Annotated in this window: 53 protein-coding genes, 2 rRNA genes and 1 other annotated feature (1 of these 56 running past the window's edge); of the genes, 40 read left to right on the forward strand and 15 right to left on the reverse strand. The window is 36.5% G+C overall.

Features of this window, described 5'->3' with window-relative positions:
* Together BLS02_RS06790 and rrf are read left to right on the forward strand one after the other, a co-directional pair.
* Nucleotides 1-242: ribosomal RNA gene (locus BLS02_RS06790) — 23S ribosomal RNA — on the forward strand; the annotation flags it as partial.
* 94 nt (nucleotides 243-336) lie between these two features.
* Nucleotides 337-452 (forward strand): 5S ribosomal RNA (gene rrf / locus BLS02_RS06795).
* A 1,113-nt stretch (nucleotides 453-1,565) separates the two neighbouring features.
* Here rrf and hemQ read toward each other — a convergent pair.
* From hemQ to BLS02_RS06810, 3 genes are all read right to left on the reverse strand, one after another.
* The gene (hemQ, locus tag BLS02_RS06800; protein WP_092492256.1) at nucleotides 1,566-2,309 is read right to left on the reverse strand and encodes a hydrogen peroxide-dependent heme synthase; all 744 of its coding nucleotides are present in this window, start codon (nucleotides 2,307-2,309) and stop codon (nucleotides 1,566-1,568) included.
* A gap of 153 nt (nucleotides 2,310-2,462) precedes the next feature.
* Nucleotides 2,463-2,645: a hypothetical protein gene (locus BLS02_RS06805; protein ID WP_092492257.1), complete on the reverse strand. Its 183-nt coding sequence runs from the start codon at nucleotides 2,643-2,645 to the stop codon at nucleotides 2,463-2,465.
* A 74-nt stretch (nucleotides 2,646-2,719) separates the two neighbouring features.
* Nucleotides 2,720-3,991 (reverse strand): BaiN/RdsA family NAD(P)/FAD-dependent oxidoreductase, encoded by a 1,272-nt coding sequence (locus BLS02_RS06810; protein ID WP_092492258.1) that lies wholly within the window; start codon nucleotides 3,989-3,991, stop codon nucleotides 2,720-2,722.
* 236 nt (nucleotides 3,992-4,227) lie between these two features.
* On the opposite strand from BLS02_RS06810, the gene BLS02_RS06815 reads away from it, so the two are divergent.
* Together BLS02_RS06815 and BLS02_RS06820 are read left to right on the forward strand one after the other, a co-directional pair.
* Nucleotides 4,228-5,847 carry a putative polysaccharide biosynthesis protein gene (locus BLS02_RS06815; RefSeq protein ID WP_092492259.1) on the forward strand — a complete coding sequence of 540 codons (1,620 nt, stop codon included), beginning with the start codon at nucleotides 4,228-4,230 and terminating at the stop codon, nucleotides 5,845-5,847.
* Between the two features lie 13 nt (nucleotides 5,848-5,860).
* A complete protein-coding gene (locus BLS02_RS06820; protein ID WP_092492260.1) occupies nucleotides 5,861-6,580 on the forward strand; it encodes a pseudouridine synthase in 720 nt (239 codons plus the stop codon).
* A gap of 33 nt (nucleotides 6,581-6,613) precedes the next feature.
* Here BLS02_RS06820 and BLS02_RS06825 read toward each other — a convergent pair whose 3' ends face one another.
* Complete coding sequence (locus BLS02_RS06825) at nucleotides 6,614-6,832, reverse strand: DeoR family transcriptional regulator (RefSeq protein ID WP_092492261.1); 219 nt, start codon at nucleotides 6,830-6,832, stop codon at nucleotides 6,614-6,616.
* Between the two features lie 203 nt (nucleotides 6,833-7,035).
* Between BLS02_RS06825 and thpR the strand changes: the two genes are divergently transcribed.
* The 4 genes from thpR (at nucleotide 7,036) to BLS02_RS06845 (ending at nucleotide 10,373) form a co-directional block, all read left to right on the forward strand.
* Nucleotides 7,036-7,605, forward strand: a complete 570-nt coding sequence (gene thpR / locus BLS02_RS06830) for an RNA 2',3'-cyclic phosphodiesterase (protein WP_092492262.1) — start codon at nucleotides 7,036-7,038, stop codon at nucleotides 7,603-7,605.
* On the forward strand, nucleotides 7,606-8,532 hold the full coding sequence (locus BLS02_RS06835) for a nuclease-related domain-containing protein (protein ID WP_092492263.1): 927 nt from the start codon (nucleotides 7,606-7,608) through the stop codon (nucleotides 8,530-8,532).
* Complete coding sequence (locus BLS02_RS06840) at nucleotides 8,533-9,447, forward strand: diacylglycerol/lipid kinase family protein (RefSeq protein ID WP_092492264.1); 915 nt, start codon at nucleotides 8,533-8,535, stop codon at nucleotides 9,445-9,447.
* 110 nt (nucleotides 9,448-9,557) lie between these two features.
* Nucleotides 9,558-10,373: a phosphotransferase family protein gene (locus BLS02_RS06845; protein WP_092492265.1), complete on the forward strand. Its 816-nt coding sequence runs from the start codon at nucleotides 9,558-9,560 to the stop codon at nucleotides 10,371-10,373.
* On the opposite strand, the gene BLS02_RS06850 is transcribed toward BLS02_RS06845, so the two are convergent.
* Nucleotides 10,360-10,647, reverse strand: a complete 288-nt coding sequence (locus BLS02_RS06850; protein WP_092492266.1) for a YtzH-like family protein — start codon at nucleotides 10,645-10,647, stop codon at nucleotides 10,360-10,362. The two genes, BLS02_RS06845 and BLS02_RS06850, sit on opposite strands and share 14 nt — an antisense overlap.
* 77 nt (nucleotides 10,648-10,724) lie before the next feature.
* Between BLS02_RS06850 and trmB the strand changes: the two genes are divergently transcribed.
* Entirely contained in the window at nucleotides 10,725-11,363 is a 639-nt protein-coding gene (trmB, locus tag BLS02_RS06855) for a tRNA (guanosine(46)-N7)-methyltransferase TrmB (RefSeq protein ID WP_092493219.1), read from the forward strand.
* 312 nt (nucleotides 11,364-11,675) lie between these two features.
* The gene (locus BLS02_RS06860; protein ID WP_092492267.1) at nucleotides 11,676-12,530 is read left to right on the forward strand and encodes a YtnP family quorum-quenching lactonase; all 855 of its coding nucleotides are present in this window, start codon (nucleotides 11,676-11,678) and stop codon (nucleotides 12,528-12,530) included.
* A 610-nt stretch (nucleotides 12,531-13,140) separates the two neighbouring features.
* On the opposite strand, the gene BLS02_RS06865 is transcribed toward BLS02_RS06860, so the two are convergent.
* Complete coding sequence (locus BLS02_RS06865; RefSeq protein WP_092492268.1) at nucleotides 13,141-13,455, reverse strand: PepSY domain-containing protein; 315 nt, start codon at nucleotides 13,453-13,455, stop codon at nucleotides 13,141-13,143.
* A 191-nt stretch (nucleotides 13,456-13,646) separates the two neighbouring features.
* Between BLS02_RS06865 and BLS02_RS06870 the strand changes: the two genes are divergently transcribed.
* Together BLS02_RS06870 and BLS02_RS06875 are read left to right on the forward strand one after the other, a co-directional pair.
* Complete coding sequence (locus BLS02_RS06870) at nucleotides 13,647-14,714, forward strand: M42 family metallopeptidase (RefSeq protein ID WP_092492269.1); 1,068 nt, start codon at nucleotides 13,647-13,649, stop codon at nucleotides 14,712-14,714.
* A 70-nt stretch (nucleotides 14,715-14,784) separates the two neighbouring features.
* The gene (locus tag BLS02_RS06875) at nucleotides 14,785-15,303 is read left to right on the forward strand and encodes a DUF84 family protein (RefSeq protein ID WP_092492270.1); all 519 of its coding nucleotides are present in this window, start codon (nucleotides 14,785-14,787) and stop codon (nucleotides 15,301-15,303) included.
* A 12-nt stretch (nucleotides 15,304-15,315) separates the two neighbouring features.
* Here BLS02_RS06875 and BLS02_RS06880 read toward each other — a convergent pair whose 3' ends face one another.
* Nucleotides 15,316-15,756 carry a YtoQ family protein gene (locus tag BLS02_RS06880; protein ID WP_092492271.1) on the reverse strand — a complete coding sequence of 147 codons (441 nt, stop codon included), beginning with the start codon at nucleotides 15,754-15,756 and terminating at the stop codon, nucleotides 15,316-15,318.
* A gap of 160 nt (nucleotides 15,757-15,916) precedes the next feature.
* Between BLS02_RS06880 and BLS02_RS06885 the strand changes: the two genes are divergently transcribed.
* From BLS02_RS06885 to BLS02_RS06925, 9 genes are all read left to right on the forward strand, one after another.
* Nucleotides 15,917-16,459 (forward strand): hypothetical protein, encoded by a 543-nt coding sequence (locus BLS02_RS06885; protein ID WP_092492272.1) that lies wholly within the window; start codon nucleotides 15,917-15,919, stop codon nucleotides 16,457-16,459.
* 156 nt (nucleotides 16,460-16,615) lie between these two features.
* Nucleotides 16,616-16,933: a thioredoxin family protein gene (locus tag BLS02_RS06890; RefSeq protein ID WP_092492273.1), complete on the forward strand. Its 318-nt coding sequence runs from the start codon at nucleotides 16,616-16,618 to the stop codon at nucleotides 16,931-16,933.
* Nucleotides 16,934-16,952: 19 nt separating this feature from the next.
* Entirely contained in the window at nucleotides 16,953-17,762 is an 810-nt protein-coding gene (locus BLS02_RS06895; RefSeq protein ID WP_092492274.1) for a DUF1444 domain-containing protein, read from the forward strand.
* Nucleotides 17,763-17,777: 15 nt separating this feature from the next.
* On the forward strand, nucleotides 17,778-18,380 hold the full coding sequence (ytpR, locus tag BLS02_RS06900) for a YtpR family tRNA-binding protein (RefSeq protein WP_092492275.1): 603 nt from the start codon (nucleotides 17,778-17,780) through the stop codon (nucleotides 18,378-18,380).
* Between the two features lie 201 nt (nucleotides 18,381-18,581).
* Nucleotides 18,582-20,738, forward strand: a complete 2,157-nt coding sequence (locus BLS02_RS06905) for a DNA translocase FtsK (RefSeq protein ID WP_092492276.1) — start codon at nucleotides 18,582-18,584, stop codon at nucleotides 20,736-20,738.
* 87 nt (nucleotides 20,739-20,825) lie between these two features.
* The gene (locus tag BLS02_RS06910; RefSeq protein ID WP_092492277.1) at nucleotides 20,826-21,947 is read left to right on the forward strand and encodes a nicotinate phosphoribosyltransferase; all 1,122 of its coding nucleotides are present in this window, start codon (nucleotides 20,826-20,828) and stop codon (nucleotides 21,945-21,947) included.
* A gap of 120 nt (nucleotides 21,948-22,067) precedes the next feature.
* Entirely contained in the window at nucleotides 22,068-23,393 is a 1,326-nt protein-coding gene (gene murC, locus BLS02_RS06915) for a UDP-N-acetylmuramate--L-alanine ligase (RefSeq protein WP_092492278.1), read from the forward strand.
* Between the two features lie 829 nt (nucleotides 23,394-24,222).
* On the forward strand, nucleotides 24,223-24,630 hold the full coding sequence (locus BLS02_RS06920; protein ID WP_092492279.1) for a DUF948 domain-containing protein: 408 nt from the start codon (nucleotides 24,223-24,225) through the stop codon (nucleotides 24,628-24,630).
* A gap of 28 nt (nucleotides 24,631-24,658) precedes the next feature.
* Nucleotides 24,659-25,081: a YtxH domain-containing protein gene (locus BLS02_RS06925; protein ID WP_092492280.1), complete on the forward strand. Its 423-nt coding sequence runs from the start codon at nucleotides 24,659-24,661 to the stop codon at nucleotides 25,079-25,081.
* A gap of 28 nt (nucleotides 25,082-25,109) precedes the next feature.
* On the opposite strand, the gene BLS02_RS06930 is transcribed toward BLS02_RS06925, so the two are convergent.
* Nucleotides 25,110-27,251 carry a cell division protein FtsA gene (locus tag BLS02_RS06930; protein WP_092492281.1) on the reverse strand — a complete coding sequence of 714 codons (2,142 nt, stop codon included), beginning with the start codon at nucleotides 27,249-27,251 and terminating at the stop codon, nucleotides 25,110-25,112.
* A gap of 158 nt (nucleotides 27,252-27,409) precedes the next feature.
* On the opposite strand from BLS02_RS06930, the gene BLS02_RS06935 reads away from it, so the two are divergent.
* The 4 genes from BLS02_RS06935 to motS all read left to right on the forward strand — a co-directional run bounded on the left by BLS02_RS06935 (nucleotide 27,410) and on the right by motS (nucleotide 31,283).
* Nucleotides 27,410-28,483, forward strand: a complete 1,074-nt coding sequence (locus tag BLS02_RS06935) for a bifunctional 3-deoxy-7-phosphoheptulonate synthase/chorismate mutase (protein ID WP_092492282.1) — start codon at nucleotides 27,410-27,412, stop codon at nucleotides 28,481-28,483.
* A 132-nt stretch (nucleotides 28,484-28,615) separates the two neighbouring features.
* Entirely contained in the window at nucleotides 28,616-29,611 is a 996-nt protein-coding gene (gene ccpA / locus BLS02_RS06940; RefSeq protein WP_092492283.1) for a catabolite control protein A, read from the forward strand.
* Nucleotides 29,612-29,677: 66 nt separating this feature from the next.
* A complete protein-coding gene (gene motP, locus BLS02_RS06945) occupies nucleotides 29,678-30,502 on the forward strand; it encodes a flagellar motor protein MotP (RefSeq protein ID WP_092492284.1) in 825 nt (274 codons plus the stop codon).
* Nucleotides 30,492-31,283, forward strand: a complete 792-nt coding sequence (motS, locus tag BLS02_RS06950; RefSeq protein WP_092492285.1) for a flagellar motor protein MotS — start codon at nucleotides 30,492-30,494, stop codon at nucleotides 31,281-31,283. Before motP ends, motS begins: the two co-directional genes overlap by 11 nt.
* Before the next feature lie 33 nt (nucleotides 31,284-31,316).
* Here the strand turns inward: motS and BLS02_RS06955 are convergent, their stop codons facing one another.
* The 4 genes from BLS02_RS06955 to BLS02_RS06970 form a co-directional block, all read right to left on the reverse strand.
* Nucleotides 31,317-32,483 carry an acetoin utilization protein AcuC gene (locus BLS02_RS06955; RefSeq protein WP_092492286.1) on the reverse strand — a complete coding sequence of 389 codons (1,167 nt, stop codon included), beginning with the start codon at nucleotides 32,481-32,483 and terminating at the stop codon, nucleotides 31,317-31,319.
* Nucleotides 32,480-33,130 (reverse strand): acetoin utilization AcuB family protein, encoded by a 651-nt coding sequence (locus BLS02_RS06960; protein WP_092492287.1) that lies wholly within the window; start codon nucleotides 33,128-33,130, stop codon nucleotides 32,480-32,482. Before BLS02_RS06960 ends, BLS02_RS06955 begins: the two co-directional genes overlap by 4 nt.
* The gene (locus tag BLS02_RS06965) at nucleotides 33,131-33,784 is read right to left on the reverse strand and encodes a GNAT family N-acetyltransferase (protein WP_092492288.1); all 654 of its coding nucleotides are present in this window, start codon (nucleotides 33,782-33,784) and stop codon (nucleotides 33,131-33,133) included. It abuts the gene before it with no gap.
* 122 nt (nucleotides 33,785-33,906) lie between these two features.
* Nucleotides 33,907-37,026: a transglycosylase domain-containing protein gene (locus BLS02_RS06970; RefSeq protein ID WP_092492289.1), complete on the reverse strand. Its 3,120-nt coding sequence runs from the start codon at nucleotides 37,024-37,026 to the stop codon at nucleotides 33,907-33,909.
* Nucleotides 37,027-37,146: 120 nt separating this feature from the next.
* Nucleotides 37,147-37,349 (forward strand) — a binding site (T-box leader).
* A 71-nt stretch (nucleotides 37,350-37,420) separates the two neighbouring features.
* On the opposite strand from BLS02_RS06970, the gene tyrS reads away from it, so the two are divergent.
* Nucleotides 37,421-38,692, forward strand: coding sequence for a tyrosine--tRNA ligase (tyrS, locus tag BLS02_RS06975; RefSeq protein ID WP_092492290.1), 1,272 nt, complete (start codon nucleotides 37,421-37,423; stop codon nucleotides 38,690-38,692).
* 621 nt (nucleotides 38,693-39,313) lie between these two features.
* Nucleotides 39,314-41,233 (forward strand): heavy metal translocating P-type ATPase, encoded by a 1,920-nt coding sequence (locus tag BLS02_RS06980; RefSeq protein WP_092492291.1) that lies wholly within the window; start codon nucleotides 39,314-39,316, stop codon nucleotides 41,231-41,233.
* Between the two features lie 89 nt (nucleotides 41,234-41,322).
* Here the strand turns inward: BLS02_RS06980 and rpsD are convergent, their stop codons facing one another.
* Nucleotides 41,323-41,925 carry a 30S ribosomal protein S4 gene (gene rpsD, locus BLS02_RS06985; protein ID WP_092492292.1) on the reverse strand — a complete coding sequence of 201 codons (603 nt, stop codon included), beginning with the start codon at nucleotides 41,923-41,925 and terminating at the stop codon, nucleotides 41,323-41,325.
* 491 nt (nucleotides 41,926-42,416) lie between these two features.
* Between rpsD and BLS02_RS06990 the strand changes: the two genes are divergently transcribed.
* Entirely contained in the window at nucleotides 42,417-44,300 is a 1,884-nt protein-coding gene (locus BLS02_RS06990) for a sensor domain-containing diguanylate cyclase (RefSeq protein WP_092492293.1), read from the forward strand.
* A 40-nt stretch (nucleotides 44,301-44,340) separates the two neighbouring features.
* Here BLS02_RS06990 and BLS02_RS06995 read toward each other — a convergent pair whose 3' ends face one another.
* Nucleotides 44,341-44,823: a GAF domain-containing protein gene (locus BLS02_RS06995; RefSeq protein WP_092492294.1), complete on the reverse strand. Its 483-nt coding sequence runs from the start codon at nucleotides 44,821-44,823 to the stop codon at nucleotides 44,341-44,343.
* Between the two features lie 115 nt (nucleotides 44,824-44,938).
* On the opposite strand from BLS02_RS06995, the gene refZ reads away from it, so the two are divergent.
* The 7 genes from refZ (at nucleotide 44,939) to BLS02_RS07030 (ending at nucleotide 52,917) form a co-directional block, all read left to right on the forward strand.
* Complete coding sequence (refZ, locus tag BLS02_RS07000) at nucleotides 44,939-45,550, forward strand: forespore capture DNA-binding protein RefZ (RefSeq protein WP_092492295.1); 612 nt, start codon at nucleotides 44,939-44,941, stop codon at nucleotides 45,548-45,550.
* A gap of 337 nt (nucleotides 45,551-45,887) precedes the next feature.
* On the forward strand, nucleotides 45,888-47,579 hold the full coding sequence (ezrA, locus tag BLS02_RS07005) for a septation ring formation regulator EzrA (RefSeq protein WP_092492296.1): 1,692 nt from the start codon (nucleotides 45,888-45,890) through the stop codon (nucleotides 47,577-47,579).
* 76 nt (nucleotides 47,580-47,655) lie between these two features.
* Nucleotides 47,656-47,895: a hypothetical protein gene (locus BLS02_RS07010; protein WP_139180778.1), complete on the forward strand. Its 240-nt coding sequence runs from the start codon at nucleotides 47,656-47,658 to the stop codon at nucleotides 47,893-47,895.
* A 275-nt stretch (nucleotides 47,896-48,170) separates the two neighbouring features.
* Nucleotides 48,171-49,310, forward strand: coding sequence for a cysteine desulfurase family protein (locus tag BLS02_RS07015; protein ID WP_092492298.1), 1,140 nt, complete (start codon nucleotides 48,171-48,173; stop codon nucleotides 49,308-49,310).
* Nucleotides 49,311-49,316: 6 nt separating this feature from the next.
* Nucleotides 49,317-50,519 carry a tRNA uracil 4-sulfurtransferase ThiI gene (gene thiI / locus BLS02_RS07020; RefSeq protein ID WP_092492299.1) on the forward strand — a complete coding sequence of 401 codons (1,203 nt, stop codon included), beginning with the start codon at nucleotides 49,317-49,319 and terminating at the stop codon, nucleotides 50,517-50,519.
* Nucleotides 50,520-50,941: 422 nt separating this feature from the next.
* Nucleotides 50,942-51,145, forward strand: a complete 204-nt coding sequence (locus BLS02_RS07025) for an alpha/beta-type small acid-soluble spore protein (RefSeq protein ID WP_092492300.1) — start codon at nucleotides 50,942-50,944, stop codon at nucleotides 51,143-51,145.
* Nucleotides 51,146-51,321: 176 nt separating this feature from the next.
* Nucleotides 51,322-52,917 (forward strand): amidohydrolase, encoded by a 1,596-nt coding sequence (locus BLS02_RS07030; protein ID WP_092492301.1) that lies wholly within the window; start codon nucleotides 51,322-51,324, stop codon nucleotides 52,915-52,917.
* Nucleotides 52,918-53,184: 267 nt separating this feature from the next.
* On the opposite strand, the gene BLS02_RS07035 is transcribed toward BLS02_RS07030, so the two are convergent.
* Nucleotides 53,185-53,982, reverse strand: coding sequence for an NAD kinase (locus tag BLS02_RS07035; protein WP_092492302.1), 798 nt, complete (start codon nucleotides 53,980-53,982; stop codon nucleotides 53,185-53,187).
* A gap of 137 nt (nucleotides 53,983-54,119) precedes the next feature.
* Between BLS02_RS07035 and BLS02_RS07040 the strand changes: the two genes are divergently transcribed.
* The 5 genes from BLS02_RS07040 to BLS02_RS07060 all read left to right on the forward strand — a co-directional run.
* A complete protein-coding gene (locus BLS02_RS07040) occupies nucleotides 54,120-54,692 on the forward strand; it encodes a DUF2953 domain-containing protein (RefSeq protein WP_175559456.1) in 573 nt (190 codons plus the stop codon).
* 22 nt (nucleotides 54,693-54,714) lie between these two features.
* Nucleotides 54,715-55,245 (forward strand): GerW family sporulation protein, encoded by a 531-nt coding sequence (gene ytfJ / locus BLS02_RS07045; RefSeq protein ID WP_092492304.1) that lies wholly within the window; start codon nucleotides 54,715-54,717, stop codon nucleotides 55,243-55,245.
* A 91-nt stretch (nucleotides 55,246-55,336) separates the two neighbouring features.
* On the forward strand, nucleotides 55,337-55,837 hold the full coding sequence (gene tpx, locus BLS02_RS07050) for a thiol peroxidase (protein WP_092492305.1): 501 nt from the start codon (nucleotides 55,337-55,339) through the stop codon (nucleotides 55,835-55,837).
* A 119-nt stretch (nucleotides 55,838-55,956) separates the two neighbouring features.
* Nucleotides 55,957-56,943 (forward strand): class I SAM-dependent methyltransferase, encoded by a 987-nt coding sequence (locus BLS02_RS07055; RefSeq protein WP_092492306.1) that lies wholly within the window; start codon nucleotides 55,957-55,959, stop codon nucleotides 56,941-56,943.
* Between the two features lie 24 nt (nucleotides 56,944-56,967).
* Nucleotides 56,968-57,671: the 5' portion of an acetate kinase gene (locus tag BLS02_RS07060; RefSeq protein WP_092492307.1), read on the forward strand. 481 nt of this gene lie beyond the right edge of the window; the window shows 704 of its 1,185 coding nt (coding positions 1-704); it begins with the start codon at nucleotides 56,968-56,970; its stop codon lies beyond the right edge, outside the window.

Here is a 57,671-nt window from a genome sequence, read left to right on the forward strand (position 1 = left end):
GAGAGGACCGGGATGGACACACCGCTGGTGTACCAGTTGTTCCGCCAGGAGCATAGCTGGGTAGCTACGTGTGGCAAGGATAAGTGCTGAAAGCATCTAAGCATGAAGCCCCCCTCAAGATGAGACTTCCCATCACTTCGAGTGAGTAAGATCCCTCAGAGACGATGAGGTTGATAGGTCCGAGGTGGAAGCGTGGTGACACGTGTAGCTGACGGATACTAATAGATCGAGGACTTAACTAATAATGACAAATTGAAAACGTTGATGTGAAGCTCTTATTTAGTTTTTAGGGTATAAACCTAAGATTAAGGATGTTCTGTTTAAATACAGAATAAGTCTGGTAGCATTAGCGGAGAGGACACACCTGTTCCCATGCCGAACACAGCAGTTAAGCTCTCCAGCGCCGATGGTAGTTGGGGCTTTGCCCCTGCAAGAGTAGGACGCCGCCAGGCAAATGATATAAGTCAGGATATGATAATTCATATCCTGGCTTTTTTTATTGTAAGAAAAATTAAGTAAAATTAAGCTTTCATAAAACATCAAATTACACTATAAAATGTATCTAGATTTGCATATCTAGTTGTACAGTGTCCGGAGTGGTGGTATTTGTAATAAAAATATAAGTTGGGACATAATTAAAACTTTCTACTCTAAAGACGAATAATCAGGATAGGATGTTTAGATCATTCATTTTTAATGGTTGGATCTAATATGTGGTTGATATAAACTGCGACACAGTGAAATTTTTCTTTTGCACCACTCCGGTACCAATGCAACATCTGCTCAAGCTAGCACTTTCGCAGTCTTACTAGCCATGGGCTCACTCATCAGGGTTATGAGAACCCGGGATGCTATTCAAATAGCGTGAAACGTAACTTCATCGGGGTTATGAGAACGCGAACACTGTTCAAATAGTGTGAAACGTGTCTTCATCAGGGTTATGAGAACCCGAACTCTGTTTAAATAGTGAGAAAAGGTCACTCATATCGAAGATATGAGCCCCGGTTGAGTATTTTTCCATGTTACTTCGCAGTTTATATCTAATCAGCAACAAAATAAATCCGAACTAATTCGAATTCTATTTCAAGAATTACAAATCATAGTTCGTATTTCACTTTGACTAAAACACTTTTTATCCCAGCCTCCTGCTATTTTTATTTTCAAATGCTTCTTCAACTAACGCCATCCAATCGTTTAAATGTATTAATTCAATAAACAGGATTGTGCCCACTGAATTGCCGGATCCTCATTCCGTTATTTCCTGAGAAACGCCTTTTTTAATCGTGTTATGTAATCCTTATTCCTCTATTTACCCTATTCAACCATATTTTTCATTGTTATTGGGTAAATAACGGATCCAGGAACCGATTCAACTCTTCAGAACGGCTTTTTTTATTCAGCGGAACCACGATCCACTTCATTACTTTGAGATTCACATTCCGATCCCCTTTTCCTCTTATTTCTGCTACTACGTCTATAATACTTCATCATAATAGCGTCAATCTTTCTTGCCTTAATTTTAATGTAGCTGTGGGAGTATCACACCTGATATTCATATTAAATGATTAGATTTCAAAATAAGTATTAATTTCTTCTTTAAGTAAATAGTTCCCAATATAAAATGTCCCGAAAATAGCATACTTGGCACTGACCTCATCAAATCGTGTATCATATATAAGCTTCTTGAACTTCAGTGGGTCATCACAAAATAGGGAGACTCCCCATTCGTAGTCATCAAAGCCAATTGAACCTGTTATAATACGTTTAATATCTTCTGTATATGGCTTACTAGTTGCTATGTGTTCAAACATCATACGACCACGTTCTTCTTTTGGCAACGTAAACCAATTGTTTATTTCTCCTCGAAGCTTACTCATTGGGTAAAAGCAAATATATTGTGTTTTGGGAATGGTTGGATAAAGTTTTGCCAGCATTGCTGGATCCTTATATGGATCTGTCTCACGTTTTGTATAAGAGCTCTTCTCAATAATTGACACATATGAATTTACAGGTTGTGTATAGTGAGCAAGTGCTGACTTATTAAATTGGCTCTCAAGTTTGTTTAAGTCCTTCATGGTTGGACGGAGAACCATAATCATTAGATCAGCCTTTTGTCCAATAATTGAGTATAAAGCATGTCTGCCTTCCTGGTTACCTTCTACAATTTGCCACTCGCTTAACAAATTATGAAACTCGATTAGAGCCTCATTTCTTTCATCTTCTGTGGCTCGCTGCCATTTTTCCCAATTAATTGTTCTAAAATCATGTAGTGTATACCATCCATCAAATGTCGTTACAGATTCGACCATTTTAATCACTCCTAAGTTAGCTGTTTGTAGTATGAATGGTACACCTGCATAAGCTATTTTATTGTGATTAATATCACGCTTACATCAGTAATTGCGAAGATATTGTGATTTTAGTAAATTAAAAGCGCCCCATTTGGAGCGCTTCTGGTGCGTTTAACCCATTCCATTCTGACTAAACTGTTGCTGATTTCCACCACTGTTCATTTGTGAAACGAAAGGCATCATTTTTTGCATTGTTTGACCAAAGTTTTGATTGTTTTTGGTCATTGTATAGTAAGTTGCTGCACCAACACCTACTGAAGCGAGTAAAGGTATCCACATGTCATTCCTTTGCATTGCAATCCAACCCTTCCTTAGATTATCCCCATACATTAGTAGGATGGCACAAAAGTTTTAAAACATGTTAGGTATCAAATACCAGTATAATTACCAGTTTCTAGTGCAGCATTGATACCAGCCAATCTGCCTGTAACTAATGCAGATGTGATATTATAGCCTCCAGTGTAGCCATGTATATCCAGTATCTCACCGCAAAAATAAAGTCCATGCATTATTTTAGATTGCATTGTGTTAGGAACAACTTCCTTAATGGAAACTCCACCCCCAGTTACAAATGCTTTATCAAGTGATAATGATCCATTGACATTAAAAGAGAAATGCTTAATATCATGAACGATTGTCCGAATGATTTCTTTAGAAACGGTTGCTGCTTTTTGCTCTTCGCTAACTTGATGCTTATTCAGAATATAAGTAAGGAGTCGCTCCGGGATTAATCCTTTCAAAATATTTTTTATGGATTTTTTGGGATTCTCTTCCATGGAATTCAAAATGGATTGTATCAATTTCTCCTCTTGTTCATCAGGTAGCACATCAAGAATCATTTGAACCTCATTTTGCCCCTTCATAAGTTCTTTAACAACAAATTGGGAACATCGTAACACCGCAGGACCTGATATGCCAAAGTGGGTAAATATCATGTCCATTTGGTGTGTGATGATGGGCTTGCTCTTTTTATTTAATACAGTTAAAGCTACATCACGTAAGGATAAACCTTGCAGGCTTTTATTTTTAATAAATGGTTCATTGGAGGTAAGTGCAACTTCAGTTGGATACAATTCGGTAACAGTATGCCCGGCTTTTTTTGCCCATTCGTAGCCGTCACCAGTAGACCCTGTATGCGGAACAGCCTTCCCTCCAACCGCTATGACAAGTGATTTAGTATGTATTTTCGAGTCATCATTCAAAATAATAATATGTTCATTTTCATCATAATGAACAGCTCTAACGGTAGTGCTCATCCTTACTTCAACATGCAGTTCATCCAACTTATTGATTAATGCATTCACCACGGTTTTTGCAGAATTTGATGCAGGGAACATACGACCATGGTCTTCTTCTTTAAGACCAACACCCATCCCTTCAAAAAAGTCGATAATATCGTAATTGTTAAATACGGAAAATGGGCTATATAGAAACTTGCCATTTCCTGGAATGTGTTTAATAACTTCATCTTCTGGCAGCCGGTTAGTTACATTGCAACGACCTCCACCAGAAATAGCAAGTTTCGTACCTAGCTTCTTACCTTTCTCAATTAACATTGTTTTAGCTCCACTTTCAGCTGCAGCAATTGAAGCCATTAGTCCTGATGGACCGCCTCCAATTATTATTACATCGTATGACAAAATTCTTCATTCCTTTCGTTACTAGCATACCACTTTTCCGGTTGCATTTAGAAAAAACAAAAACTTTCATATGGTAACAAGCACTCATTTATTTTAAATCAATATTAATTTGTATTAATAAAAAGTGCAAAAATAATATTATTTTTCGAATGCCTTTGACAAATCATAACGTACATATTAATTATCTGTGATAAAATAACTTTAAACGTAATTTTTAAATAGATGCAGGTGAAATAATGTCGAATATTGTTAGAGGCACTATGTTACTTACAGGTGCGTCATTTTTATCTAAGTTTCTAGGGATGATTTATGTTATTCCTTTTCATTGGCTTGTTGGTGAAACAGGCGGAACGCTCTACTCTTATGCCTATACTCCATATAGTATTTTAATTAGTATATCCACAATTGGTGTACCATTAGCCGTTTCGAAGTTTGTCTCTAAGTATAATTCATTGGGTGATTATGAAACGGGAATGCGCATGTTTAAGGCAGGAATATCATTAATGGCGGTTACGGGTTTTCTTGGCTTCCTTGTTTTGTTCTTCGGCGCTGAACTAATGGCTAGTTTAATCATATCAAATGAAGATATTGGTGAAATTAAAATTGCAGATGTCTCAATGGTCATTAGAGCGGTTAGTTTTGCCTTATTGATTATACCAGCAATGAGTATTGTTCGAGGGTTCTTTCAGGGATATGAATCAATGGCGCCAACCGCAGTTTCACAAGTGATAGAACAAATTGCGCGGATTGTTTTTTTATTAAGTGCAACGTTTATCGTTATTACTTTATTTAATGGGTCAATAGCTACTGCAGTTGGTTTTGCGACATTTGCAGCTGTTATAGGAGCATTAGCATCATGTGTCGTCTTATTCGTATATTGGCGTAAAAGGAAACCTGCTATACAAAAGCAGGTACAGCAACAACGTGTCAAACATGATATTCCTAAAAAAGATCTTATTAAGGAACTATTCAGTTATGCAGGACCTTTTATATTAGTAGGGATTGCAATTCCATTATATCAGTCAGTTGATCTGTTTACGTTTGAACGAGCAATGATTGCTGTTGGAAATGGAGAGGTATCTGAAACAGCTTATTCGGCTATTAATTTGTATGGTCATAAGCTTGTAATTATCCCTGTAACGATTGCAACTGGACTATCATTAGCTATTATACCAGCTCTTACAAAATCATTTACGAAAGATAATAAACAGCTGTTGAATCAACAAATTAATCAATCATTACAAATAGTACTAATTCTTGTTGTTCCCGCAGTTGTTGGCTTGTCAATGCTGTCAGATGTAGCATATGGTTCTCTTTATGGTATGGGGAATATCAATATCACAGGCACATTACTAGGCTGGTATGCACCAGTTGCATTATTATTTGCTTTATTTACGGTAACGTCAGCTATACTACAGGGAGTTAATCAGCAGCGTTTTGCGGTAATCAGTTTATCCGGTGGCTTGTTAGTAAAGGTACTGCTTAATATCCAGCTAATTCATGTCTTTGGGGCAAAAGGAGCTATTTTTGGGACAGCTCTTGCTGCGGGAACTGCAGTAATTCTAAATATTTGGCGTATAAAATCGTCAACTCGGTTTTCATTCAAACAAACTTTTAAACGCTTCTTATTAATTTGTATATTTACCATAATTATGTGTATTGCTATATGGATTGTGAAAGTAGTATTTGGAACATTTTTAGCATATGAAGATTCACGTTTGTCAGCTACTATTATGTTAATGACTGGAGTACTTGCTGGTGGAGGAGTCTATCTATGGTTTGCCTATGAATCAACACTTCTTGAACGTTTATTAGGCAATCGTGTACGGGTTTTAGACAAATTTTTTCACAGGTAAGGAGTTTTATATCGTGCGGCTTGATAAATTATTATCTAATATGGGCTTTGGCAGTAGGAAAGATATAAAGGCAATACTGAAAAAGAAGCATATTAGTGTCAATGGGAAAACAGTGAAAGATGGAAGCATGCATGTAGATACAGAAATGGACATAATAAAAGTACAAGGAGAAATAGTTAAGTATCAAAAATACATTTATTTGATGATGAACAAACCTCCTGGCTATGTATCGGCAACAGTGGATAATCGGAATAAAACAGTGATTGATATGTTGCCGTCATCCTACCAGCTTTTTAATCCATTCCCTGTAGGCAGGCTTGATAAGGATACAGAAGGGTTACTGCTAATAACGAATGATGGGGAGTTAGCGCATCAGCTTATTTCTCCCAAAAAAGATGTAGAAAAGACATATTATGCTAAAATAAAAGGACATGTTACAGAAGACGATATTATAAAATTTAAAAATGGGATCACTCTTGACGATGGATATCAGGCGAAGCCAGCCAGATTACAAATTTTGCATACTGACATTCAATCCGAAATTGAGGTAACTGTTACAGAAGGTAAATTTCATCAAGTGAAACGTATGTTTGATGCGGTGAATAAGAAAGTTGTATATTTAAAGCGGATTAGAATGGGTGAGTTAGAGCTTGATTGTAATCTTTCAACAGGTGATATTCGAGAATTGACTAAGGATGAAATGAAGTATTGTCTTTCCCAAAAAAAGAGCTGACAAAGGCATCTGTCAGCGGATATCTCCATATTCTTAAGATATTTTTACAGGTTTACTTGTCGTTTTCCATCTGCCGCGATTAGGACTACTTACCAAACCGTTATGTTCCAAAACGTTCAAATCACGCTGAACAGTGCGGTCAGTAGTTCCGAATTCTTCAGCTAATTCCGTAGTCGAAACTGTCCCATTCTCTCTAATATAAAGATAGACAGCTTTGACTCTAGTTAGCATTCTGGATGTTGGTTGATTCAAAGAACCACTCCTTAAAAAAAATCATTCTCTTGTGGTGCAAGTGAATCTGTATTGTTATTCTTATTTTACACTAAAAATGTAAATATTTTAAATACTTTGTTTATAAGTTAAGAAAGTAAAAATACTTTCTAACTGTAAAAGATGCTTTCGCCAAAAAACTGCCGATTTCTAAAAAGTGTTAAAAACGAAAATGAGGAATGGTTATGACAAATGAGCCACACTATTTTATTGCTATCCCACTGAAAGAAAGGCATAAAGAATACTATTCTAAATGGCAATTTGATTTAAAAGAAGAGTTGCCCTATAAACAGTGGGCGAATAAAGAAGATTTACATATCACGTTAAAATTTTTGGGGTCTGTGGAATCTAATAAACTTAATCAACTTTTGAATTACTTGAATGTTTTAGAAAAAACAAATGAATTTAAAATAGCTACAGGATCATTAGGGTTCTTTGGTAATCCAAAAAAACCACGTGTATTATGGGTGGGTGTTGACAAAACAAGTGCTTTGGCAGCATTACACCATGATGTGGAAGACGTTTCGGTGAGTGCTGGTTTCGAGAAAGATAGTCGACCTTTTTCTCCACACATAACGCTTGCAAAAAAATGGAATGGTGAAGAAGTGAGCATGTCCGGGTTAAAGGAACAATATGATAATGATGAAAGATTGGACTTGATTGTAAATCAAGTTATTGTATACCGGATTTTTCCTGCTAGGACACCAAAATATGAAGTTGTAGCTGCATATGAACTAAAAGGGGAGGTTGATTAAGTGGGTCAATTAATTAAGCTGCAGGATTATATATCCCGGTATGAGTGGAACGCATACCGTTATCCTAGTCAATATATGCGTCTGAAACAAGATAATTGGAAAAAACTTCAATATATGTCGATGAAAGAAGGTACTGTAAAGGCTGGAGAAGAGGAACATGAGGAACAGAGCTCAACTTTTTCGAAATGGAAATCATTCATAAAAACAGGAAACTGGCAAACTGAAGGGGAAGATGCAGCAGATGAGGATAATGTTCTACCCAAGACAGAAAATGACTTAAAGCAGTATTTTCTAAATAAATTATTCCCATTGCAATTAAAGTGGGCTACATCAACTGTCACTGATGTATCATTTATGGATAAGAGTTATTACCAGGATGATACGCTAAGGTATTTTCTGCAAAGGTTTCCTGATACTTATTTATTAATGTATTATCCAATTTTTAATATAAAAAAAGCTCCAATTGATGGAGAAATTATCCTGCTTAGCCCTATTGGTATAGAAATCATATATTTAATTGAAAAAAATCATAACGCAAAAATAGTAGCGGATGATGAGCGCACATGGATAGTAGAAGAAAGAGAGGAACAGTCCAAAATACTAAGTCCTATGATTGCTTTAAAACGTACTGAACAACTTGTTAAAAGTATATTGAGTAAAGAAGATATTGAATTTCCTATTAATAAAGTTGTATTATCACGAGTAAATAATATTGAATTTATTTCAGAACCATTTAATACAAAAATAATTGGGAAATATAATTATAAGAAATGGTTTAAAGAGAAACGAAGCCTTGTATCGCCCCTGAAAAGCAGTCAGCTAAAAATTGCAGATTTATTATTAAAAAATTGCCAATCAACATCCGTTAAGCGACCGGAGTGGGAAGAAGATAATAATACATTTTCAGTTGGTACAGAGGATGAGTAAATGTATATATTTATTGTAAACCCGATTGCAGGAAATGGGGGCGCTAAGAAGGCATATTCAAAGATTTCAAAAACAGAAGCCTTTAAACAAATAGATAGTAAGTGCTTTTTCACGGAATATTTCGGACATGCAGAACGAATTGCCAAACACCTGCCTATTGATTTTCCAGGAATCGTTACCTGTGTAGTTGTTATCGGTGGTGATGGAACGTTACATGAGGTAATAAATGGCCTTTGTAAACCAGTAGTACCTGTTTCATTTATTCCTGCAGGGTCTGGAAATGATTTTGCAAGGGGTTGTGATATAAAAGGAAAACCAGTTGAAATCTTTCAACGAATTGTACGTCAAAACAGCAAATCTTATTGGTTAGGATGTTATCAGGAAATAGGAAAAAGTCCACGTAATATAGTTAATAGTATCGGCTTTGGCTTTGATGCGGAAATTGCAAAAGCTGTAAATAATTCAAAGTATAAAAAACTGTTAAGTAATCTCCACTTAGGTAAAATTAGTTATGTGATAGGACTTATAAAAGTATTATTCAGCTTTAGACCAATGAATCTAGAAATAATAGTAGATGGTAAAAAATATAAGCTTTCCAATTGCTGGATGGTAACAATTGCACAACATCCCTTTTATGGTGGAGGTATGAAAATTATACCTAATGCAACGATACAAGCCGGTATTTTTCCTGTACTTTTCATCCATTCAATATCAAAATGGAAGGTATTAGGGGTTTTTATGACAGTATTTAGCGGGAAGCATGTTAACTTTAAAGAGGTAGAGCTTATGGAAGCAAATCGTCTCGAAATTTCTTCTAAGAAGAAGATTCCTTATCAGGTAGATGGGCAGACGGATGTTTGCTTCTCTTGTGTTATTACGAAGCAACAAGACGCTATTGAGGTTGTTGGCGCGTAAGTTTTGCTTGAAATTAATGTAGAATTCCTATAATCTATTCTCATGTCTCTTTTTTAAAATAAAATTATAATAAGATGCAAAAATATAGATGATGATTTGAGGTATGTACGGTGAATTGGCTTGAACAAGCACTAGGAAAAGAATGGAATGTTACCTCGGCCGGTGGGTTGACTGGTGATGCCTTTATAGCAGAAAATAACAATCGACGGCTGTTTCTAAAACGAAACTCCTCCCCATTCCTGGCAGTGTTATCTGCAGAGGGAATTGTCCCTAAGCTTGTTTGGACAAAAAGGATGAAAAATGGTGATGTCGTTACTGCTCAGGAGTGGCTTGATGGAAGAGAACTTAACCCATTGGAAATGCAACATCACCAGGTAGCTTCTTTAATCCGTAAAATACACAACTCGTCTGAATTGTTGCATATGCTCATGCGTATGGGTAAAAAAGCCGTCACACCAGACGATCGATTTTCTGAAATAGCTGAACAAGTAAAAACGAAGGGTTTGATAGAACAACATAAAGAAGTTCGTAATGCCATTCATTATCTACACCGATTACTTCCTGTAACACGTGGACAACAACAGGTGGTGTGTCATTGTGATTTGAATCATAATAATATTTTGCTAACGAACAAAGGTCAGCTGTATTTGGTTGATTGGGATAATGCAATGATTGCTGACCCTGCAATGGATTTTGGATTTGTATTAAAGTGGTATATACCGCAGGAAGACTGGAATCAATGGCTTCAACATTACGGTGAAACAAAAAATGACCAGTTAATTGAACGCATATATTGGTACTTGATAATAGATGCACTTTCGTATTTATGCTGGCATAATGAACGAGATGAAATGGATAAGGCTAATAGTAGATTAAAGGATTTACGTAATTTAAATTTTCATGTAGAATCCGTTATTCTAAATTAGTTTGCTGAATAGCACTTACCCATGTTTTAATGTTCTCTTGATTTGTAGTGATGTGCTCTTCATCATTTTGCGCTATCTCACCTTGGCGGCCATAATTATATATCTCTGGCAATAATTGAAGTAGCTGTTCATCAGAGATGCTGTTGTTTGCCATCATGGCTTGCACTAATCTTTTTATTTGCTGATATTCTGAAATTTCACCACAGCAATCCTCTGTTTGTTCACTTAAAATATCATGCAGTAACCTTAATTGATTATGAACGGTTAATGTCAATCGAAATCACCTCAACTTATAGTATTAACCAATTATTTTTTTTCTATACTAATCATCAAGAAAGTGTGGTGCTAATGGTGCGTCAACGTAATAAACCATGGGCAGATGACTTCCTAAAAGAAAACAGTCATTTTGTAATTCCTGATCCATCTGAAAAAAAGGATATATGGCATGAAGTATTTGGAAATAACAATCCAATTCATCTGGAGATAGGTACTGGTAAAGGCCAATTTTTAGCAGGAATGGCTAAGCAATTTCCAGAGATCAATTTTATAGGAATTGAGGTTGCAAAGAGTATTGTTGTAACTGCAGCTCAAAAATTAATGGAAACAGACCAGGATAATATTCTACTGATTAATGAAAATGCAGAAAAATTAAGAGAAATTTTTGCAGAAAATGAAATTTCTACCATATATCTAAACTTTTCTGATCCTTGGCCAAAGAATCGACACGAGAAGAGACGTTTAACATTTCGTACGTTTTTAGATCAATACAAGGAAGTCCTACAGCCTAATGGTGAGCTCATATTGAAAACCGATAATCGTGGGTTATTTGAATACTCACTTGTTAGTTTCTCTGAGTTTGGCATGGACCTTAAAGAAGTTAATTTGGACCTTCATAAAGCAGAGGACCCTGAAAACGTCATGACAGAATACGAAGCTAAATTTTCGGCAAACGGACAAGTAATCTATCGATGCCGTGCCCAATTTTCTTAGAACCCAATTCATCTGGGTTCTTTTTTGTATATAGTGAAACTATTACTGTGGTTAATTGAATCTCTAAAATATCCAGGATCTGCTCCGGCGCATTACTGTTGGTGACGTCACAAGACTTGGCGTTCTTGCCAGCCAACGCTTAGATCCTAGTGAACTTTTTTCCCCGTGTCTAATTTAAGTCAACATCGAATTGCCACACTCTTCGTATATTTTTTCGTCTTCTGAACATGCTTTTCCTTTTTTTCTTCTAAGTATTTGCACGAAATATATTCTTTAGCTACACTATTAATATGGTGAAAGGATGGTGTAAGAATGGAAGAACTTCAAGTTGGACGAGCAAAATTGACATGGTTAAATGGTGGGGTGAACTTCCTTGACGGAGGTGCCATGTTTGGTGTTGTTCCAAAGGCATTGTGGAGTAAGAAGTATCCACCTAATGAAAAGAATCAAATTGAACTAAGAACTGATCCGTTATTATTGCAAGTTGATGGTAAAAATTTCTTGATAGATTCTGGCATGGGCAACGGAAAATTAACCGATAAGCAATTACGTAATTTTGGTGTTTTGGAGCAATCATCTATTGATAAATCACTTGCTGAATTGGGATTAACAGTTAAAGATATCGATGCAATGTTAATGACGCACTTGCATTTTGATCATGCTTGTGGATTGACCAAAAAAATGAATGATGAATATGTACCTGTATTTGAAAATGCTACTATTCATGTATCGGCAGTAGAATGGAATGAAATGCAAAATCCGAATATTCGCTCCATAAATACATATTGGGAAGAAAACTGGAAACCAGTTCAAGATCAAGTGCAGCCATTTGAAAATGAAATTTCGATCGTTGATGGGCTTAAAATGATTCATACAGGTGGACATAGTGATGGGCATTGTATTTTAGTTTTTGAAGATGGAGATGAGGTATTTATCCATATGGCTGATATAATGCCAACCCATGCTCATCAGAATAAATTATGGGCACTTGCATATGATGATTACCCGGTAACTTCTGTACATCAGAAAGAAAAATGGATGGATTTTGGTTATCAGAAAAAAGCGTGGTATACGTTTTACCATGATGCTTATTTACGTGCAATTAAATTTGATGAATTAGGAAAGCGAATTGATGAAATTGAACGGACACGATACGACTATAAATAAGGCTATTTCTAGAGTCTGTTGTTTTTGACACAAAAGATATAAACTGCGAAGTACTTTTTAAAAAGTTTTAGTGCTATTATGCCGTTTCGGAAATACACTTCGCGCACCTACGTCGCTGCGTAGTCTCATCTAGGCCTCAGCTCCCACAGGAGTCTACGTGTATTTCCTGCGCTGGGTTGTGCTCAATATATCTTGATCAATCAAAATATATTGTGACGCATAAAAGCAAGATTTTGAAATCACTTAAATCAGCTGTTGGAATTTGCGTGACTCCTGTGGAGGATCGTGGTGAGCACACGGCTAAGAAGACACTGTGAAAGCTTCAGCTTGAACAGATGTCGCCTTTGTACCCTGAGCGGTGAAAGCGAGTATATTCCAGATGCGTGGTCAGAGAGCTTCACTAAATGATATTAAGCGAATCTGTGTCACAGCATATATCAACTACGATGGATAAAGAGTAACAATATATACGAAAAAACCATAAATAATTATAAAAAAGCCATCTTCTGACAGATGGCTTTTTACTTGCTTAAGAAACTATAAAATTTGAGTGCTGTGGATACCTGGATTACAGAATCTGCTACGTCTAGCTCCAGCGCATTTGTCCTCATTATGCTGTTTGCACGGCACCAATAACAGCGCCTGTTTCTACATCTACATAAAACTCATATTGTTTATTTTCGCCATCGATGTTTCGGGTGACCCCGCCACGATAGGCATTATACAAGAGTCCGTTTTTCTCGACTTCTTCTGGTTTCATATAAATCCATGAGCCACTTATAGGACCTTGTTTTTTAAATGTTTCCTTTGCTTGTTTTAAAGCTTTCTCCGGGGTTATCTTCTGGTATTGGTCGATTTGTTGCTTTGCAAGATATCCTACTGCTACACCCAATCCTGCTGCAAGAGCTGCTCGTTTTACATTCATTTTATATTCACCTCTTGAAATAAATTTCTTATTCTAGTTTCTAAAGTCTAATTTAATAATTAGTATAACTGAAACAAATTAAAATAGAAACTAAAACACAAATTTAGTTGATTGGTGGAAAGAAGAAGTCATTTTCCGTTATACTTATTATACTACATAAAAATAAATATAGTATAGATGGAGGAATACAAATGAATCAGGAAACAACAGACTTATTCAGAACACTGACAGAAATGCAAGGGGCGCCAGGAAATGAGCACCTTGTTCGTAAGTTTATGAAAGAAGAACTCGGAAAGTACGCTGACGAGGTGATTCAGGATAATCTCGGTGGAGTTTTTGGTGTAAAAAATGGTGAAGGTCCTCGCGTTATGGTGGCAGGCCACATGGACGAGGTTGGTTTTATGGTCACACAAATTACAAAGAATGGTATGATCCGCTTTCAAACATTAGGTGGCTGGTGGAGCCAGGTGCTACTAGCTCAACGTGTACAGGTTATGACTGAAAATGGTCCTGTGACTGGCGTGATTGGATCAACTCCTCCACACAATTTAACGCCGGAACAACGGAAAAAACCAATGGAAATCAGTAACATGCTTATTGATATTGGTGCTGATGATCAAGAGGATGCGGAAAGAATCGGTATTAAACCTGGACAGCCTATTGTTCCAATTTGTCCATTTACACCAATGGCTAATGATAAAAAGATTCTTGCTAAGGCATGGGATAATCGTTATGGTTGTGGTCTTTCTGTTGAATTGCTAAAAGAATTAAAAGGTGAAAAGCTCCCAAATCAATTGTTCTCAGGTGCGACAGTTCAAGAAGAAGTAGGATTGCGCGGTGCACAGGTAGCAGCAAATATGATTAAGCCTGATGTCTTTTATGCGCTTGACGCGTCACCGGCAAATGATATGTCAGGTGATGATAAGGAATTTGGCCAACTAGGCAAGGGAGCATTGCTTCGTATTTTTGATCGTACAATGATAACACACCGTGGTATGCGGGAATTTATTTTGGATACAGCAGAATCTAATAATATTCCTTACCAGTATTTTGTTTCACAAGGTGGTACAGATGCAGGTCGTGTCCATTTATCAAATGATGGAGTACCATCTGCGGTTGTTGGAATTTGCTCACGCTATATTCATACATCCGCATCCATGATTCATGTGGATGATTATCAAGCTGCAAAAGAATTGATCGTCAAACTTGTGAAAGCTACTGATAAAAACACAGTAGAAACAATTCAAAAAGCTAATTAATTTTTAAACTAGAGAGCTGCTATCAGCGTTGATAGCAGCTTCAATTTTGAAAGATCGAGAGGTGTTTTCAATGGAAGTGATTATTGGATCAAAAAACCCTACAAAGAGAAAGGCAGTTGAGGAAGTCTTTTTAACGGATATCGTTACTGGTTATGATGTACCTTCAAAAGTGAGTGCGCAGCCGCTCTCGGATTCTGAAACAAGAGAGGGTGCTATGAACCGTGCAATGCAATGCATAGAAACTACCGCGGGTAAAATTGGAATCGGATTAGAAGGTGGTGTTATGCAAGTAGATGATCAACTTTATTTATGTAATTGGGGGGCATTAGTTACAAGAGAGAAGGAGGTTTTCACAGCTAGTGGTGCCCGGATTTTATTGCCTGATGAATTTAATGATCAGCTTCAGGGTGGTGCTGAGCTAGGAGATATAATGGATACATATGCCAAGCGAAAAGATGTACGAAAAAATGAAGGAGCCATCGGTATTTTTACTAATGACCATATCTCAAGAAAAGAAATGTTCGTTCATGTTGTTAGACTATTACATGGTCAATGGGAATACGCAATGAAAAATAGCAGCGGAAGTTAGCCGCTGCTATTATTATTCATAAATGTATTGCAGTACCTCTAATGCTTGGTCGACTGTCTCGACAGTAACGTCGGCTTTGTTGGAAAGTTCTTTCAATGGATGTACTAGTGATTCTGGCCTGATGATTATTGTTGGTTTATTCATTGTAATTGCGGTACTTGCATCCATCGCTGTATTCCATTGTTTATATTTTTCACCAAACAATGCAATAACTATATCGGATTTTTGTAATAAAACCTGCGTTCGAAAATTATTAATGCTTGAGGCTGCATCATCTTTATGAACACTAGCTGGTTGTTTACCAATTATGTCTTCCCCAACATTGTCTGAACGTTCATGATTTGTTTGTGGTCCAACAATTGTAAGTGCAAGGTTTTTTTCCCTAGCTTTTGTTTTTACCGTTTCCCGCCAATCATCGTGAATTTGACCCGCTAAGTATACAGTTAAATCCATGATCAATCCTCCAAATCTATTTATTGCCTTAATTCGATATTATCTGTTTTTTTAAATAACGTAAATAAAAAAGGTTACTGGAAAATAATTACCTTGAAATATATCAAATTCATAGTATTATAAAAAGAGGTAAAAAGTACTATATCCAGGGGGAAGAACATTGCGGAAATCTATACGAAAGATTACAATACTTTCTTTACTCTTTGTTGTCGCACTTACTGGGTGCAGTTTGCAGACTGAAGAAGAGGCAATCAAAGATGCCAAGGAATCTGCTAAAAAAATATTCGATTCAGATGAAAAAGTTGAAACGAATCATAAGTTGAATTCATTTTCAATGTATTTACCAAATAGCTTGGAAGTAGAAGAAAAAGATGCGAATAACGTTATTCTAAAAGATGGAGACCAAACATTTATTGTTTTTTATAATAATCTTGAAGATCCACTAAGTAAGCTTAGTTATAATTCTGCAGCAGCAAAAAGTGATGAGGCTTTGCTGTTAGAGACATTTGAAGATCAGAATAAGTTTGGGTATATGCGTATAATCCCTCACGATCAGGAAGAAGATTATGAATTACAGATAGGTGTAGGTGGCGTCAAAATCACGACTTATACTTCAAGAGAAGATTTGGATAATGATTCAGAAGAACTTATGAAGATTGCACAATCTATAGCCTTGCAGCAAACAAGCACTGTCCAAAAATAAATATCTAATAATAATAAAAAGTCAGCCAAATGAATTAGTTCATTGACTGGCTTTTTTTAAAAAGAAAAATTTATGTCTTTCACCATACTTAGAGTCAGTCAAGTTAATTGAATCATAGTTAAAACAAAGATATGATAGCAATGGAGGTTGATAACTATGAAAACGTTAGAAACAGTTAATGAATTCAATGATTTAATAAATAAAGATAATATTATTGCACTATTTTCTGCTGACTGGTGCCCGGACTGCCGAGTAATTGAACCAGTTCTACCGGAAATTGAACAAGTTTTTCCGGAATATACTTTTATTCTTATAGATCGAGATCAGTTTATTGAGATTTGCCAGCAATATGATGTGTTTGGAATTCCGAGCTTTATTGCGTTTAAAGATGGCAAAGAAGCTGGCAGATTTGTTAGCAAAGACCGTAAAACAAAGGACGAAATAATCGAGTTTATCGAAGGAGTACAAGGTTAAGAAGGAGAGTTGCACTACAATGAAAATGACTAGTCTGAAAATGAAAAAAATACTTGATGAAAGGTTTTCCAATCCTGAATTTTATACATCTTATAAGAGGAACGAAGATTCCTATCGTATTGAGTGGAAGGAATCCAAGCAAGGAATGACAATTACACTGCCAAATGTTGTATCGAAATATAATAAACGGGGCGAAACAGCTATAGACGAACTTGAGAAACATGTACTAGAAGCGTTACGCATTATGAATGAAGAACACACTTTGAGTGGGATGGAGAAAAATATTTATCCTGTCATTCGTGCAACATCATTCGCAACAGAAACAAATGCGGGAACAACACTGGTATCTAAAGATCATACTGCAGAGACTCGTGTTTATTATGCACTGGATTTAGGTAAATCCTACCGGTTAATTGATGAACCAATGCTCGAAAAAGAGGAGTGGACTTACGATAGAATTGATGAAATTGCAACATTTAACATTAGATCACTATCCAATGACTTTAAGAAAGATACGGTAGCTGATAATGATTTTTATTTCGTTGCAAAACAGGATGGTTATGATGCAAGCAGAATCCTGAATGAAGCTTTTCTGGAAGAAATGCTCGCAAATAGTAAAGGGCAGCTGGCTGTAGCTGTACCACACCAGGACGTACTGATTTTTGCTGACATTCAAAATAAAACAGGGTATGATATATTAGCACAAATGACAATGAAATTCTTTGCAGAAGGAAGTATTCCAATCACATCATTGCCATTTATATATGAAGATAAAACATTGGAACCAGTGTTTATCATGGCAAAAAATCGACCAGAACAGAAGAAGTAGAAAGGAATGAGTCATATGGATATATTTTATAATCCAAAGGGTGTTGGCGACGTTTTAATTGTTCCAATAGAAGATGGGAACCGTTATGAAGTTATGCATGAGAATATCGGTGACATCACACGAATTACCGGTGAAAATGGAAAAGTTATTGGTTATAATATTTTTCAAGCGTCTGAGCATTTAAAGTTAGCAGATACCGGAAAAATTACAATGACCGATGAACTTTTAGGTCAGCTAAAAGAATTGTTTAATAAGAATAATGTTGCTGATTCTCTGGAGTTTGATTTGAGTCCTAAATTTGTTGTTGGTTATGTAAAGAATAAATCCCCTCATGAGAATGCTGATAAGTTGAGTGTTTGTCAAGTAGATGCTGGGGACGAAACGCTGCAAATTGTATGTGGTGCACCAAATATTAATGAAGATCAAAAAGTTGTCGTAGCAAAAGTCGGAGCAACCATGCCGAATGGGTTAAAAATAAAACCGACAGAATTACGAGGGGTCTCTTCGAAAGGTATGATATGCTCACAGAAAGAATTAGGCTTGCCAGATGCACCCAAAGAGAAAGGGATTTATGTTCTCGATGATACTTATGAAGTAGGCGAACCGTTTATATTCTAAAAAGAGAGCAACCTGAGTCAATTGACAAGGGTTGTTTTTTTCGCAGATAGGAATGTATATACTATTCTACCTGGATAAGGCAACTAAGGCTTTTGCCTTTTACGACCGGCGATAAGCCAAATATTTTTAATGCTACACTTTCACATAAAAACTGATAGAATAAATTATAGTGTTAACTTTTATAGAAATGAGTGAAATCATATGTGGGATCGTTGGAAAAAGAAAATAACCAATTTTCTCTTTGTGGAAACAGAGGAAGAAGACAATCAGTCACCAAAAAAACGAAATTACCGTAAACAGGATGTTCAAACAAAAATGATGTATCAATATCCTGATAACAATTCATTTCGGTTTCCTGTAATCCCTGATAAACCAAAACAAAAACAAGAAGCAGAGACACCTGCATTTGAACGAAAAAGAAACCGAACTAGAAATGAAACTACAATTAAACCCAAACAGTCAAATTCGATGCAAGAACAGGAAAGAAAGGTAAACAAGCCTAAATCAGGAACACCGTTTGAACTAAGTGAAGTTCCTTCACCAATATATGGTTTCCAGCATCGAAAAAAGGAAAAGGAGATAGAGGACATCCCTGCGTACAAACGACAGCAATCTGACGTGCCGGAGCAAACTATGCAGCAAGACGAAACATTGATAAACGATACATACACAAAAGATACACATCCATTGGAAAGCTCGATTAGTGAGGAGCCAACAAAAGTTTCCGAGCCTGAACCTAAGGAATCGAGTGAGCCAAAAGAGGATAAAGTTCAACAACAGCAACAACAGCATTCTGTTAAACAAACCAAACGAAGACACTCCAAGCATAAAGCAGAGAAACAAAATAAACCGAGCCCACCTCCTTTTAATGTTATGATGTCAGCAAATGATAAACGGAGGCAAATGGATAAGCGCAATATCAAAAAAGAGTCTGTCAGCGATAATACAGCTGTACATAACAGTACAGTGCCATACCATTTATTAAATGATCCTGCTCGTAATAGTGATCAGAATCAGCATTGGATGAATAGTCAACAAGAACTATTGGAAAAAACACTGAAACATTTTAATGTTCAGGCGAAAGTTGTTAAAGCAACTCAAGGACCATCTGTAACAAGGTTTGAAGTGCAGCCGGAGCTGGGTGTTAAAGTTAGCAAAGTTAAAAATTTGAGTGATGACATAAAATTAAATATGGCTGCAAGAGATATCCGAATAGAAGCGCCTATACCAGGCAAGAACACAATTGGAATTGAAATTCCTAATCCAAAACCTCAAATTGTCGGTTTGCAGGAAATCTTTGAGGCAGAAATCTTTCAAAAAGGAGAATCACCATTAACAATAGGATTGGGATTAAGTATTGAAGGAAGTCCCCTGATCACTAATATACAAAAAATGCCGCATGGATTAATAGCCGGGGCAACAGGGTCAGGAAAGAGTGTTTGTATTAATACGATTCTAATCAGTCTCCTTTATAAAGCTAATCATCAAGATGTAAAGTTCCTGTTGATAGATCCTAAAATGGTTGAGTTGGCACCGTATAACGGTATACCACATCTCATTTCACCAGTCATTACGGATGTAAAAGCTGCAACAGTTGCTCTCAAATGGGCTGTGAAGGAGATGGAGGAACGATACGATAGATTTGTTCAAGAAGGAGTTCGAGATGTACAGCGTTTTAATCAAAAAATGGTTAAACAGAATCGTGTGGAAGAAAAAATGCCATTTATTGTTATTGTGATTGACGAATTGGCTGATCTAATGATGGTATCACCGCAGGATGTTGAGGATGCAATCTGTCGTATTGCCCAAAAGGCACGTGCATGCGGAATCCACTTGCTTCTTGCAACACAAAGACCTTCAGTTGATGTTATCACTGGGTTAATAAAGGCAAATATACCGACAAGAATAGCATTCAGTGTATCCTCTCAAGTAGATTCCAGAACGATTATGGATACAAGCGGAGCGGAGAAACTTTTAGGAAAAGGTGATATGCTGTTTATTGAAAATGGTGCCGGTGAAAGTATTCGTTTGCAAGGTGCCTTTGTATCAGATGAAGAAATTGAGCGTGTTACAGATCATGTACGTCAGATAGCTACACCTAAGTATGAATTTGAGCAGGAACAGTTGTTGGAGCAGCTTGTAACGGGTGATCACGAAGACGAACTGCTTCATGAAGCAGTTGAGTTTGTTGTGAAGCAGAATAGTGCGAGTACATCGTTATTACAGCGTCATTTTAAAATTGGGTATAATCGGGCAGCACGGCTAATGGACTCCATGGAAAGAAGCGGAATAATCGGTGGTCAAAATGGAAGCAAGCCACGTGAGATATTAGCATCTGGCGTACAAGCGGAAAATTAAAGCACTTGTTTAGTTGCAGTTGTTTTTATATGATAGGAGAGTATGCAGTCACCAAACACATTATTATGAATACGAGGGGAAGCCGTTATGAAGGAAATATCACAGAAACTAAATGGGGATATTAAACGATTAACTAACAAAACATTTAAGTTTGATGAACGGATTAAAGAGGGTTGGTTTTCAGCGGTATACTTTTTAAAAACAAAAGAGATGGCAGAGAAAAAACTTCCGCATAATCGTGTCACAATGCAGTTTTTTCAAAAAAGCAGTAATGCAGTTTTATGTGGAACAGATGAAGCAATTGCTTTGATTCACACATTTGCAGATGATCCAGAAAACCTAGAAATTCATTCGTTAAAAGATGGTGACAAAATCAGCCCCTACGAAACTGTTCTGACCATAACAGGGGCATATCAGCAATTTGGTTTTCTTGAGGGTATTATTGATGGTATTTTGGCTAGAAGAACATCGGTAGCTACAAATGTATATAATGTCGTAAAAGCAGGTAGAACTTCTGGAAATCAAAAGCCCATTATCTTTATGGGAGATCGTGACGACCACTTCACCCAACAGGCTGGCGATGGCTATGCTGCATTCATAGGTGGTTCAACAGCACAAGCAACGCATGCGATGAATGAATGGTGGGGAAAAGAAGGTATGGGAACAATGCCGCATGCTATGATTCAAATGTTTCGTGGTGATGTTGTTGCAGCATCACGTGCATATATTGAAATGTTTCCGGAAGACGATCTTGTTGCTCTAGTTGATTATAATAATGATGTGATTACCGATTCCCTGAAAGTTGCTAAAGCTTTTGGTAATAATTTAAAAGGAGTTCGTCTTGATACGTCCAGAACACTTGTAGATAAATATTTTTTAAGGAATCATCATTTAATGGGCACTTTTGATCCAAGAGGTGTGAATCCTGAATTAATTTTTGCGCTACGAAAAGCACTTAATGAAGAAGGATTTTCACATGTGAACATTATGGCCAGCGGTGGCTTTACTGAGAAAAGAATTAGTCATTTCGAGACTCTAGGCGTTCCTGTAGATATGTATGGTGTAGGTGGGAGCCTATTAAAAATTAATATTGGTTTTACTGGTGATAATGTGTTGTTAAACGGTACTCAGGAAGCAAAAGAGGGGAGACGTTATCGACCGAATCCCCGACTTGAATCAGTGGAATATCATATGCAAAATAAAGAATAAGAAATAATTTATTTCACTCTTCGTAAACATTTGCTATAATGATTAAATAGCTGTTAAGATTCCTGTGAAATATAAATTTTAGATAGCTGTTTGTACACATATATCTGGAGGTTCTTTTTTATGACAACTTACCATTTTATTGGTATAAAGGGGACCGGAATGAGTGCACTTGCACATATCCTTCATGATTCTGGGGAAAAAGTGCAAGGATCTGATGTAGAAAAGCGCTTTTTTACGCAAGAAGCATTAGAGAATAAAAACATTCCAATCTTCCCTTTTTCAGAAAGTAACATCAAAGAAGGTAACACCGTAATAGCGGGCAATGCTTTTTCGGATGATCATGTAGAGATCAAAGAAGCAAAAAGATTAGGACTCACTTTTTATAGATACCATGAATTTCTTGGAGAATGGCTGAAACAATATACAAGTATCGCTGTAACTGGTGCTCACGGAAAAACGTCTACTACTGGTCTGTTAGCTCATGTACTTGATGAGACGTATCCCATTTCATATCTAATAGGTGATGGGACAGGAAAAGGTCATGTAGACAGTGAATATTTTGTTTTTGAAGCGTGTGAATATCGCCGTCATTTTTTACGTTACGAACCTGATTATGCAATTATGACGAATATTGACTTTGATCATCCAGATTATTTCACGAGTGTTGACGATGTTTTTAATGCATTTCAATCGATGGCTGATCAAGTGAAAAAAGGGATTATTGCCTGCGGTGACGATGAACAACTACAGCAAATCCAAGCAAAAGTTCCCGTCATGTATTATGGCTTTTCCAGTACGAACGATTTTCAGGCACAGAATGTAAGGGAGACAGAGAACGGAACTGAATTTGATGTTTTTGTACGTAATACGTATTATGAAACATTTGAGATTCCAATGTTCGGTGATCATAATATATTGAATGCTTTATCTGTAATTGCTATTTGTCATTATGAAGATATGAAAGCAAAAGATATTAAATCTATTGGCACTTTTCAGGGTGTTAAACGTAGGTTTACTGAGAAAAAAGTTGGCAATCAGATTCTGATTGACGATTATGCACATCATCCGAAAGAAATTACAGCAACAATTGATTCAGCTCGTAAAAAATACCCTGATAAATCTATTGTAGCAGTATTCCAACCGCATACATTTACTCGAACTAAAACATTCTTACAAGAATTTGCTGATAGTTTAAGCTTAGCTGATAACGTTTATTTATGTGATATTTTTGGATCAGCTAGAGAAGATAGTGGGAAGTTGACTATACACGATCTGCAAGAATTGGTGGATGATAGTTCTGTTTTAGATATATCACATACGGATGTTTTAGAGAAAGATGCTGACAGTGTACTGATTTTCATGGGTGCTGGAGATATTCAGAAATTCCAGGAATCCTATGAAGAACAATTGGCAAATAGAAATAATGTTAAATTAAAAAAAGCGTAGATGATTCTGAGCCATAAATTTTTAGGCTCTTTTTTTTTGCTGTTATCTAAACGAATGTATTTTATCACAGTAATGAAATCATAACGCAGTTGGTATAAACCGCAAATTAGTAGAGGTTTTCTTTTGTTCTAATGATGTTTGATTGCTTCGATTCGTTCCGGCAGAATACTTCGCTTTCACCTCTCCGGGTACCAATGCGACATCTGCTCAAGCTAGCGCTTTTGCAGTGTCTTTTTAGCCATGGGCAGGACCTTAGCCTCCTCGTGACGCCAAGAACGCTTCTATGCGAGACTCCTATGGGAAAAGGAACAGTCTGAAGATCCCGCGTACTGAGCGCTTTTTGCTCGTGAGGAGGCTGAAGCGTTCCCCATGGAAAGCGAGTATTTTTCCGCAGCGTTGGATTAGCACTCATCTTATAAAGAATAGAAGGAATTTACATAAAGTTAGTTCGCAGTTTATATCCACTGCGAAAATTAAGTAACAAGCCTTACGAAAAGAGACTTGTTTATGCTTTATGTAGCATTGGAGTGGTAGTTAAACAAAACAAAGGTTTTTACCACTATCGGTGATAAATCTAAGTTTTTCTATAAAAATAAAGGATATTATGACATATTTGTCGAAATAATAACTAGAAACCGTTATAGTGTATAGTAAGGTGATATCGTGTTGAGTCATTGAATACGCTAAGTTAGTCGGATGTTTAACTGAAATTATTTAGGGTATTATTTTAAGAAGACACTTCTTTATGTTGTGCTACTTTTAAACTTATACTTAACTCTCCGTGTCGCTATCATTGAAGTCTATATAATTGAAGGAGTTGACCAACCATATGGAGAACTTATTGTACATTGCTGCAATCATTTTTGCAGTTGCCTTTGTAGTGCTTGTAATCTATCTAGCAATGACCTTGAAGGCAACACAGCGAACGTTAAATAATGTAACAGATACATTAGGAAGCCTGGAAGAACAAATGCAGGGAATCACAACAGAAACAACCGAACTGTTAAATAAAACGAATAAGCTTGCTGAAGACGTAAATCAGAAGTCATCAAAGCTAAATGGATTATTTGATAGCGTTAGAGGTGTTGGTGAGACAGTTAAGGATTTCAATGGATCGTTGCGCAAATTATCCAATAGTATATCGGATACAGCTTCACAGAATCAGGAGAAGGCTTCAGAAGTAATGAAATGGGGAAACACTGTAATTGATTTTTGGAAAAAGAAAAGAAATAAATAAAGATTAATTATTAATTAGGAGGAATAACATGGGAGATAACAACAATAACAACAACATCAACAGTAAAGACTTTATTATCGGAACACTTATTGGAGGAATAGTAGGGGCTTCAGCAGCTTTACTTTTTGCACCAAAATCCGGTAAAGAATTAAGAGGAAATATTAATGAAGGTGCAACTGAACTAAAAGGCCGTGCATATGACTGGAAAGATGTAGCTTATGAAAAAGGTTCAGAATGGAAAGATAAGGCGTCTGAAAAAAGTTCTGACTTGAGAACAAAAGCAGCTGATTCTAAATCAAAACTATCACAGAAAACACAGGAATTAACAAAGAATGTTCAAGATAAATGGAAAGAAAAAACAAGTAGTGAAGAGGAAGCGGAAGCTGAAGAAGCGGCAGAGGAAGTTGCTGAAGCGATAGAGGAAGCGACTGAAGAAGCTGAGAAAAAATAAAAAACACAGAAAAAGCTAGTGTAGCCCACTAGCTTTTTTTCTTTCCCCAGACTATTTGTAACTTATCACCGTGTTGAATAGATTCATAGAATGTTGTTGGCTGATTATTATTATACAGCTGGAAATGACCAGAAGCGTTAGTCATATCTACATCGATGTATCTGAACACGTCTTGGAATATAAACGTTTCCTGTTTACGATCCTTAATTTGCAGTTCATCATTAAAGTATAATTCTGTATCTGGACCTAGTTCAAGTTGATTACGTAATACACTAACTTGTTGTTGTTTAATTAAAACAGACTTTCCGTTAAATGTAACATTAATTGTATTCCAAAATTCCTTGTCCAGTTGAGGTAATACATCCTGAACCATAGGATGTTGAGCTGTTATAATGGTTAGGTGGTCATTCTGTTTTAATGGATGCGTACGATTTACTTTTTTGTTATTTAAGTAAATATGTGATTCACCTTTGTCAATCGTTACTTTTCTATTGTTTACAAAAATTGAAAATGGCTGTGTATACTGAAGCTTTTCGGTGCTTTCGGATACTAAAAAATCTTCTATCGTGTGCAGCTGCCGTATAATAATTTCATCATTATCTTGTATAAGATAGCTTTTTGGTTTTAGCTGACCATTTACAGAAAAAGTAGTTTCCAGTTTATGGCTTCTATTATTAAAATTAATAAATAAAGATGTACCTTCACCCATAAGCTCCTCAATCGTAATATGCGGTTCTTTTCCATCATTTCCTTTTGAAATTATAATTTTATCACCATTTTGAATAACATCATCAACTGTTGCTTCAAAATCGTTTAGAATTATAACAGGAGGCTGTCCATAACCACCGGGTAAGGTTATTTCCTTTCCGTCAACAGTAACAATTGAAGCTATGCCGGGTTTTCCATATAGCTTTTTTATGTCCAACCCCGCTTGTACGAGGCAGTCCCCAATGGTTAATTGCTTCATCTCAAACATTCTAATTGTTTGTTCGTTTACTGCCACAGAAATATAATGGACTGGGTTTTGTTTAGCAGCGATGGCAATTCCAACCGGTGTTACAAAGTCTGGACCTGGTGGTAACTTTTCTGTTTTCACAAGATTTTGTATTGCATCTATCCCTCTTTTCGCTACTCGGTTTTCAGGGAGTTGCAGCCTATTTGCTAGAGCAGTAGTTATGTTAGGTGTTAGACTTCCGCCTCCAACAAGCATAACAGCCTTAGGTGATTTTGAATTTAATTTAAGAATTTCTGTTGATATGGAATCGGCAACTTTTTCAACACTTTTTTTTATGTCTTCAACTAGTGTTTCGTATGTGATGGTAGTTTCAAAACCCAATATATCCTGAACAGTATCTTGTCCACTTCTTATAATACTCTTTTTTGTTTGTTCGGCCATCGGAAAATCCAATAGATATTGATCACTGATTTCTTCAGTAATTTCGTCTCCAGCCACAGGTACCATTCCATATGCCACAACTGTTCCCTTGTCCGTAATGGCGATATCACTTGTTCCGGCACCAATATCAACTAAAGCAACATTAAGTCTGCGCATTGATTCAGGTATTAACACATGAATGGCTGCAATCGGTTCTAAGGTTAATGCTTCCATTTCCAAATTAGCTCGTCCTAGGGCTGCCAATAGCGATTCAACCACTACTTTTGGCAAAAATGTAGCAATTATTTCAGCAGTTGCTTGGTCTCCGCTTTGGTCAATAAGTGAACCAATCTGTGCGTCATCAAGCTTGTATTCCAATACAGAGTAACCCACACAATAATAGTTCGTATATTCATTGTTATTATCCATTGCTGCAAGCTTCAATTGTGCAGCTTGAACAGCACTTAGTTCCAGGTGTTTAATCGTACCACTATCTGTGATAGGGTGCTGGTCCAATTTTAACGTTGCTTCTGCCTGACATGTTTTAAGGGCGCGTCCTGCAGCCGCGACAGACACTTGATGTAATTGCCCATGTTCTGCTTCCAGCTTTTCCTTAACATCCCGAATAACTTCAGATACGGCAATCACATTATGTATTTGTCCATCACGCATAGACCTTTCTTCATGTTCTTTCATATAGTAATCAATTACTGCAAAGTTATTATCCTGTTTTTCTATTAAAATACCAGTCACCGATCGTGTACCAATATCAAGTGCAAAAATCCGTCCACCCATATTAATTATTCCTTTCATATTATAATACTGGATATGTATAGTTTGAAATTAGAGGTTATTGATGACAAAGAACAAACTTTTAGTTATAATTGTCTCTAATTATTAAAATGTACCATACTTTCAAGGTATAATAAACTGTGTTCAGGAGGGGTTTATAAATGAGCCATAATGAGATGGATGAATTACGCCGTCAATTAGACAGTGTAAACACGGAATTACTGGATTTAATCACAAGCCGTGCAAAAATAGTACAACAGATAGGTAAAATTAAGCATAAACAAAGTATTAAACGATTTGATCCGGTAAGAGAACGAAAGATGCTAGATGAGCTAACAGGGAAAAATAATGGCCCATTTGAAAATTCTACAATTGAACACATTTTTAAAGAAATATTTAAAGCAAGTCTTGAGTTACAAGAAGATGACCACAGAAAAGCATTACTTGTGTCCAGAAAAAAGAAACCTGAAGATACCATCATTGATATTAAAGGCGAAAAAGTTGGCGATGGGAATACACATTATGTGGTAGGTCCCTGCTCTGTTGAAAGTTACGAACAAGTAGCAGAAGTAGCGAAATCGGTAAAAAGCAAGGGTATCAAACTTCTTCGAGGTGGAGCATTTAAGCCTAGAACATCACCGTATGATTTCCAGGGCCTTGGATTGGAAGGCCTTCAAATTTTAAAAAAAGTAGCGGATGAGTATGATTTGGCAGTCGTCAGTGAGATTGTAAATCCAGCGCATATGGAAGAAGCAATGGATTATATTGATGTCATCCAAATTGGTGCACGTAACATGCAAAATTTTGAATTATTAAAAGCTGCAGGGGATGTCAAAAAACCTGTCCTATTAAAACGTGGTCTGTCAGCAACTATTTCCGAATTTATTAATGCGGCTGAATATATTATTTCAAGAGGGAATGGAAATATTATTTTATGTGAACGTGGTATTCGGACATATGAAAAAGCAACCAGAAATACGTTAGATATTTCAGCAGTTCCGATTCTAAAACAAGAAACACATTTACCGGTAATGGTTGATGTAACGCATTCAACAGGTCGCAGGGATTTATTACTCCCGGCGGCAAAAGCTGCTTTAGCAATAGGTGCAGATGGGGTTATGGCTGAGGTGCATCCAGATCCAGCAGTAGCACTGTCGGATGCAGCGCAACAAATGGATATCCCAATGTTCGATACTTTTATGAAAGAACTGGAAGCATTTTCAACACGTAAATAGTTCCATTTAAGGCTGGTCTTATGAAGATCAGCCTTAAGTTTTTCTATTGTTTTTTTTGTAATTTTTTTCATGGTGGGGTATCATATATGGAAAAGAGATCGTAATGGGATTTATATTAGGAGGCATTAGAGTATGAATATAACAATATATGATGTAGCTAGAGAAGCAAATGTATCAATGGCAACTGTTTCACGTGTTGTAAATGGAAACCCAAATGTTAAGCCTGTAACACGTAAAAAGGTTTTGGCAACCATTGAACAGTTGGGTTATCGTCCAAATGCTGTAGCGCGTGGACTGGCAAGTAAAAAAACAACAACAGTAGGTGCGATTATCCCAGATATTTCAAGTATCTTTTTTGCTGAGTTGGCGAGAGGAATAGAGGATATCGCTACGATGTACAAGTATAATATGATTTTAAGTAATTCTGATCAAAATAAGGACAAAGAACTTCAGTTAATTAATACGATGCTTGAGAAACAAGTAGATGGTATTTTATTTATGGGCGGGAATATAACAGATGAGCACGTAAAGCAGTTTGAAAGCTCTTCAATCCCAGTAGTATTAGCAGCAACTTATGATGAATCAAACAGAATTCCATCAGTAAATATTGACTATGAAGCGGCAGCATTTGAAGCAACGTCCTTTTTGCTTGGTAAAGGGAATGAAAAAATTGCATTTATTTCAGGGCAAGATGACACGCTTATAAATCAGCAAAAATACAATGGCTATCTACGTGCGTTTAAGGAAAAATCAAAGACCGTCGATGATGAATATATCTTAAGAGGAGATTATTCTTATGATTCCGGTCTGGAAGCCGTTGATCAATTGCTTTCGTTAAATAAAAAACCGACTGCTGTATTTGTTGCTTCCGATGAGATGGCATTAGGAGTTATTCATGGAGCACAAGACAAGGGGTATAAAGTACCGGAAGATCTGGAAGTATTTGGTTTTGATAATACCAGATTGGCAACAATGGTACGTCCAACACTTTCAACAATTGTTCAGCCTATGTATGACATCGGTGCTGTTGCAATGCGACTATTGACAAAGTATATGAATAAGGAAGAAGTTGAGGAGAAGAAAGTAGTTTTACCACACCGAATTGTGGAAAGAACTTCAACAAAATAAAAATAATGCCGATATAAACAATAGGTTTAAGATTGTCTTGGGAACAAGCTTTTAGGGAGCGAGATTATGAGGAAAAGAGATATACTAACTCCAATCGGTATTACATTGGGATTTATTATGATTATGCTGGCAATTCTTGCAAAGGGTGGCACACAAGGAATGGGGTCTTTCCTTGATGTTGCTTCTATATTTATTGTTATAGGTGGTTTATCCGCGTCGTTATTCATTAATTTTAAATTGGATCAAATTAAGCTTACATCCAAAGTTATGAAGGAAGTATTTCACCAAAGTGACCAACGACTTCCAGAATTAATTGGATTATTTATACGTTTATCTGAGCGTGCACGTAGAGAAGGGATTTTAGCTCTTGAAAATGAGCTTGATGAAGTTGATGACGAATTTATTAAAAAAGGTATTCTGCTTGCAGTTGATGGCATTGAGCCTGATGTTATAAATGACATTATGAATGCAGAACTAACTGCAATGGAAGATCGGCATTATAAAGGCCGTGCAATTATCGAAAAGGCTGGAGAATATGCACCGGCATGGGGGATGATTGGAACATTAGTAGGGCTTGTTCTAATGCTTAATAGTTTAACAGATCCTGCAACGTTAGGACCAAATATGGCGGTAGCACTTTTGACAACACTTTATGGTACTGTTCTTGCTAATCTTGTTTTTATTCCGATGGCTAATAAATTAGAAACAAAAACGGAAGAAGAAATCTTTATAAAACAGGTAATTATCGAAGGTGTTATCGGCGTTCAGTCAGGACAAAACCCACGTATTTTAGAAGAAAAACTTGGTGCTTTCCTTTCAAATGAGTCGAAGAAAAAAGATGAAATAGATGAAGAAACAGCTTACGCAGGAGAGAGCGTAAATGAAGCGTAGAAGTGCGAAAAGAAACAGCAAGTCCGGAGCACCTAAATGGATGGTTACATATTCTGATATGGTAACGCTGATTTTAGTATTTTTCATATTGTTATTTTCCATGTCACAAATAGATCTGGTAAAATTCGAAGCTATTTCTGAATCATTTAAGAATCGTATGATATTTGATTTCTACCCATCACCAGTACCGATGGAAAACCCGACAGAGAATACAAGTAATCAAGAAAGTGGTAAGAATTCGAATGAGTTTGAAAATCCTACACAATTAGAGAATATCAATGACCGAGACGATACAACAGCAGAGGAAACTGATGATTCTTTAGACAAATTGATGGGGGATGTTGGGCAATACTTGGATAACAATAGTCTAAATAATGTGATTTCAGCAAGTAGAACTGAACGAGGAGTTGTACTTGTTTTGCAGGAAAGTGTATTATTTGATTCTGGTGAGGCAATAATTGTTGATTCTGGTAAGCCTTTTTTAGATAAAATTGCGAAGCTCCTTTCTAATATACCTAACCATGTAAAGGTGGAAGGTCATACCGATAACCGGCCCATCTCAAATTTTCGATATCCGTCAAACTGGGAATTATCTGGTGCGCGTGCAAGTAGTGTTATTCGCTACTTAATTAATGAAAATAATTTCGATGATTCGCGTTTTACTGCAGTAGGTTATGGAGCTACAAGACCAATAGTGCCAAACACATCAGCAATAAATTGGAGTAAGAACAGACGTGTAGAGATGGTTATATTGGAAAGTAAGAATCAAAATAAAGAATAAAAGGGAGATGATTGAATAAATCATCTCCCTTTATTAAATGTTTTTTTGTATATTCTTTGCGTATTTTAAAGCACTTTGAAGTGCCTTTTCATTCTTTTCGGTAATATCTGCCTTTCTTGGTATTGTTGGTACAATACTTTTGTTATCATGCCAGTGAGCAGGTAATGTTACAGGTGATTCTTTTTGCCATTTGGATTGCCATACTGAAGGTAAATCTCCTTTTTGAACATTATCTGTTTTCATTACGCTCCATATTTGAGCCCACGCTCTAGGTATGACTCTCCACATATCATATCCGCCGCCTCCTAGTGCAATCCAGCGCCCATTACAGTATTGATGTGCTAATTCATGTGCTAATAGAGGAATTCTCTCAAAAATGTCCATCGTAGCACATAGATGTGTTAGTGGATCATACATGTGTGCATCTGCACCATTCTGTGTCAATATGACATCAGGCTTGAAATATTCAACAATCTCCCTGAAAGCGGATTCATATATATTTATAAATGATTCATCTTCTGTAAACGCATCGATCGGGATGTTAAAAGAATACCCATGTCCTTCTTTTATTCCACGTTCGTTAACGTTACCTGTACCAGGAAAAAGGTATCTTCCAGTTTCATGAATAGAAAAAGTGCACACATTTGGGTCATCATAAAATGCCCATTGGACACCATCTCCGTGGTGTGCATCAGTATCTACGTATAAAACTTTCAAATCGTATTTTTCACGAATGTATTTTATAGCTACAGCGCCATCATTATAAATACAAAAACCACTTGCTTTTCTTTGGAAGCCATGATGGAGACCACCACCTAGGTTTAAAGCATGATCTGACTTACCCTGTAATACCGAATCTATTGCAGTCAGGGTACCGCCTACCAAGTAGCTTGATGCTTCATGCATTCCATCAAAGATTGGTGTATCTTCTGTTCCAATCCCATATTCTAATCCTTCATCAGCTTGCATTTTGCCATTGCTTGCTTTTTGAACAGCTTGAATATAAGACAAGTCATGAAAAAGTGCAAGTTCCTCTTCAGTAGCCGTACGAGGTTTGATAATATCCGTATTAGTTAAAAGATTTATATCTTCTAATAATTCCTTCGCTAATAATACTCTTTTTTGATTAAATGGATGATCCGAATGAAATTGGTAGTCTAAGAATTTATTAGAGTAAACAAATGACGCTTTACAAGTCATACTTTTGGCTCCGCAATATTATTTGGCCACATTAGATCATAGCCAGCGTCTCGTAAGTCCTGCACAACTGGCATAGGATTCATAGTCTGTATGCGGAAAACGAGAATTTTAAAGTTCGGATCATTATTATAAGGATATATTAAAACGGATGTAATATTTGTTTTGCGGGCTCCAAAAATTGCAGCTACCTCAGGTAAAACCCCTGGTTTATGTGGGACTTTAATTTCAATTTGTGAGCTTTGAACATTTGTACCGGTAAGTTGAATAAATGTATGAAGCATATCTTTTTCAGTAATAATTCCTACTAATTTATTGTCTCTAACTACCGGCAAGCATGCGAATGCTTCATCGTAAAAAACTCGAGCAATTTCCTCCACAAAGTCAAGGGGATGAACTGTGATGACATCATGTGTCATTATCGATTGAATTTCGTTTTCAAGTGCACTCTGGTCTGCATCCTTTTTTAAAATGGATGGTGATGCATCACGTACATCTCGGTCAGATACAATTCCTATCACAGAACGGTTATCGTCAATGATCGGAATGTGTCTAATTCGATTCTCATGAAGTAACTGTAATGCTTCAGCAATTGAAGCGCTTTTTGGTAGTGTAACTATTTCCTTTTTCATAATTTCTTCTACGAGCATTTATAAACCCTCCCTCATATCACGGTATTGTTGTCGTTGTAAAAACCGGAGTTTATCAAACTGTTTAATTGATTCTTCTGGTACATTCTTTCCGATTCGCACCATTAAACAATTAGCTGGATGAGATATAATTTCCGGGTCATCCGTCGGGGCAGGAAGGAGTCCGCCTGCAGCCATCATCTTTTCCATTACCTTGCGATAATCCCATATACTCAATCTGGTGCCTTCAAGATCCCAATGCCAATAATATTCGGTTGATATTAGTATATAATTTTCCATAAAATCATCCATAATGGATAATTTTAATATGCTTGAGGCAATTCCTGATCCACGATACTTGGGAATGATTTCAATTGCACCAAGTTCAATAAGGTCTTCCATATTAAATTCAGACCACCGTTCGAGTGGATCAGGATGTAAATAAGTTACATAGCCAACAATGGTGTCATTAGTTCTAGCAACTATGATTCGTCCCTCTGGAAAGTCCGCAATACTTGAAATAGCTTCAAATTGTTTGGGAGCAGGTCGGAATGCAGTTAATTGTTCATGAAAATTATATTTCTTTAATTCTGTGGATGATAGCGGTCCTTCGATGATTATTGGGCCATTTGGAGTGTCGCGCGTGACTGAATGATACGTTTTAACATGATTCATTTTTTCACCGCCTTATTTAAGAAAGTATCCTTTATATAATTCTATTATACAGTATTACTGCTGGCATTTTTAGTAAAAACTCAAAATAAAGCAGGCGACGCTTTCATAGCGCCGCCTGGTCGTTATTCGTTTGATTCCTCATTTGGTTTTTTATTAGCAGTGACAGAGAACGAGACAGACTCGCTCGGTTTTCCATCTACTATTGCAGTTACTGTTCCTTTGTAATTTTCACCATTTGGTTGAATATCTCCGAATGAATAACTCTTATTTTTAGTTGTTTCCTTTTTATTATAACTTTTACCTGTTATCGTTATTTCAAAGGTTGCACTTTCACTGTGATTCCATGAAACTGTGATTTTTTTATTCTTGTGTTTCGCGGTGACATTTGTAACAGGTTTAACGTTCTTATCTTCCTTGTCAGGTTTATCATCCTCAGGTTCTTCAGGCTCTGAAAAGTCACCAACAACAATTTCTTTTGATGCAGATGATTCTAATCCAAAGTAATCAACAGCTTTTACATGGTAAACAGCTTTGCCATTGGAAATACCGAAGCTGGTCTCACTTGTGTTACCAACGAGGCTAAAGCTGTCTTCCGGACTCTTCGCACGATAGATGCGGTAGCCTACAACATCCTTGCTGCTGGATTTTTTCCAATTTAGCTTGTTTCCGGATCCTGCAACTGAAGTAGGAGCAGAAGGTTTCTTTCCGTCGTCTTCTATTGTACCATCATCAACTTCAGACTCTGGTAAACTAATTTTCTCCCACTTTTCACGATTGGTTCTTGGATAAAGTTGTGTTATATCATCAAGTTTGTCATAGCCCTTTCTTTTAAGAAATTCCGGGTTGAATGTTATTCCGTCTCCCTCAGTAAATTCCTTAGGTGTATTTTTACCAGCTATCACTGCTTTACCATCAACCATGACATATGTTCCTTTGACAAGACTGTCATCTTCTTTGGTTGGTACATATTTAGCGTTAAATAAGTCGCTTTTTACTAAACCAGCTTTTTCACATAAATCTGATGGGAGCATACCGGATATTGCACAATAGCTTCGTGACACAATTCCACCGGGACGTTCGAAATTCTTTTTAGGTGCAACTAATTCTGGATTAACATCAGAAGCTGCGTTAATCAATTTTGCCCAGAGTTTTACGTTTCTGCTACTGTATCCTAATGAGCAGCTTGGGCATTCAAGTGATTTTCCAATTTCATATCCCATCCATGTTCCAAATGTGACATTTGGATTGGTTGCAACAAACCAAGTGTCCTTTTTATCTTGTGATGTACCAGTTTTCCCAGCCCAGTCAACTCCATTATACTTCAATTGTGAGTTTAAATATGCTGCAGTTCCACTGCTGATAACATCACGCATCATATCGAGAGTTAGATAGTTAGTTTGTGGTGAGTATATATCTACTGATTCACTTTTATGTTCATATATTACTTCACCATCTGCTGTAGTAATTTTTTCTATCATGTAAGAATCAGCAAATTTACCGTTGTTGCCGAATGTACTGTAGGCATTCGTATTTTCCTCAATCGAGACTCCATTGGTGGTACCACCAATTCCCAGAGAGAGGTTAGAATATTCATTTTCTCCCAAAGTTGTAATTCCCATAGGTTTCAAAAATTCACTAACTGGATCCTGGGATCTGATTTGGTCATAAATTCCAATTGCAGGTATATTATATGAATTTTCTAGTGCTGTACGCGCAGATACTAAACCATGATACCCTCCTGCATAGTTTCCAGGTGTATAGGGGCCAACAGGTGTGGAATAAGTTGTTTTGACATCAGCTACGGGTGTTCCGGGTTGTATAACCCCTTTTTCAATTGCTGGAGCATAAGTGAGTATTGGCTTCATGGTACTACCATTTGAACGAATTACATCTGTTGCATAATTTAATTGGTCTTTTTGAGTATACTCGCGACCACCAACAAAGCTAATAATTCTACCCGTGCTGTTTTCAATTAAAATCCCGCCAGTCTCAATAGGCTGAGTTATTGTTTCAGTTTCACCAGTCTCTTCATTTATAACAATATTACCTTTCCAATCAGGACCGTAAGTTTCATACTTCTTAATTACTTTTTTAAATATGTCATGTGTTTTTTTATCGATTGTTGTGTGGATTTTATAACCATTTTTACGCAATGCACGATCAGCTAATATTTTATATTCTTCCATTAACTTTTCATCATTGTTCAGGTCTTCCATTGAATATCCATCTTCTTTGGCAATGTATTTTAGAATTTTTTCCTTTGCCCGTTTTTCAGCATCGAATGTCAAGTATGGATATTTTTCAATGGGTGATTGTGAGTCTTCAGAGAAATCAGCTACAATATCGTAGTTTATAGCCTTTTCATATTGTTTTTTTGAAATACTATCTGACTCATACATTCTGCTTAGAACCGATTTCATCCGATTTAGTCCAGCCTGTATGCCTTCTTCACTTTTTAATCCCCCACTGTTCTTGAAAGGGGTATACCTTGACGGACTTTGTGGAAGTCCTGCAAGGTATGCTGCCTGGGGTAAATTAACTTCAGAAGCATTAATACCAAATATCCCTTGAGCAGCAGTCTGAATCCCGGCAATATTTCCACCTGAAGCATCTCGTCCATATGGGACAATATTTAAATATGCCTCAAGAATTTGGTCTTTATCAAAGAAACGCTCCAAACGCAGTGCTAATAAAATTTCTTTTGCCTTACGTTCAAATGATACTTCATTTGTCAGTATTTGGTTTTTGATAAGTTGTTGGGTTAGCGTACTTCCTCCCGTTTTTACTGCTGCATTTGTTGCTTCCTGTACTAGTGCACGGACTATTGCTTTTGGAACAATCCCCTTATGATCATTAAAATATTCATCTTCGGTCGCAATTACAGCATCCTTCAGGATACCTGAGACATTTTTTAATTTAACTTCTTCTCTATGTATATCAGAACGGATATCACCGATGTATTTATTTCCGGAAAAGTATAACTTTGATGTTTCCTCATAATTATATATATCTTTTTCCATGCTTGCATAGCTTCGTACAGGTTCATCTTTAACAAGTGAAGCAAAGTAACCTGCACCTACACCACCTGCAAAAATCAGACCAACAGCACCTATAATAACGAAAAACAAGACTACATTCCAGAATACATCATAGGTAATACGTGATGATTTTTGAACTTTTCCAGTTGCCCAAATTGACTTTGTTTTTTCTTTATATTTTTGAAATAATTGTTTATAATCCATATTAAGACCTCCTAAATTCCAACATTAATTATAGCATAATTGATGTACTAGGTATAGAAGGAAATATGTAAATATATTGCGTTTACAATGAGAATATGATATGAATAAATAATAATATAAAAAAATACGTTGAAAGATCGCAGTAGTTTTGCAAATCCATTTTTAAGAGAGCTAACGGTTGCTGAGAGTTAGCATATATTTGCAGGCGAATTACAATCTGGAGTTTCTTCCAATTTTAAAAGAAGACGGTGATATCATCGTTAACAATCCCAAGGTGGCATGTGCAACAAGGGTGGTACCGCGAGCGTAAACTCGTCCCTTATTTATATTAGGGATGGGTTTTTTTATTTGCAATTTAGAAAGTACTAATAGTAAAAGATGGAGAGTGAAGAGAATGGATATTTTAAAGGATTTGGAAAAACGCAATTTGATTCATCAAACTACTGATACGGAGGGGTTAACCAAGCATTTGGCAGAGAATCAGGTAACATTATATTGTGGGTTTGATCCGACTGCTGATAGTTTACATATAGGACATTTGCTGCCTATCACTATGTTAAAAAGGTTTCAGATGGCCGGCCATCGACCAATAGCATTGATAGGTGGCGGAACAGGAATGATTGGTGATCCAAGCGGTCGTTCCACTGAACGCTCACTCAACGAAGCGACAGTTGTAAAAGGTTACAGTGAAAAGATTAAACAGCAATTAGCAAAACTGCTTGATTTCGATAGTGGGTCAAATGCTGCGGTTGCCCGTAATAACCATGACTGGCTTGCAAGCATGACTGTTATTGACTTTTTGCGGGATGCGGGAAAGCATTTTGGAATCAACTACATGCTTGGCAAGGAATCTGTGTCAGCTCGGATTGAACAGGGAATATCTTATACAGAGTTCAGTTACATGATCCTTCAATCCTTAGACTATTTAAAATTATACGAACAGGAAAATTGCACCATGCAAATTGGCGGCAGCGATCAATGGGGTAATATAACTGCTGGTATGGAACTGATTCGTCGTTCCAGAGAAGAAATGGACGAAGAAACGAAAGTGTTTGGCTTAACTGTACCACTGATTACAAAAGCTGATGGTTCCAAGTTTGGTAAAACAGCAGGTGGCTCTATCTGGTTAGATCCAGAAAAAACAACACCATATGAATTTTATCAATTTTGGTTTAATGCTGATGATCGTGATGTAATGAAATTCTTATATTACTTCACATTTCTCGATCAGGAGGAATTGGATCAGTTACAAAAAGAAGTAGATAACACCCCTGAGAACCGTCTGGCACAAAAACGTTTAGCAGAAGAGATGACTCGCGAAGTGCATAGTCAGGAAGCTTTGGAACAAGCACAGAAGATATCAGCATCACTCTTCAGCGGAAATTTAAAAGAACTATCTGCAGGTGATATTAAGCAGGGTTTTAAAGGTGTTCCTGCTAACGAGGCTCCTAAAGAAGATATAGGCTTAATCGATCTATTAGTTAACGCCTCTATTTCATCTTCAAAGCGACAAGCAAGAGAAGATATTAAAAATGGGGCAATTTATATAAATGGTGAGCGTCAGCAGGAGTTGCAATACGTTGTCAGTGAAGAAGATCGTATTGATGATATGTTTACCATAATAAGACGCGGAAAGAAAAAGTATTTCCTTATAAGCTATAAGTAGATCATTAAAATACTGTTCACAATTTAAAATGAGTATATATCAAGAGGGCAAATACCCAAATAATACCCAAAGCACACGCTATTTCACATTTGAAAATGGCGTGTGTTTTTTTGTCCGCTAGTTTCGTTTTTAGTTTCATTCATAGCAAGTTTCTAAAGGTAATTGGATCAATTTCATAATTTAAAAATAAAGCAGTAAATCCAAACTGTTTGTAAATGTGCTAGACCTGTTGATTTCCACTGCAGGCGGACGCTTTCACCCTCCGGGTACAAGTGCGATATCTGTTCAAGCTCAAGCTTTCACAGTGTCTTCTATGCCGCCGGGCATGGCTTGAGTCTCCTCGTGCTATCGCACTGTGGGGTCTTAAGGCTCATGCTATTCCCGCAGGAGTCGCCGCCTTCCGTTCCAATCAACGATAGTAGTACTTTGAATTAACGAAGGGTAAACATTAGTTCGTAAAATTGTTCGGATAAATGATGAATATAAGTATTTATGAAATTTACTCAGTTAGTAATTTATATAAAGAATATCTCCTAATATTGATGGCGGTCAATTTCTTTAGACAGAAAGGATCCTATAATAAAGGTATCTAGAAGATGAAAATTAAAGGGGAGAATAAAAATGATTAAGGCAATAAATCAACATAAAAATCATATTACCGCAATTACAGCAATTCTCATTGTATTTGGTTTTATAGCTGGGTTTATGGAAAAAGGAGGCGCCAAGGATATAACATTGATTATTGCGACCGTTATTGCTGGTGTTCCTATATTTATGAAAGCCTTCCAGGCACTTCGAATGAAGGCTTTCAGTATTGAATTGCTGGTTACTATCGCCGTCATTGGTGCTTTAATTATCGGTGAATACGTTGAATCAGCTGTAGTTACTTTTCTACTTTTATTTGGGGCATATTTAGAAGCACGTACATTAGAGAAAACACGTTCATCTTTAAAAAGACTAGTCGATATGGCTCCACAGGAAGCTGTTGTAGTCCGTAATGCGAATCATGTCACAGTCCCGGTTGAAGAAGTAGCAGAAGGAGACCATGTTATTATTCGCTCTGGTGGAAGTGTTCCTGTTGATGGAAGTATTATGTCCGGTCAGGCATCGTTAAATGAATCAGCCGTTACAGGTGAATCGGTACCCTCATCCAAGAAGGTAGATGACAAGGTTTTTAGTGGGACTATCGTGGATAATGGCTATATTGAAATTGTTGCTGAAAAAGTTGGTGATGATACCACATTTTCGAAGATTATCGAACTGGTGGAGGAAGCCCAGGAATCAAAATCAAAAACAGAAAAGTTTCTTAACAAGTTTGCTAATGTTTATACACCAGCAGTTATTATACTATCGATTGCGGTCTATATATTGACAAGAGATCTTCATTTAGCTATTACATTCTTAGTTGTTGCTTGTCCTGGTGCTTTGGTGATCGGAGCTCCTGTTTCAAACGTCGCTGGTATTGGAAATGGTGCCAAAAATGGTGTCCTGGTTAAAGGTGGCGAAGTAATGGATAACTTCTCCAAGGTGGACACACTAGTATTTGACAAAACAGGCACACTAACAAAAGGAAAGCCTGAAGTTACCGATATTAAATTATTTAATTATCAGGATTCTGATGAATTATTGCGTCTTGTTGCACAGGCGGAAACAATTTCGGAACATCATTTAGGTCAAACTATTGTAAAAGAAGCAAGTAATAGAAAGATAGATTTAAGAGGAGAACCTAAAGATGGAAAAGTCATAAAAGGAAATGGAATTTCTGCAAAAATTAACGACCAATCGCTTACTGTGGGAAATCTTAACTTAATGAATTCCGAAAATATCGAGGTGTCTGCAGAGGTTGCAGCGTATGCCATGAACCGTCAAATGGCAGGGAATACCGCTATATATGCTGCAGTTGATGGTAAAGTAGCAGGTGTTTTCTCTATAGCTGATCAAATTCGGGAAGATGCTCCAAAAGCTTTAGCAGAAATGAGGAAAAACGGTATCAAGAAAATCGTTATGCTTACAGGTGATAACAGACACACTGCTGAATTAGTTGCCAGTAAATTAGGGTTAGATGAGTACCATGCGGAATTATTACCGGAAGACAAAGTTGAATTCGTGAAGAAATTGAGGAATGAAGGGCATGTCGTCGCAATGGCAGGGGACGGTATCAATGATGCACCAGCAATTGCTACGGCTGATATCGGATTGGCAATGGGTGAAGGTGGTACAGATGTATCCATGGAAACAGCCGATGTTGTCTTAATGGCAGATAGACTCATGCAATTCACACATGCCTATTCACTATCTAAAGCAACCATTAGCAACATGAAGCAAAATACATTCTTTTCAGTTGGAATTGTATTTGTCCTCTTAGCTGGTGTACTCGCAGGATCCGTACATCTCGCATCCGGTATGTTTATTCATGAAGCAAGTGTATTACTTGTAATCTTAAATGCAATGCGGTTAATCCGCTTTAACCATAAAAACAGAAGGGAAGAAGTTAGTTTACAGGTTCCCCTGCATAAGGAGGCCACTATCTTAGATAGATAGTTGAGGGGGAAGGTGAAGAGAATAAATTGTATACAAAAAGAAAAACTCCAAATCCCTTATTATATCAAGGGGTTTTGGAGTTTCGTTTTTTAACGAGAGTAGAATTCAACGATAAGTGGTTCATTGATTTCAGCTGGAAGTTCAGAACGCTCTGGGTATCGAGTGTAGCTTCCTTCCATTTTATCTGCGTCAAAAGTAAGGTATTCTGGAACGAAGTTGTTTACTTCGATTGCTTCTTTAATAATATCCAGATTCTGTGACTTTTCGCGTAGTCCAATTACCTGACCTGGCTTTAGGCGATAAGATGGAATATCAACGCGCTTGCCGTCAACAGTTACATGACCGTGGTTTACTAGCTGACGAGATTGTCTGCGTGTGCGAGCTAGTCCAAGGCGGTAAACAAGGTTATCCAGGCGAGATTCAAGTAAAATCATGAAGTTTTCACCATGAATACCTTTCATGTTACCTGCTTCTGTAAACAAATTACGGAATTGACGTTCATTTAATCCGTACATGAAGCGAAGTTTTTGCTTTTCTTGTTGCTGTAAACCATATTCGGAAATTTTTCTGCGTGAATTTGGTCCATGTTGACCTGGAGCGTAAGGGCGTTTATCTAATTCCTTACCAGTTCCAGTTAATGAAATGCCGAGACGACGTGATTTCTTCCATATTGATCCAGTAAAACGTGCCATTAGACATTTCCTCCTTTATTAGTTTATTAGCATAAAATAAACAGTGTGTTCCAAATCCGTTATACATTTTATTTTCATGTACCATCGCTCCAGCAGCAGAGAGTTACACGATACACCTCTTTTTGAGGAACAAAATGACATAAACGTAGGTTCACGTAAGCTACCTTTTATTTTACACAAAGAATAGTATATAAGCTATAAGAGTGAAAGTCAATAAAAACATGATTAATTCACTAATAGGATCATTGTTCTTGGCTATTAATATTGACTTTAACTTTAACTCAATGTTGAAAAATATAAGTTCCATGACAACCACTCCGGAAAAAAACATTGCTCCAGTGGCGCAGTTTATACCAACTAATTGTTAAGGAAAGGCAACAATCTTTTAGAAAACAGCTTTTTTCTTAAAACTGTATAGGAAATTGATAATTGTTTCGATATAATAAAGGAATAGTTAAATCTTAAGATCGATAAGATGGGTGATAATATAGATGATAACTCAACATAATTTAAAAGAGAGAATTAGAAGTACATACTTTGAATTGATCTCTGATATTGCACATTTTTCATATGACGAACTTTTATCAGTAGTCACGAACCACTTAACAGCTATTTTGAACACGACTCATTCAGTAATATATATATACAATAAATGGAATAAAAAGTATGAAATTAAAACAAGTTCTAAAGAGACAGGTATGTTCATGAAGAGTCTAGTAGACTTTAATGATATTAATCAACAACTTTTGGAATCTGATATTTCAGATGGAAAATCAATTCTTAGGGAGAAAAGTGAATTACTTAATTTTAATTCTGTAATTATACCACTATTTCCGAAATTTGGTTCGTCTGGTTTTATGTTTCTTTCCTACCCGAAAGATGTAGAACATCTATCTAGTAATAGTGTTGAGTTAGTTAAACGGGAAACAGAACAATTATTAAAGCTAGTGAATTATTATAAATTAAGTGAGAAAAGTGTAAGTAAAAGTAAATTTTTATTTGATATGTCTACACGTTTATATTCCATGAATATTAAAGGAGATATCTTGAAAGACATTGTTCAATGTTTGTATAAACTCTATCCAACGTTTACGTATTATTTATTATTATCCCAGGATTATGAAGCCGAAAGCTCTCTGCCAATTAAAACAATTGAGTATAGTGATGCTGCCACGAAGCGGGTAAGCACGCAGGCATTTCTTACCGGGGAAGTACAACTTGAAGACCGTGTAAAGGATAAAAATACGAGTATTTACGCTCCTTTAAGAGGAAAGCAAGGAGTTTATGGTGTATTGCAAATTATTACACCTCATGCTGTTGATTTCACAGAGGATGAAATTGATTTCATAACCCAATTTGCAAATACAGCAGGTGCGGCAATCGAGAATGTAACACTTTACCAGCATTCTAAACATCTCGTATCCGATTTGAAATTAATAAACGAAGCTACTCATAAACTTAATTCTAATTTAAAGCTTACCGAAATCATTTCAATTGTAAGAATGCAAATAATAGAAGCGTGTCGTGCCACGCAGGTGGGCTTTATTTATATTAATGATAAGTCTGATAATGGATTTGATATTTTGTCAGGCAGCACGAGTTATTTTGCAACAAAACAGGGTCAAATATTTGCTGAAGACATACTAAGTCAGATGCAGGTGAATACTGATCCAATGTTTAGTGGTAATTCCAAAAAGAACCTTCCATACTGTTCTATTATGGCAATCCCTATGATACATTCCGGTAATGTTCATGGAGCGGTTTTAATTATGCATGAGGAAAAGTACTTTTTTTCCTTTGAAAGCTACAAGTTAATGCAATCCCTTGTTCAGCATTCTACCCTAGCACTGACGAATTCTATTTTAAAGGATAAATTGGAAGAATCAGTTATTACTGATTATCTTACAAAGTTATATTCACGGAATCATCTTGACGAAACTTTAAAAGCACATATGCAATTAGATGAAAAAGGAACGTTGATTTTATTTGATATTGATGATTTCAAAAAAATAAATGATACTTATGGGCACTACATTGGTGATGAGGTAATAGTTCAAGTTGCAAAAATTATCAGAACACAACTGGGGCAAGAGGACATCCCAGCACGATGGGGCGGAGAGGAATTAGCTATTTATTTGCCTAACGCCAGTATTGATGATGGTGTGGCACTGGCTGGCCAAATTCGGACGCAAGTTGAAAGCTTCACCGAACCTAAAATCACGCTATCCTGTGGGGTATCATCATGGATTGATAAGGAGTTGGACTCTGTAAGTGATGTGTTCATTCGTGCAGATAAAGCATTATATGAAGCGAAAGAGATTGGGAAAAACTGCGTTGTAAAGGAAAAGGAATTAAAGAAGCATTCCAATTTATAAAACTAAAGTGACTGACAGAATGGTTCAGCCACTTTAATTTTCACCTGATAATATCTTCTAGTATTTCCGCAAACTTTTCGATGTAGATTTGATCTGTTTCATCAAATCGGTTCTTAATCGGACTATCAATATCGAGAACACCATAAACTTCATTATTTACAATTAATGGTACGACTATTTCAGATTTGCTAGCACTGTCACAGGCAATATGACCTGGAAAAGTCATAACATCTGCTACTCTTTGGGTTTTTCGTTCTTTTATTGCGGTGCCACAAACACCCTTACCGAAAGCAATTCGAATACAAGCGGGTAATCCTTGAAATGGTCCAAGTACTAATTCATCTTCTTTCCATAAATAAAATCCGACCCAGTTTACTTCAACAAGAAATTGGTTTAATAATGATGATGCATTCGATAAGATAGCAATATCATCTTGTTCACCCTCAGACAAAGCGGTTAGTTGTTTTAGTAATAATTCGTAATCTTTAGCTTTATTTCCAGAATAAGAAGTTGCTTGAAACATATTTATTTTCCTTTCGACTTTGTATATTTCGACAAATCACATAAGTTTTGTCGAGAAAAAATTGCAGGATAAATCCTCACTTTGTCGTAAAAGAGATGTAAGGAGTTGAAAACTGATGAAAAAAAATCCAACTAAACAAAAAGTTGTTGATGCAGCTTCTATATTATTTTTTCAAAATGGCTTTCATGGAACGTCTGTAAGAGACATTGCAGATAAAGCAACTGTCAATGTTTCATTGATCAGCTACTATTTTAAGAGTAAACAGGGTCTTCTAGAGCACGCTGTTACACAATATTATGAAGCCTATTTAAAAGCGATTGAGACTGCTATGTTGAATAATGAATCCATTTCCCCATTGGAACGCTTGAAAAAAATGATTGAAGCCATTATACATTACAAACAGAGTAACCATCAATTCTCATGTTTTATTCATCGTGAGTTATCACTGGATTCTGTATTTGTTCGTGAAATGACTGTTACATATCTTGCAAAAGAAAATTATTTTATAAGTAACTCGTTTTATGCTATTTTTCCAAAACAGAAAAAGAATAATTTGGATAGTCAATTTTTATTAATGCAACTGAAAGGTATGTTAATTACCCCTTACATATTGCAGAATGAATGGAAAAACCAGGTGGTTGGGACAGATTCTCACAACCAATTTGCTAAAAATTATATTCGAACAATTGAGAATTGGTTAGATTACGTTGTCACGCAAAATAACTAATAGTAATCTTAAAAATATGCATAAATGGCAATTATTTAGCGCCATTTTTTATTTTTGTTAATAAAATTTGTCAAATCCTTAATTTATTTGTAATTTTTTAGCCAAAAATGTTAATTACATGGTATCATAAGTATAATAATGAGATAATTATACACTTTTTGGCAGTTATGAAGTATATTTAACTGCATAAGGGGCTCTAAGAAAACACTTAGCGCTTTTTAAGAATCCCTTTAACGATAAGCCAATTTTTCAAAAATGAAATTATTAATACCTGTTCTTCAAGAGAATTCAACGAAAGACTATCCTCTTATTCAGGAATGCAGTTAGGAGGCAATTTATGGCTTATATCATAGGAACTATTCTAGTAATTATTGCACTAATAATTGTGGGACTTATTTTACGAAAACGGGTATATGATGTTGTTGACCGATTGGAAGCATGGAAAATGGATATTATGAATCGGAATATCGCATCACAGCTTGGGCGTATTAAAAGTTTAAATTTGTCTGGCGAAACTCAGGAGAAATTTGAATCGTGGAAAGAACGGTGGGAGTATATCGTAACTAAAGAACTGCCAGATATTGAAGAATATTTATTTGATGCCGAAGAAGCAGCAGATCGATACCGGTTTTCCACCGCTAAAAAAACACTGCGAAAAGTAGAGCAGACATTACAATCAATTGAAGAAGATATCAAAAAAATGCTTGAGGAACTGAATGAACTGATGGAGTCTGAAGAATCAAGCCGAAAAGAAATCGAACAAATACAGCCTGATATTAAATCCTTGCGTAAAAAGCTTTCACAAAATCGTTACCAATATGGTAAAGCGGAAGTCCGTTTTGATGTGGAGATTGATGAACTTGACGAACAACTTAATCAATATAACGACCTAGTTGGATCAGGTGATTATTCTGAAGCACATCAGCTTGTTGAAGATCTCAAGCAAAAGTTGGAGGTACTTCAAACACAAATTGATGCATTTCCAACAATATATAAAACCTGCAAACATGACTTACCAGCCCAATTGGACGAATTATTTAAAGGATTAAGAGATATGAAGGAAGACGGTTACCGTATTGAACATCTTGGGTTTGAGAAAGAAGTACATAACTATCAACGCCGTTTGCTGGATTGTGTAAACACCCTTGAAAAAGGAGATACTTACGAGGCTGGCGTCGTAATAGAAGAAGTAGAAGAAAGAATAGCGGAAATGTACCAATTACTTGAAAAGGAAGCCATCGCTAAGAATTATGTTGAGACTAAGGTGCCAAGTTATCAGGAAGCATTGGATAGTTTAGAGGAGAATTTTCTTACAACAAAAGAAGAAGTGGAAACGTTAAAGAAAACCTATTACTTTGAAGACAGTGATATGGAAAAGTATTTGTCATTGGAAAAGTCTATTTTAAAATTAAAAAATCAGCTTGAAGAGCTTTCAAATGACATTGAAAGTGAAAACAGTACACATTCTGAGTTGCGTGTTAAGTTGGAGAATGGATTTCAGCAAATTGATGGTTTACAGCAGAAACATGACGAATTTAAGAAGCATATACAAAATTTAAGGAAAGATGAATTGGAAGCAAAAGAGAAATTAACTGATATGAAAAACGAATTATACCGTATTAATCGCAGGTTGAATAAAAGTAATATTCCAGGAGTTCCAGGATTTATTTGGAATATAATGGAGGAAGCATCTGAAAAGAGTGCACGAGTACTTAATTTATTAGATAAGCAGCCATTGGATATCACAGAAGTTCAACATGCATTATCAGATGCAAAAACTGCGGTTGATCATGTAACAGAACAAACAGAAATGATGTTGGACCAGGCTTTTTTGACAGAACAAGTTATCCAATACGCGAATAGATACCGAAGTCAATATCCAATTCTTGCTGCTAAACTGTCTGAATCTGAGCGCCTATTTCGTTCCTATGAATATGACCTCGCCATCGAACAGGCAGCTAAAGCTGTAGAAGAGATCGAGCCTGGTGCATTAAAACGTATAGAAGAGTACCAAAAGGCAGCTAATTAATATGCATAAAGGCTATAAAGGGATTTTACTGCTCCTGGGTACTAGTACAATATGTGTTTGGTGTTTTGTTATATTTATGTTTTTCACGACACAGGATAGCCAGATTACTGTAAAAGAGCATGTAACGTCGAGCAATGTTATAGTCAAGAAAAGTCAAATAGCGTCGTTTACTAAAATGAAAGACAATACTGAAAAAGTGTATGCAATGAAAAACCAAAAGGAGTATCCATCACCGAAACTTGGAAGTGTTAAGCTTTCCAATGACAGTAATAAAGTATCAATTAATCTTTTATTAGAGATGTTGGATATAAAATAATTGTAAGGGCTATTTATGGGAAAGATAACTTTAACACTTTCAACAGAAGAAATATTAGGGGTATAAGTGAAACTTTGGTTTTCACTTTTAAAACTTGGTGAAAGCCAAGTTTTTCTAATGGCAGATAAGAATATATAAACACTTTTTTTAATGCATAAGTGCAGTTAAGTAACTCGCCATTAAGGCTAACACTCCAAAATATAAGGGGTACTCTTTAACGATTGCCAAGTTTTCTAAAGCTTGCTTTCACTTATTAAATCTAAGGAGAATTAAGCATGATTTATCTAGATAACAGCGCAACGACGAAACCCGCCTCGTCTGTTCTTAATAGTTTTTATCAAGCAACTGAGCGATTTTTTGCCAATCCATCGAGCATTCATCAGCTTGGCGGTGAAGCTGAAAAATTATTAAAAAAATCGAAGGAGCAGGCATCACAGTTGCTAAACGTTCACCAAGATGAAGTTATTTTTACTTCTGGAGGAACGGAGGGGAACAACCTTGCGATAAAGGGTATTGCATTAAAACACCAGGGCCGTGGTAAGCACATTATTACGACTGAAATTGAGCATCCATCTGTTTATGAGGCATGCAACAGTCTGGAGGATTTAGGATTTACAATAACTTATTTACCAGTAGATAAAAATGGTGTAATCTCTATAGAGGATTTAACGAATTCGATTAGGAATGATACGATTCTAGTTAGCATGATGCATGTTAATAATGAGCTGGGATCGATTCAGCCAATTAAGAAAATTGGAGAAATTCTCAAGCAGTACCCAAAGATATTTTTTCATGTAGATAATGTTCAGGGAATGGGAAAAATACCTTTAGAACTCACAAACAGTGGAATTGATTTATGTGCCATTTCAGGGCATAAACTCCATGGGTTAAAAGGAACTGGTATTTTATACGTGAATAAAAAGACAACGATGTATCCGTTGCTACATGGTGGCAATCAGGAACGTTCTCTTCGCTCTGGGACCGAAAACCTTGCTGGCGCTGTATCAATTGTAAAAGCATTAAGGTTAATAAAAGAACGGGAAAAGACAGAAGTTAAGGACATGTATCAGCTTCAGGAGTTTCTCCGGAACCACCTTGCTAAAATGGAAGGTGTGGTAATCAATACGCCAGAAGAGGCAGCACCACACATTATGAACATTTCTGTACCAGGATTAAAGCCTGAAGTGATTATTCATATGCTCGGTGAGAAACAAATATATATTTCAACCAAATCGGCTTGTTCTTCCAAACAGGCAGACGAAAGTAAAATCTTAGCAGCTTGCGGGTATGGCGCGGATCGTTCCACATCTGCACTTCGTATCAGCATGTCCTATGATACAACGGAAAGCGAAATAAATACGTTTTTAAAAGCGTTAGAGGAAGCAGTAAATCAACTAAAAGCAGTAATGGAGTAGATAACTATGCAATATGATCATATTTTAATACGATACGGAGAAATGGCTCTTAAGGGTAAAAATAGAAAGAAGTTTATCGTTCAACTGCAAAGCAATATTCGCAGAAAGTTAAAGGCCTTTCCCGAGGTAAAAGTAAAACGTACACAAGGCAGAATGTTTGTCTTATTAAATGGGCATGAACCTGACCCTGTTATGCAAAGGTGTAGTGAAGTTTTTGGAATTCAAAGCCTTAGTCTAGCAGTTAAGGTTCATAACGATGAAGAGGAAATTAAACAAGCAGCATTGTGGGCACTAAATAATAGTGAAAATGTCAATTCGTTTAAAGTTTCCGTAAAGCGGATTGATAAGAACTTTCCTGTTCGTTCACAGGATATGAACCAGGTATTGGGTGGGCATCTTTTATCCAATACAACGGGCTATACGGTTGATGTTCACAAGCCAGATCTGGAAATCAAAGTTGAAATCAGGACAGAAGCAACCTATATAACATCCAGTATAATTCCAGGGCTCGGCGGATTACCGGTGGGCACATCAGGTAAGTCCTTGTTGCTTTTGTCAGGTGGAATCGACAGCCCTGTTTCGGGATACCTTGCCATGAAACGTGGTGTTCAACTAGAGGCTATTCATTTTCATTCACCACCATTCACGAGTGAACGTTCGAAACAGAAAGTGATGGACTTAGCAGAGAAACTGACAGAATATGGACATTCAATCAAAGTTCACGTTGTTCCATTTACTAAATTACAGCAGCACATTTTTCGGGAAATGCCTGACGGCTATGCAATGACAATTATGCGTCGAATGATGTTACGTATCAGTGAACAGGTGTGCAGGAATGAGTCTATATTATCGATGACAACTGGCGAAAGTCTTGGTCAGGTAGCAAGTCAAACAATGGAAAGTATGAATGCAATTAATGAAGTAACCAACTATCCAGTTATTAGACCATTAGTTGCAATGGATAAGAATGATATTATTAATATTTCCAGAAAAATTAATACGTATGATATTTCAATACGTCCTTATGAGGATTGCTGTACTATTTTTGTTCCAAAGTCACCAAAGACGAAACCTGCTAGAGAGAAAGTGAATATGTTTGAGTCACAGGAAGACTTTTCTGCATTAATTGAAGAGACAATAAGTGGCATCGAAGTTGTTAAATTAACTAATCAATCAGATACGAAAAAGGAATTTGAAGACCTTTTATAAAGGCTGTTTTCTAAAGATAGTTGCTATATTATGAAACCATGCGTAGTTTCTATAAACTATAACGTAATGTGGAAAAATTATCTGATTTTCTATGACGCCGCTGCGGAAATACACTTCGCTTTCCGCGGGCAACGCTTCAGCTTCCTCGGAAGCAAAAATCGCTTCCTGCGGGATCTTCAGCTTGAGCAGTTGTCGCCTTTGTACCCGGAGTGGTGAAGGCGAGTATATTCCAACTGCGTGGTTAGAGAGCCTCAGTAAATGATATTAATCGAATCTATGTCACAGTTTATATTAACTGCGAGAATTGAAAACAACAAAACTTACGAAAAGAGACTTTATAAAATTTATCTTAACTAACAACAACTACCAGTTTAAAAATCCTTCTTGCTACACAATATAGAAGTATCAAGGAGGTGATGAACATGGCTAGCAACAATAGTTCAAACCAATTAGTAATACCTGGTGCACAACAAGCATTAGACCAAATGAAGACTGAGATCGCTCAGGAATTTGGTGTTCAACTAGGTCCTGATTCAACTTCTCGCTCCAACGGGTCTGTTGGTGGAGAAATCACAAAACGTCTTGTTCAGTCTGCTGAACAACAATTTGGCGGAATGTCACAATAACAACAATATAATAATAATGGCTAGGGCTATCCTTTTAGGGTAGCCCTTTTAAGTAGTATTAATGCTTTACCATTAAGCTTGACTAATTTTCCTCATTTTTCTTTCTTGATTTTTCTGCTTTAAGTAGGTAAAGTGCTCATAGAAGAGTAGAAATTTTGTTGATGGGAGTATTTTATATGGGAAGACTTTGGTTTGGTGGTTCAGTTTATACTATGGAAAACGAAGGCGATGCTGTTGAAGCGGTCTATACAGAGGATGGAATTATAAAAGCTGTTGGTACTTATGAGAGATTATATCATGATTTCTATGACAAAATTGACAACGAAGTTAATCTGAAAGGGAAAACGATGTTGCCAGGTTTTGTAGACAGTCATATGCATATAATAGGACATGGTGAAAAGTTACTGCATTTAGACTTGTCACAAATGAAGTCTCCAGAAGAAGTAAAAGAAGCACTTCTTAACCGTACTGCTAATTTATCAGAAGGGGAATGGCTAGTTGGAGAAGGCTGGAATGAAAATCAATGGGATAACCCAGAAATGATTTCTAAAAGAGAGCTGGACGAAGTTTGTCCAAATAATCCAATGATGTTGACACGTGTATGCAGACATGCGCTTTTAGCTAATTCAAAAGCCATGGACATGTCTTACATAAATGATCAAACACCAGATCCTCAAGGGGGAATCATCGTTAGAGATGAAAATGGTGATACTACTGGCTTGTTTCTGGATACTGCACAAGAATTGATTAAACAGGCAATGCCCGATGTATCACAGAAATATTTGCAGCAAATTATAAAAATAGCTGTGGATGATTTGCTTTCAAAAGGTTTAGTAGGAGGTCACAGTGAAGATCTTTACTATTATGGTGGTTTTTTAAAAACATATAAAGCCTTTTTAAATGCAATTAACGGAACCAATATAAAATTCAAGGCACATCTACTTGTTCACCATGAAGTTATGGAAGATATGATAAAAGAGAATTTAGGATACTTGGACGGAGCAGAATACATTGAACTTGGTGCTGTGAAGATTTTTGCAGATGGAGCTCTCGGAGGACGAACAGCGTGGTTGACCCAAGTATATAAGGATGACCCAGGTAATTATGGTGTGGCAATTCATAACTCTGAATACTTAGAAAAAATTATTCAATCCGCAAGAGAGCATGGTCTTCCGATAGCTGTTCATGCAATTGGAGATAAAGCCGTGGATGAAATAACAAAATTAATAAAAAAATATCCACTTCAAAATGGAGCACGCGATCGGATAATTCACGGTCAAATTTTAAATGAATTTTCCTTGAAAATGCTTCAGGACTTACCAGTGGCTGTTGATATTCAACCAACATTTGTTTCATCTGATTTTCCCTGGGCCGTTGATAGATTAGGCAAGGATAGAATTAAGTTAGCATATGCCTGGAAAACAATGCTGGAAAGTGGTGTACTTTGTGCCGGAAGTTCAGATGCTCCAATCGAAGATGCAAATCCATTACAAGGTATTCAAGCTGCAGTGTTACGAAAATCTTATTATGATGGTGAAGTGTACCAGCCGGAAGAACAGTTATCTTTATTTGAATCCGTTCGGTTGTATACAGTAGGAAGTGCAAGCGCGATTACACAGGAAGATAAACGTGGATTGATTCTTGTTGGATATACTGCGGATTTTACCATTTTGGAAGAAGATATCTTTCAAGTTGATTCAGAAAATATTAATGAAATAGAGGTGGCAATGACAGTCGTTGATGGTGATATAGTTTATGATGCCACAGTATAATGCTGATAGTTCGACCTTTTTACAGATAAAGTTATACTTGTTAGGGAAATTATTTTATAAAGAGTGCCAACATTTGACTCACTAATCCTTACCGTCTTAATAGGCGGTAAGGATTTTTTTAGCAGTCAAGAATGTCAGTCATGTTTAGCTTAGGCCCTGGCGTTTAATGGATTCCCTAACCATGCCACATTCTTAAAACCACTTGGGCTTTCTTGTTTCCTTTATCGCACACTCCATTCGGCGATGAACAGCGCTTAATCTTTGTCTCTATAAAAATGTACGTTTGACTCTATCCCAGTATGAGTTGTTCTTTAGTTTTACCGTTTTAATTACTTTATCACTTAAGGTCACCGTTAAATCCTTTATGTTTCGAATGGAGTAGGCCTCATTATCGAATCCGATAACAGGATAATCGTTTCCATCTTGTATGATGTCTAATGTAAGCTTTCGGTCCTTACTTAATACAAAGGAGGATCCTAGTGTACGATAGCGATTGTTATTAAGGGAAGCGAGTTCTGATACTTGAAAACATGGAATTTTTGGATCAATTACGGCTCCCAGTGTTGATTTATTGTAGCCAGTACTGCCTGTAGGTGTAGCGACAATTAATCCATCACCTCTAAATGTTTCAAAGTGCATGTCGTCAATATGAACATCAACCACAATTGTTTTGATGATGGTAGAACGAATACTAACCTCATTTAAACAATTAAATGAAGTTTCTCCATTAACCTGTATGTTTATGACTGGAAAACGACGAACCTCCATCTCCTCATTAACCATTGAATGCAACATTTCGTCAAAGTTATCCATATTAAAATCACAATATAATCCAGACTCATTAGATTGTGTTATTCCTGTATACAGGCAATCCTGTCTGAATCCCGTCTTTCGAACAGCTTGCAAAAATGCACCATCACCGCCAATACTTATAATTACGTTAGCTTGTTTATGATCATCTACAATGGTGAAATTGTTTTTTTGTGCTAGCTCAATCAGTGGCTGCAATTTATTTTCAAGATTATTTTTCTGATGAAAGAAATAAATATTTTTTCGATTTGGCATTGTTTATCATTACCTCCAGTTTGAACTTATTTCTTGTTCAAGAATATCATTTATATTTTAATTTTCCTAACACATTGAAAGTGTATGAGTAAAACAGTGAATTTGTAGCAAAATAAATGATATGGGGTGAGGTATTTATGATGATGCTGTTGATTGCTTTAATGTTAGTCATTATTTTAACTTTATTCTCAAAAATAAAGGTTATTAGTACGGTGATACTAAATCAGGAAAAACAAACTGCTTTAATAGCTGTTTATTTTTATCGAATAAGATTAATGAATAAATTAATCGACCTATCTTCTGAGGAATCCAATGAGGAAAAATCAATACGAGAAATACTAAAATTATTACATAGTTATAGTAATAATTTGCTTCAAAGGATGAAAGATTTAAATGATGTGGTTACTATCTTACTTAACCGAATTAATTTTCACAAGCTATCTTGGAACACTCATTTTGGAACAGGAGAAGCAAGTGCGGCCGGTATGGTGTCTGGGGGAATTTGGGGGACCAAAGGATTAATATTAGGGTTGATCTATGCAAAGAGTAATCTAAAATGTGATCCAGTTATTACTGTTGTTCCGCTATTTAATCAAAAATATATAGAATCAAAATTCGATTGCATTGTATCAATAAGGATAGGGCAAGCTATATACGGAATTCTTAAAGTGATACGTAAATATCCAGCAAAAAAAGAAGCGATTATTTAAGCTGACTAAAGGAGGAATTATCATGGAGGAACATCCCATTCAAGGTTTAATGACAACGGCTATGGAAAATTTAAAAGATATGATAGAGGTAAATACGATTATAGGAGACCCCGTTGAATCCCCTGACGGCAGTGTAATTATACCGGTCTCAAAAGTAGGATTTGGTTTTGCTGCAGGTGGAAGTGAATTCAGTACAGGTGGATCAGGACAAAGTAAAAGTGATTCAAGTAGTGGAGGCTCATTACCATTTGGAGGAGGTAGTGGCGGAGGTGTATCCATTACACCAGTTGCATTTTTAATTGTTAGTCCAAAAGGGATTAAGATGGTTCACTTGGATGAGAACACGCATATTTATGAGAAGATGCTTGATTTTGCTCCAAAGGCAGTTGAGAAAATCCAGCAAATTTTAAAAGAGTCAGCTCAGTCCCCTAAAAATAAACAAAAATCTGGACGAGATCAGCAACAGTCAGACAAGCAGAATTCAAATCAGCAAGATGGTCAGCGGCAACAGGATCAGCAGCAATCAGAAGATCAAACAAGATATGATATATAAAGGTTCTGCTCGATTAAAATAGTGGACATTAAATGGCAAAAAATTCATAATGGAGTGTGTAAGGATAAAATTCTTAGGAGGAATGATTCATATGGCTAACGTTACATTTAATCAGGATCCTGTCACACTTTTAGGCAATGAAATTTTAGTAGGTGATCAAGCACCAAATTTTACTGTGTTGTCCAATGATCTTAAAGAAGTTAAGTTGGATGATTATAAAGATAAAGTGAAATTAATTAGTGTCGTACCTTCTATTGATACTGGAGTATGTTCTGAACAGACACAGAGGTTTAATAAGGAAGCAGAAGATATAGGTAACGTGCAAGTATTAACCATTAGTATGGACCTGCCGTTTGCTCAGGCTCGCTGGCGTGAAGTGAATAAAGTTAATGAACTTGAAATGTTATCCGACCATCGCGACGCAAACTTTGGTGAAAATTATGGTGTATTAATCAAGGAATTACGGTTATTATCAAGATCGATTTTCGTGGTTGATTCAGCTAACACAGTTACATATGCAGAATATGTAAGCGAGGTAACGAATCATCCCGATTATGATAAAGCGTTGGAAGAAGCTAAAAAAGCAAAATAATATTGAATTTACACTCTCCTGTTACTCGATAACAGGGGAGATTTTTGTACATATACATAGATCATTTGTTACACTAGAAATGCTTTAGATAGATGGATCGAACGGAGGACTTATTGAATATGGAAAAAATGAATGTCGAAGTTTTATTTGAAAAGATAGATAATGCTACTGAAACGGTACAACAGCATGTAAACGAAACATATTTGGATAGTCTAGCCATGACATTGGAAGTGTTTTTCCACGAGTATGTTTCCGAGGAAACAGATGATGTTTTAAAACATAAGCTGCAAACGATAATAAAGGATATTGATATATCTGAATATCAAACAGAAGAAGTACGTAAAGCTGTACAATTGGCAATTTTAAAAGGCATGAAGGGGACAACTCAGCAGCAGCATTTAATGACACCAGAAACAGTAGCGCTATTTGTAGGTTATTTAGCAGAAAAGGTAACAAACGGAAAAGAAAAGTTACGTGTATTTGATCCTGCTAGCGGAACAGGTAATCTTTTAACAACTGTATTAGGGCATTTAGAAAACACGGAAGAAACTTTTGCTAGTGAAGTTGATCCTACGTTAATTAAACTTGCAGTATTGAACGCAAATTTACAAAAGAAAGAAGTTGAGTTTTTTCATCAGGATAGTTTAACACCATTCCTGATGGACCCAGTTGACTTAATTGTGGCTGATTTACCTGTCGGCTATTATCCAGATGATGTACGTGCCAATGACTTTGAGCTAAAAGCGGATGAAGGTCATTCATATTCCCATCATTTATTTATTGAACAAAGCATGAATTATACGAAAGAGGGCGGTTATTCCATTTTTGTAATCCCCGACTTCCTATTTGACAGCGATCAATCGGATAAACTGCATGCCTATATTCAGGAATACGCGCATATTATAGGGGTTTTGAGGCTTCCGGAAAGTATGTTTAAGTCAGAGAAGAATATAAAGAGTATACTTATTCTACAGAAGAAAGGTAAAGGTACCACAGCTCCAAAACAGCCATTGTTAGTTAAGCTTCCTTCATTTAAAGATACAACAGCGATGAATGATATCTTAGGGCAAATGAATACATGGTTTTCGGCAAATATAAAAAATTAGCTATAATAGGGAGTTGAATACACAATGCAGAACATTTTAGCTATAAATGCTGGCAGTTCATCTTTGAAGTTCCAGTTAATACGGATGCCAGAAGAAAAGGTATTAGCAAAAGGTCTGGTTGAACGGATTGGCTTGGCTGACTCTGTATTTACAATGGAAATAGACGGCAGTAAAGATAAAATGCCAGCAGATATTCCAAATCATCAAGTTGCCGTCAAACACTTAATGGAAGAATTAAAAAGTTCGGGTGTTATCAAATCACTTCAGGAAATAAATGCGGTTGGTCATCGTGTAGTGCATGGTGGGGAGAAGTTTAGTGATTCGGTACTTATTACTGAAGAAGTAACACGTATTATTGATGAGGTATCTGAATTAGCGCCGTTGCATAACCCGGCAAATTTAACTGGAATTCGTGCATTTCAGAAAATACTGCCTGATGTTCCAATGGTCGCAGTATTTGATACAGCATTTCACCAATCAATGCCTGAAAAATCATATTTATATAGCTTACCGTATGAGTATTATGAAAAATACGGGATTCGTAAATATGGTTTTCATGGAACTTCCCATAAATATGTCTCACAGCGAGCTGCTGAAATGTTAGGTATGCCAGTTGAACAATTACGATTGATATCATGCCATTTAGGTAATGGTGCAAGTATTGCTGCTATTGATAAAGGCAGGTCAATTGATACATCAATGGGCTTCACACCATTAGCTGGCGTAAC

The sequence above is a fragment of the Virgibacillus salinus genome (genome assembly GCF_900102415.1).
GTDB lineage: Bacteria > Bacillota > Bacilli > Bacillales > Amphibacillaceae > Lentibacillus > Lentibacillus subterraneus.

Coding starts and splice junctions, on each gene's coding strand:
- BLS02_RS06905 (WP_092492276.1), top strand. CDS start 18,582: ATGTGGGATCGTTGGAAAAAGAAAATAACCAATTTTCTCTTTGTGGAA.
- BLS02_RS06995 (WP_092492294.1), bottom strand. CDS start 44,823: ATGTTTCAAGCAACTTCTTATTCTGGAAATAAAGCTAAAGATTACGAA.
- tpx (WP_092492305.1), top strand. CDS start 55,337: ATGGCTAACGTTACATTTAATCAGGATCCTGTCACACTTTTAGGCAAT.
- BLS02_RS07025 (WP_092492300.1), top strand. CDS start 50,942: ATGGCTAGCAACAATAGTTCAAACCAATTAGTAATACCTGGTGCACAA.
- BLS02_RS07035 (WP_092492302.1), bottom strand. CDS start 53,982: ATGCCAAATCGAAAAAATATTTATTTCTTTCATCAGAAAAATAATCTT.
- tyrS (WP_092492290.1), top strand. CDS start 37,421: ATGGATATTTTAAAGGATTTGGAAAAACGCAATTTGATTCATCAAACT.
- BLS02_RS06840 (WP_092492264.1), top strand. CDS start 8,533: ATGTATATATTTATTGTAAACCCGATTGCAGGAAATGGGGGCGCTAAG.
- murC (WP_092492278.1), top strand. CDS start 22,068: ATGACAACTTACCATTTTATTGGTATAAAGGGGACCGGAATGAGTGCA.
- BLS02_RS06910 (WP_092492277.1), top strand. CDS start 20,826: ATGAAGGAAATATCACAGAAACTAAATGGGGATATTAAACGATTAACT.
- BLS02_RS06960 (WP_092492287.1), bottom strand. CDS start 33,130: ATGCTCGTAGAAGAAATTATGAAAAAGGAAATAGTTACACTACCAAAA.
- BLS02_RS06875 (WP_092492270.1), top strand. CDS start 14,785: ATGGAAGTGATTATTGGATCAAAAAACCCTACAAAGAGAAAGGCAGTT.
- BLS02_RS06815 (WP_092492259.1), top strand. CDS start 4,228: ATGTCGAATATTGTTAGAGGCACTATGTTACTTACAGGTGCGTCATTT.
- BLS02_RS06865 (WP_092492268.1), bottom strand. CDS start 13,455: ATGAATGTAAAACGAGCAGCTCTTGCAGCAGGATTGGGTGTAGCAGTA.
- BLS02_RS06895 (WP_092492274.1), top strand. CDS start 16,953: ATGAAAATGACTAGTCTGAAAATGAAAAAAATACTTGATGAAAGGTTT.
- refZ (WP_092492295.1), top strand. CDS start 44,939: ATGAAAAAAAATCCAACTAAACAAAAAGTTGTTGATGCAGCTTCTATA.
- BLS02_RS06970 (WP_092492289.1), bottom strand. CDS start 37,026: ATGGATTATAAACAATTATTTCAAAAATATAAAGAAAAAACAAAGTCA.
- BLS02_RS06925 (WP_092492280.1), top strand. CDS start 24,659: ATGGGAGATAACAACAATAACAACAACATCAACAGTAAAGACTTTATT.
- BLS02_RS06890 (WP_092492273.1), top strand. CDS start 16,616: ATGAAAACGTTAGAAACAGTTAATGAATTCAATGATTTAATAAATAAA.
- thpR (WP_092492262.1), top strand. CDS start 7,036: ATGACAAATGAGCCACACTATTTTATTGCTATCCCACTGAAAGAAAGG.
- BLS02_RS06965 (WP_092492288.1), bottom strand. CDS start 33,784: ATGAATCATGTTAAAACGTATCATTCAGTCACGCGCGACACTCCAAAT.
- BLS02_RS06805 (WP_092492257.1), bottom strand. CDS start 2,645: ATGCAAAGGAATGACATGTGGATACCTTTACTCGCTTCAGTAGGTGTT.
- ezrA (WP_092492296.1), top strand. CDS start 45,888: ATGGCTTATATCATAGGAACTATTCTAGTAATTATTGCACTAATAATT.
- ccpA (WP_092492283.1), top strand. CDS start 28,616: ATGAATATAACAATATATGATGTAGCTAGAGAAGCAAATGTATCAATG.
- BLS02_RS07030 (WP_092492301.1), top strand. CDS start 51,322: ATGGGAAGACTTTGGTTTGGTGGTTCAGTTTATACTATGGAAAACGAA.
- BLS02_RS06880 (WP_092492271.1), bottom strand. CDS start 15,756: ATGGATTTAACTGTATACTTAGCGGGTCAAATTCACGATGATTGGCGG.
- BLS02_RS06980 (WP_092492291.1), top strand. CDS start 39,314: ATGATTAAGGCAATAAATCAACATAAAAATCATATTACCGCAATTACA.
- BLS02_RS07015 (WP_092492298.1), top strand. CDS start 48,171: ATGATTTATCTAGATAACAGCGCAACGACGAAACCCGCCTCGTCTGTT.
- BLS02_RS07010 (WP_139180778.1), top strand. CDS start 47,656: ATGTTTTTCACGACACAGGATAGCCAGATTACTGTAAAAGAGCATGTA.
- rpsD (WP_092492292.1), bottom strand. CDS start 41,925: ATGGCACGTTTTACTGGATCAATATGGAAGAAATCACGTCGTCTCGGC.
- thiI (WP_092492299.1), top strand. CDS start 49,317: ATGCAATATGATCATATTTTAATACGATACGGAGAAATGGCTCTTAAG.
- motP (WP_092492284.1), top strand. CDS start 29,678: ATGAGGAAAAGAGATATACTAACTCCAATCGGTATTACATTGGGATTT.
- BLS02_RS06930 (WP_092492281.1), bottom strand. CDS start 27,251: ATGGGTGGACGGATTTTTGCACTTGATATTGGTACACGATCGGTGACT.
- BLS02_RS06920 (WP_092492279.1), top strand. CDS start 24,223: ATGGAGAACTTATTGTACATTGCTGCAATCATTTTTGCAGTTGCCTTT.
- motS (WP_092492285.1), top strand. CDS start 30,492: ATGAAGCGTAGAAGTGCGAAAAGAAACAGCAAGTCCGGAGCACCTAAA.
- BLS02_RS07040 (WP_175559456.1), top strand. CDS start 54,120: ATGATGATGCTGTTGATTGCTTTAATGTTAGTCATTATTTTAACTTTA.
- BLS02_RS06935 (WP_092492282.1), top strand. CDS start 27,410: ATGAGCCATAATGAGATGGATGAATTACGCCGTCAATTAGACAGTGTA.
- BLS02_RS06870 (WP_092492269.1), top strand. CDS start 13,647: ATGAATCAGGAAACAACAGACTTATTCAGAACACTGACAGAAATGCAA.
- ytpR (WP_092492275.1), top strand. CDS start 17,778: ATGGATATATTTTATAATCCAAAGGGTGTTGGCGACGTTTTAATTGTT.
- BLS02_RS07055 (WP_092492306.1), top strand. CDS start 55,957: ATGGAAAAAATGAATGTCGAAGTTTTATTTGAAAAGATAGATAATGCT.
- hemQ (WP_092492256.1), bottom strand. CDS start 2,309: ATGGTCGAATCTGTAACGACATTTGATGGATGGTATACACTACATGAT.
- BLS02_RS06990 (WP_092492293.1), top strand. CDS start 42,417: ATGATAACTCAACATAATTTAAAAGAGAGAATTAGAAGTACATACTTT.
- ytfJ (WP_092492304.1), top strand. CDS start 54,715: ATGGAGGAACATCCCATTCAAGGTTTAATGACAACGGCTATGGAAAAT.
- BLS02_RS06955 (WP_092492286.1), bottom strand. CDS start 32,483: ATGACTTGTAAAGCGTCATTTGTTTACTCTAATAAATTCTTAGACTAC.
- BLS02_RS06860 (WP_092492267.1), top strand. CDS start 11,676: ATGGAAGAACTTCAAGTTGGACGAGCAAAATTGACATGGTTAAATGGT.